Origin of the sequence: Streptomyces sp. SID13666, from assembly GCF_010548325.1 — a bacterium.
Lineage (GTDB): Bacteria > Actinomycetota > Actinomycetes > Streptomycetales > Streptomycetaceae > Actinacidiphila > Actinacidiphila fildesensis.
Genome location: NZ_JAAGLX010000049.1, coordinates 1 through 53,787 on the forward strand (window position 1 = coordinate 1; position 53,787 = coordinate 53,787).

49 protein-coding genes and 3 pseudogenes are annotated in these 53,787 nt (G+C 70.1%); 30 read left to right on the top strand and 22 right to left on the bottom strand.

What is annotated here, in order from left to right; translation table 11 throughout:
- From G3I60_RS37095 to G3I60_RS37110, 4 genes are all read left to right on the top strand, one after another.
- On the top strand, positions 1 to 600 hold a 600-nt coding region (locus G3I60_RS37095; protein WP_164608317.1), incomplete at its 5' end, for an ANTAR domain-containing protein.
- A 1,392-nt stretch (positions 601 to 1,992) separates the two neighbouring features.
- Positions 1,993 to 2,337: a MerR family transcriptional regulator gene (locus G3I60_RS37100; protein ID WP_164297701.1), complete on the top strand. Its 345-nt coding sequence runs from the start codon at positions 1,993 to 1,995 to the stop codon at positions 2,335 to 2,337.
- A gap of 619 nt (positions 2,338 to 2,956) precedes the next feature.
- A complete protein-coding gene (locus G3I60_RS37105; RefSeq protein WP_164297699.1) occupies positions 2,957 to 3,160 on the top strand; it encodes a cold-shock protein in 204 nt (67 codons plus the stop codon).
- Between the two features lie 1,082 nt (positions 3,161 to 4,242).
- Positions 4,243 to 7,296, top strand: a complete 3,054-nt coding sequence (locus G3I60_RS37110; protein ID WP_164297696.1) for a Tn3 family transposase — start codon at positions 4,243 to 4,245, stop codon at positions 7,294 to 7,296.
- A gap of 155 nt (positions 7,297 to 7,451) precedes the next feature.
- On the opposite strand, the gene G3I60_RS37115 is transcribed toward G3I60_RS37110, so the two are convergent.
- Complete coding sequence (locus tag G3I60_RS37115) at positions 7,452 to 8,180, bottom strand: TetR/AcrR family transcriptional regulator (protein ID WP_164297694.1); 729 nt, start codon at positions 8,178 to 8,180, stop codon at positions 7,452 to 7,454.
- 231 nt (positions 8,181 to 8,411) lie between these two features.
- On the opposite strand from G3I60_RS37115, the gene G3I60_RS37120 reads away from it, so the two are divergent.
- Positions 8,412 to 8,999, top strand: a complete 588-nt coding sequence (locus tag G3I60_RS37120; protein ID WP_138359531.1) for a flavodoxin family protein — start codon at positions 8,412 to 8,414, stop codon at positions 8,997 to 8,999.
- 51 nt (positions 9,000 to 9,050) lie between these two features.
- On the top strand, positions 9,051 to 10,040 hold the full coding sequence (locus G3I60_RS37125) for an aldo/keto reductase (RefSeq protein WP_164297692.1): 990 nt from the start codon (positions 9,051 to 9,053) through the stop codon (positions 10,038 to 10,040).
- A 1,167-nt stretch (positions 10,041 to 11,207) separates the two neighbouring features.
- On the opposite strand, the gene G3I60_RS37130 is transcribed toward G3I60_RS37125, so the two are convergent.
- Positions 11,208 to 12,080, bottom strand: coding sequence for a trans-aconitate 2-methyltransferase (locus G3I60_RS37130; RefSeq protein ID WP_164297691.1), 873 nt, complete (start codon positions 12,078 to 12,080; stop codon positions 11,208 to 11,210).
- A gap of 127 nt (positions 12,081 to 12,207) precedes the next feature.
- Positions 12,208 to 12,801: an XRE family transcriptional regulator gene (locus G3I60_RS37135; RefSeq protein WP_164297689.1), complete on the bottom strand. Its 594-nt coding sequence runs from the start codon at positions 12,799 to 12,801 to the stop codon at positions 12,208 to 12,210.
- A 95-nt stretch (positions 12,802 to 12,896) separates the two neighbouring features.
- On the opposite strand from G3I60_RS37135, the gene G3I60_RS37140 reads away from it, so the two are divergent.
- Positions 12,897 to 13,907: an NAD(P)/FAD-dependent oxidoreductase gene (locus tag G3I60_RS37140; RefSeq protein WP_164297687.1), complete on the top strand. Its 1,011-nt coding sequence runs from the start codon at positions 12,897 to 12,899 to the stop codon at positions 13,905 to 13,907.
- 129 nt (positions 13,908 to 14,036) lie between these two features.
- Positions 14,037 to 15,650, top strand: a complete 1,614-nt coding sequence (locus tag G3I60_RS37145; RefSeq protein WP_164297685.1) for an MFS transporter — start codon at positions 14,037 to 14,039, stop codon at positions 15,648 to 15,650.
- A 135-nt stretch (positions 15,651 to 15,785) separates the two neighbouring features.
- Here G3I60_RS37145 and G3I60_RS37150 read toward each other — a convergent pair whose 3' ends face one another.
- The 3 genes from G3I60_RS37150 to G3I60_RS37160 all read right to left on the bottom strand — a co-directional run bounded on the left by G3I60_RS37150 (position 15,786) and on the right by G3I60_RS37160 (position 18,349).
- The gene (locus G3I60_RS37150) at positions 15,786 to 16,760 is read right to left on the bottom strand and encodes a site-specific integrase (RefSeq protein WP_164297683.1); all 975 of its coding nucleotides are present in this window, start codon (positions 16,758 to 16,760) and stop codon (positions 15,786 to 15,788) included.
- A gap of 168 nt (positions 16,761 to 16,928) precedes the next feature.
- Entirely contained in the window at positions 16,929 to 17,408 is a 480-nt protein-coding gene (locus G3I60_RS37155) for an OsmC family protein (protein ID WP_203674821.1), read from the bottom strand.
- Between the two features lie 431 nt (positions 17,409 to 17,839).
- Entirely contained in the window at positions 17,840 to 18,349 is a 510-nt protein-coding gene (locus G3I60_RS37160) for a MarR family winged helix-turn-helix transcriptional regulator (RefSeq protein ID WP_164297681.1), read from the bottom strand.
- Positions 18,350 to 18,468: 119 nt separating this feature from the next.
- Between G3I60_RS37160 and lgt the strand changes: the two genes are divergently transcribed.
- Positions 18,469 to 19,323: a prolipoprotein diacylglyceryl transferase gene (gene lgt / locus G3I60_RS37165; RefSeq protein ID WP_164297680.1), complete on the top strand. Its 855-nt coding sequence runs from the start codon at positions 18,469 to 18,471 to the stop codon at positions 19,321 to 19,323.
- Positions 19,320 to 20,135 carry a phosphatase PAP2 family protein gene (locus G3I60_RS37170; RefSeq protein ID WP_164297678.1) on the top strand — a complete coding sequence of 272 codons (816 nt, stop codon included), beginning with the start codon at positions 19,320 to 19,322 and terminating at the stop codon, positions 20,133 to 20,135. Before lgt ends, G3I60_RS37170 begins: the two co-directional genes overlap by 4 nt.
- A 27-nt stretch (positions 20,136 to 20,162) precedes the next feature.
- On the opposite strand, the gene G3I60_RS37175 is transcribed toward G3I60_RS37170, so the two are convergent.
- From G3I60_RS37175 to G3I60_RS37185, 3 genes are all read right to left on the bottom strand, one after another.
- Positions 20,163 to 20,381, bottom strand: coding sequence for a hypothetical protein (locus tag G3I60_RS37175; protein ID WP_164297638.1), 219 nt, complete (start codon positions 20,379 to 20,381; stop codon positions 20,163 to 20,165).
- A complete protein-coding gene (locus G3I60_RS37180) occupies positions 20,378 to 21,871 on the bottom strand; it encodes an MFS transporter (protein ID WP_164297676.1) in 1,494 nt (497 codons plus the stop codon). The genes G3I60_RS37175 and G3I60_RS37180 overlap by 4 nt, the downstream gene beginning before the upstream one ends.
- A 590-nt stretch (positions 21,872 to 22,461) precedes the next feature.
- Complete coding sequence (locus G3I60_RS37185; RefSeq protein WP_164297674.1) at positions 22,462 to 23,121, bottom strand: hypothetical protein; 660 nt, start codon at positions 23,119 to 23,121, stop codon at positions 22,462 to 22,464.
- 11 nt (positions 23,122 to 23,132) lie between these two features.
- Here G3I60_RS37185 and G3I60_RS37190 point away from each other — a divergent pair, with 11 nt between their 5' ends.
- Positions 23,133 to 23,558 carry a hypothetical protein gene (locus G3I60_RS37190; protein WP_239070742.1) on the top strand — a complete coding sequence of 142 codons (426 nt, stop codon included), beginning with the start codon at positions 23,133 to 23,135 and terminating at the stop codon, positions 23,556 to 23,558.
- A 200-nt stretch (positions 23,559 to 23,758) separates the two neighbouring features.
- Here G3I60_RS37190 and G3I60_RS37195 read toward each other — a convergent pair whose 3' ends face one another.
- Both G3I60_RS37195 and G3I60_RS37200 read right to left on the bottom strand, forming a co-directional pair.
- A complete protein-coding gene (locus tag G3I60_RS37195) occupies positions 23,759 to 24,577 on the bottom strand; it encodes a hypothetical protein (RefSeq protein WP_239070743.1) in 819 nt (272 codons plus the stop codon).
- Between the two features lie 227 nt (positions 24,578 to 24,804).
- Entirely contained in the window at positions 24,805 to 25,218 is a 414-nt protein-coding gene (locus G3I60_RS37200) for a MerR family transcriptional regulator (protein WP_343241808.1), read from the bottom strand.
- 403 nt (positions 25,219 to 25,621) lie between these two features.
- Between G3I60_RS37200 and G3I60_RS37205 the strand changes: the two genes are divergently transcribed.
- The 3 genes from G3I60_RS37205 (at position 25,622) to G3I60_RS37215 (ending at position 29,001) form a co-directional block, all read left to right on the top strand.
- A complete protein-coding gene (locus G3I60_RS37205) occupies positions 25,622 to 27,124 on the top strand; it encodes a SulP family inorganic anion transporter (RefSeq protein WP_164297671.1) in 1,503 nt (500 codons plus the stop codon).
- Between the two features lie 189 nt (positions 27,125 to 27,313).
- The gene (locus G3I60_RS37210; protein ID WP_164297669.1) at positions 27,314 to 28,612 is read left to right on the top strand and encodes an SLC13 family permease; all 1,299 of its coding nucleotides are present in this window, start codon (positions 27,314 to 27,316) and stop codon (positions 28,610 to 28,612) included.
- A gap of 32 nt (positions 28,613 to 28,644) precedes the next feature.
- The gene (locus tag G3I60_RS37215) at positions 28,645 to 29,001 is read left to right on the top strand and encodes a hypothetical protein (protein ID WP_164297668.1); all 357 of its coding nucleotides are present in this window, start codon (positions 28,645 to 28,647) and stop codon (positions 28,999 to 29,001) included.
- A gap of 591 nt (positions 29,002 to 29,592) precedes the next feature.
- Here G3I60_RS37215 and G3I60_RS37220 read toward each other — a convergent pair.
- The 6 genes from G3I60_RS37220 to G3I60_RS37245 all read right to left on the bottom strand — a co-directional run bounded on the left by G3I60_RS37220 (position 29,593) and on the right by G3I60_RS37245 (position 33,657).
- Complete coding sequence (locus tag G3I60_RS37220) at positions 29,593 to 29,802, bottom strand: DUF2180 family protein (RefSeq protein ID WP_164297666.1); 210 nt, start codon at positions 29,800 to 29,802, stop codon at positions 29,593 to 29,595.
- A gap of 338 nt (positions 29,803 to 30,140) precedes the next feature.
- Positions 30,141 to 30,407 (bottom strand): metal-sensitive transcriptional regulator, encoded by a 267-nt coding sequence (locus G3I60_RS37225; RefSeq protein WP_164297664.1) that lies wholly within the window; start codon positions 30,405 to 30,407, stop codon positions 30,141 to 30,143.
- A gap of 65 nt (positions 30,408 to 30,472) precedes the next feature.
- Positions 30,473 to 31,045: a rhodanese-like domain-containing protein gene (locus tag G3I60_RS37230; RefSeq protein ID WP_164297662.1), complete on the bottom strand. Its 573-nt coding sequence runs from the start codon at positions 31,043 to 31,045 to the stop codon at positions 30,473 to 30,475.
- Between the two features lie 108 nt (positions 31,046 to 31,153).
- Complete coding sequence (locus G3I60_RS37235) at positions 31,154 to 31,900, bottom strand: sulfite exporter TauE/SafE family protein (protein ID WP_164297660.1); 747 nt, start codon at positions 31,898 to 31,900, stop codon at positions 31,154 to 31,156.
- The gene (locus G3I60_RS37240; protein WP_164297658.1) at positions 31,897 to 32,256 is read right to left on the bottom strand and encodes a rhodanese-like domain-containing protein; all 360 of its coding nucleotides are present in this window, start codon (positions 32,254 to 32,256) and stop codon (positions 31,897 to 31,899) included. The genes G3I60_RS37235 and G3I60_RS37240 overlap by 4 nt, the downstream gene beginning before the upstream one ends.
- 30 nt (positions 32,257 to 32,286) lie before the next feature.
- Entirely contained in the window at positions 32,287 to 33,657 is a 1,371-nt protein-coding gene (locus G3I60_RS37245; RefSeq protein ID WP_164297656.1) for an MBL fold metallo-hydrolase, read from the bottom strand.
- Between the two features lie 149 nt (positions 33,658 to 33,806).
- Between G3I60_RS37245 and G3I60_RS37250 the strand changes: the two genes are divergently transcribed.
- Positions 33,807 to 34,202: a DUF302 domain-containing protein gene (locus G3I60_RS37250; protein WP_164297655.1), complete on the top strand. Its 396-nt coding sequence runs from the start codon at positions 33,807 to 33,809 to the stop codon at positions 34,200 to 34,202.
- An 837-nt stretch (positions 34,203 to 35,039) separates the two neighbouring features.
- Here the strand turns inward: G3I60_RS37250 and G3I60_RS37255 are convergent.
- The gene (locus G3I60_RS37255) at positions 35,040 to 35,396 is read right to left on the bottom strand and encodes a helix-turn-helix transcriptional regulator (RefSeq protein ID WP_164297653.1); all 357 of its coding nucleotides are present in this window, start codon (positions 35,394 to 35,396) and stop codon (positions 35,040 to 35,042) included.
- Positions 35,397 to 35,658: 262 nt separating this feature from the next.
- Here G3I60_RS37255 and G3I60_RS37260 point away from each other — a divergent pair.
- Positions 35,659 to 36,639, top strand: a pseudogene (locus tag G3I60_RS37260) (cation diffusion facilitator family transporter); the annotation flags it as partial.
- Between the two features lie 103 nt (positions 36,640 to 36,742).
- Here G3I60_RS37260 and G3I60_RS37265 read toward each other — a convergent pair.
- Positions 36,743 to 37,405 carry a class I SAM-dependent methyltransferase gene (locus tag G3I60_RS37265; protein ID WP_164297651.1) on the bottom strand — a complete coding sequence of 221 codons (663 nt, stop codon included), beginning with the start codon at positions 37,403 to 37,405 and terminating at the stop codon, positions 36,743 to 36,745.
- Positions 37,406 to 37,626: 221 nt separating this feature from the next.
- Between G3I60_RS37265 and pcaC the strand changes: the two are divergent.
- The 10 genes and pseudogenes from pcaC (at position 37,627) to G3I60_RS37315 (ending at position 45,272) form a co-directional block, all read left to right on the top strand.
- Positions 37,627 to 38,888: pseudogene (pcaC, locus tag G3I60_RS37270) on the top strand (4-carboxymuconolactone decarboxylase).
- A gap of 77 nt (positions 38,889 to 38,965) precedes the next feature.
- Positions 38,966 to 39,613, top strand: a complete 648-nt coding sequence (locus G3I60_RS37275) for an MBL fold metallo-hydrolase (RefSeq protein WP_138355576.1) — start codon at positions 38,966 to 38,968, stop codon at positions 39,611 to 39,613.
- A 147-nt stretch (positions 39,614 to 39,760) separates the two neighbouring features.
- Positions 39,761 to 40,540, top strand: coding sequence for an exodeoxyribonuclease III (locus G3I60_RS37280; RefSeq protein WP_164608318.1), 780 nt, complete (start codon positions 39,761 to 39,763; stop codon positions 40,538 to 40,540).
- A 96-nt stretch (positions 40,541 to 40,636) separates the two neighbouring features.
- Positions 40,637 to 40,999: a cupin domain-containing protein gene (locus tag G3I60_RS37285; protein ID WP_138355574.1), complete on the top strand. Its 363-nt coding sequence runs from the start codon at positions 40,637 to 40,639 to the stop codon at positions 40,997 to 40,999.
- A gap of 75 nt (positions 41,000 to 41,074) precedes the next feature.
- A complete protein-coding gene (locus G3I60_RS37290; RefSeq protein WP_138355573.1) occupies positions 41,075 to 41,512 on the top strand; it encodes a DUF6278 family protein in 438 nt (145 codons plus the stop codon).
- 151 nt (positions 41,513 to 41,663) lie between these two features.
- Complete coding sequence (locus G3I60_RS37295; RefSeq protein WP_138355572.1) at positions 41,664 to 41,915, top strand: TfoX/Sxy family DNA transformation protein; 252 nt, start codon at positions 41,664 to 41,666, stop codon at positions 41,913 to 41,915.
- Between the two features lie 206 nt (positions 41,916 to 42,121).
- Entirely contained in the window at positions 42,122 to 42,865 is a 744-nt protein-coding gene (locus G3I60_RS37300) for an amino acid ABC transporter ATP-binding protein (protein ID WP_138355571.1), read from the top strand.
- A gap of 15 nt (positions 42,866 to 42,880) precedes the next feature.
- Complete coding sequence (locus tag G3I60_RS37305; protein WP_164297647.1) at positions 42,881 to 43,780, top strand: glutamate ABC transporter substrate-binding protein; 900 nt, start codon at positions 42,881 to 42,883, stop codon at positions 43,778 to 43,780.
- 14 nt (positions 43,781 to 43,794) lie between these two features.
- Positions 43,795 to 44,439, top strand: coding sequence for an amino acid ABC transporter permease (locus G3I60_RS37310; RefSeq protein ID WP_138355569.1), 645 nt, complete (start codon positions 43,795 to 43,797; stop codon positions 44,437 to 44,439).
- Positions 44,436 to 45,272: an amino acid ABC transporter permease gene (locus G3I60_RS37315; protein ID WP_138355568.1), complete on the top strand. Its 837-nt coding sequence runs from the start codon at positions 44,436 to 44,438 to the stop codon at positions 45,270 to 45,272. Before G3I60_RS37310 ends, G3I60_RS37315 begins: the two co-directional genes overlap by 4 nt.
- Before the next feature lie 16 nt (positions 45,273 to 45,288).
- On the opposite strand, the gene G3I60_RS37320 is transcribed toward G3I60_RS37315, so the two are convergent.
- Positions 45,289 to 46,929 carry a CocE/NonD family hydrolase gene (locus G3I60_RS37320; RefSeq protein WP_164297646.1) on the bottom strand — a complete coding sequence of 547 codons (1,641 nt, stop codon included), beginning with the start codon at positions 46,927 to 46,929 and terminating at the stop codon, positions 45,289 to 45,291.
- A 280-nt stretch (positions 46,930 to 47,209) separates the two neighbouring features.
- Here G3I60_RS37320 and G3I60_RS37325 point away from each other — a divergent pair, with 280 nt between their 5' ends.
- Together G3I60_RS37325 and G3I60_RS37330 are read left to right on the top strand one after the other, a co-directional pair.
- On the top strand, positions 47,210 to 48,109 hold the full coding sequence (locus G3I60_RS37325; protein WP_187145059.1) for an SGNH/GDSL hydrolase family protein: 900 nt from the start codon (positions 47,210 to 47,212) through the stop codon (positions 48,107 to 48,109).
- Positions 48,110 to 48,223: 114 nt separating this feature from the next.
- Entirely contained in the window at positions 48,224 to 48,988 is a 765-nt protein-coding gene (locus G3I60_RS37330) for a ZIP family metal transporter (protein ID WP_138355566.1), read from the top strand.
- On the opposite strand, the gene G3I60_RS37335 is transcribed toward G3I60_RS37330, so the two are convergent.
- The gene (locus tag G3I60_RS37335; RefSeq protein WP_164297644.1) at positions 48,957 to 49,712 is read right to left on the bottom strand and encodes a hypothetical protein; all 756 of its coding nucleotides are present in this window, start codon (positions 49,710 to 49,712) and stop codon (positions 48,957 to 48,959) included. The two genes, G3I60_RS37330 and G3I60_RS37335, sit on opposite strands and share 32 nt — an antisense overlap.
- A 98-nt stretch (positions 49,713 to 49,810) precedes the next feature.
- On the opposite strand from G3I60_RS37335, the gene ggt reads away from it, so the two are divergent.
- The gene (ggt, locus tag G3I60_RS37340; protein ID WP_164297642.1) at positions 49,811 to 51,634 is read left to right on the top strand and encodes a gamma-glutamyltransferase; all 1,824 of its coding nucleotides are present in this window, start codon (positions 49,811 to 49,813) and stop codon (positions 51,632 to 51,634) included.
- Between the two features lie 37 nt (positions 51,635 to 51,671).
- On the opposite strand, the gene G3I60_RS37345 is transcribed toward ggt, so the two are convergent.
- Entirely contained in the window at positions 51,672 to 52,595 is a 924-nt protein-coding gene (locus G3I60_RS37345) for a hypothetical protein (protein ID WP_164297640.1), read from the bottom strand.
- Between the two features lie 215 nt (positions 52,596 to 52,810).
- On the opposite strand from G3I60_RS37345, the pseudogene G3I60_RS37350 reads away from it, so the two are divergent.
- Positions 52,811 to 53,787 (top strand): annotated as a pseudogene (locus G3I60_RS37350) (hypothetical protein); the annotation flags it as partial.

A 53,787-nucleotide genomic window follows, 5' to 3' on the forward strand; every position in this document is an offset into this window, starting at 1 on the left:
GGGGGGGGGCCGTGCCACAGCGCCAGTCTCACCGGACACTCCACGATCATCGGAGACCTCCGCCACCAGGTCACCCCATGGCCCTTCTTCGGAACGATCGCACGCGAGGTACTGCCACGCATCGGCGCGATCCACGCGTTCCCGCTGCGCTGGGCTGATGAGCGCTTCGGGTCGGCCGCCGTGCTCTACGCCCGGCCCCGCGCCACCGCCTGGGCGCAGACCCAACAGGCGGCTGCGGCCGTGGACGCCGCAGCCGCGGCGCTCGTGGACAGTTACCGGACGGTGTTTCTCCGGGGGGCGGACCTGCCGTGGGAGCCGGCCGGCCTCCTGGACACCCACTGGGGCGCCACCCACCGGGCCGCGGGAGCCCTGGCACTGCGCCTGGGGATCCCCTTCGACGAAGCCCTCGCCCGCATGCGGGCCCTGGCCTTTCGCACCGGACACTCCCTGCGCGACATCACCACCCACCTGCCCTGGCCACCCGCACCCCACCGGTCGAGACCGTCACCCGGCATCGGGGGAGTGCAGGTGGTGCTCGCAGGACCGCGGGCGGTGCCGAGCCCGATGCTGCTCCCACTCCATAGCGCGTCGGATCTGTAGATCATCCAGCCCCGTGGCCGCGCACAGGGCTTCGGCAGCCAGTCCGTCGGGCTGCTGAGCCAGGGCACGCAGGATCTGCCCGGCCCACAACTCCTCATGGACGAAGGGCCGCTCGCGATACTCCCGCTGCAGCGCCACGAGGTGCTCGGGAGAGCAGGCGGCGATCAGGCGCCGCCCGTCACGTGCCCGGTGGCGGGGGTGGATCGCGGAGGAGTCCCGCACGACGCCCAGGTGGCACCCCTCGGTCAGCGGCCGGGCGCACGCATCACAGATGTCCGTCTGCGGGACGGACGGTGACTGGTCGTCTCTCATGCGGTTCTCCTACCCCTCCCATACCGCCCGCCGCCCGCGGTGCCTGCCGAGCGGGAGACAGGATGCCTGTCGGCTCGTGCCACAAAAATCTATCCCAGGTGAAGTAGACATTCGCTTCCGGGTGTGGGTAGTGTTCCTCTCGTAGCCAAGAAGGAAGCAGGGCGCGGCAGACACGAACTGCCGTGCAAAGTAGGTGGCACGGTGATGGAATTCGGCGGCCAGTGCAGTGCTGGTGGGTCGCAGGGTTGATTGCCGGGCCGGGTCGCCCCGGGAGGGGCAGCCGCGCAGGACCGCATTACTGCAAGTGCAGGTCTGACACGCAGTACCCGCAGTACCCGCAGTTCAGCAGGACCGCATCATGCAGTTTCAGCAGTATCGGATGCGGTTGCAGTACCAGCAGTGCAGTACCCAGTGGTTCCTCGGTGAAGGCGTCGGCTGCGGGCGCGCGCGCCGGGAGGTTCGGCAGTGGGGTTCTAAGCCAGAGCAGACGCAGGACAGGCGACGGGGCTGGCTGCCGAAAGTGTGGCGCTAGTGCAGGCCACCGAGCAGTACGTATCACCAGCGGTATGCAGCAGTGGAGTGTGAGCAGTTCCTCGGTGAAGGCGTCGGCTGCGGGCGCGCGCACCGGGAGGTTCGGCAGTGGGGTTCTAAGCCAGAGCAGACGCAGGACAGGCGACGGGGCTGGCTGCCGGAGGGTGGTGCGGTGAAGGCCACCAGCAGTTGTGATCGCAGGACCGCGGTATCTGAAGTGCCAGCAGGTCAGTAGTTTTTCGTCGTTCAGGTACGAGCAGGAAGGGTTCGGAGCGACACCATCAGGATCGCCCGCGCGGCAGGTGTGTGCGGGCACTCGCAAGGCCCCGGATTGGAAGGTGGTCCCCGGTCAAGCATTCAAGATCCCCGCATTCCGTGTTCCCCCGACGCGGCACTGCGAATACGGCAGGACCGGCACGCACACGCCGGTAGTAGAAGTAGATGGTGTTTGATCCGCCCCATGGGGCCCCGGAAGCCAGGTACGGCTCCCGGGGCCCCTCCACGCGTTTCCCCAGGAGGCCGCATGACCATCAGACACGAAGAGGCGTAATGACCGACCACCCCACCGCGAGCCCCGCGAGCCCGTCCGACCGGTTCGACGACGAGGACTACCCCGCCTACACCATGGGCCGCGCCGCCGAAATGATCGGCACCAACGCAGCCTTCCTCCGCGCGATCGGCGAAGCCCGCCTGATCACCCCCCTGCGCTCCGAGGGCGGCCACCGCCGCTACTCCCGCTACCAACTGCGCATCGCGGCGCGCGCCCGCGAACTCGTCGACCAGGGCACCGCCATCGAGACCGCGTGCCGCATCGTGGCGCTGGAAGACCAGCTCGAAGAAGCCCTGGCCCTCAACGAACAGCTGCGCAACCGCCCCAGCAACCCCACCGCCTGAGCACAGAACCCGAGATCGCGAACCGGCCGTGTGTGCAGGTGACGGCGGAGCGGGTGCCGGTGCAAGCGCGTGCGGGCCACCTTGCGCGTTTCTGACGCCCCGTAACGGCCGCTGGCAGCACTGATCGTTTTCGGTGCCCCTTCCGGTAGGCACTCAACCAAGTCGGGGCGCCCGTGGGGCCGGGTACGGGGTTGCCGAGGGCGCGCACCATCAAACGGTCTCCTGCGAACGGGGCACGCGAGGGGGGCCGGCGGGGGAGGGGGGCCAGCAGATAGCTCTGGCCGGCTGGGAGAGTCGAACGTATGGCTGTTCCTGAAACATTCTGCTCCGGATGGATCAATATCTATGTCCGTGAGGGAAGGATTTAACGCGCCATATGGGGAGACTTTTTACCGCAATGAACACAACGTAATTGTTTAACGTATGCGGGCTGCGGCGGCATGTTACTCTCGATCTCAGCTGCGGTTGTGATTCCCAAAATTCCAAGCGCCTTCGTCGGTAGGTCAAGCCGCTGGAAGCGCTTTTGCATTTCCGCTCATTTTTCGGGCAGGGCATTATCGCGGCGACCTGGTGTCCGCGCATTGCGGATTCCGGCGTACTGCCCGAAGGAGATATGGCAATGGCGTCCGGCACCGTGAAATGGTTCAACGCAGCAAAGGGGTTCGGCTTCATCGAGCAGGACAGTGGCGGCGCTGACGTCTACGCCCACTTCTCGAACATCGCCGCCCAAGGCTTCCGTGAGCTGCTCGAGGGTCAGAGGGTCACCTTCGACATCGCGCCGGGCCAGAAGAGCCCGACGGCCGAGAACATCGTTCCCGCCTGACTCCCAAGCGCACGTCATAGCTGGGGCCCGCACCCCTCGGGGTTGCGAGCCTCGGCTACAGGCATTTCCCGCGTTGGGTCAGCTGCGGCACGAGCATCGTCCGCGGAGCTGCGGGTCCGGTCGGAGCTGTACCCGTCGAAGTGCTGGATTCCACGCCCGATTGACGTTGCCCGTCCCATCGCCGGGAAAAGCATCAGATCGACTGAAGGTCAGATTTATTTTCGCATTCCATTCGGCCCGTTCTTGTGAGTCCCGGCGCTACTATTCTGCTGCGGGAATTGCTTGATGCGTGCTTTAGGGCTCGTGACGCGATCTTGCTGAGACGTATTGGTCGGGCGTAACCGACAGACGATTCCGCTGTTCGTGAGGTATGAGGAATCGGCCGTGGATCGGGGATGGCGAACTGTGGGCGCTGATCGAGCCGTTGCTGCCGCCCTGGCCGCAGAATGCTCCCGGCCCGAAGCCGGTGGATGACCGGCTGTGCTGCGGGTCATCTTGTTCGTGCTCTACAACGACGTCAGCTGGCAACTGCCGCTGGAGGTCAGGACGTGGCCGAGGGCTTCGCGGCGTACGGTTCCGATCACCCGCTCGCAGAGGGCGTTCATCTTGGGCACGCGCGGCGCACTGAGCAGGACTTCTGCGTCCTCGACGGTGAAGACGGAAGGTCCAGGGCGCGGCCGGGCGCCAGACTTTCGGTCTCCTGAACCACCCACCGGTTGGGGTCGACCCCCCATACCGGTTTCACGCTGTCGTATCGGGCATCCCATGCCTGACTGTCCATGCTGCTGGTCCTGTTCATCGATGACGTCCCGCGAGACGGCGGCCGACGTTCTACCGAACGGCTCACGCTGCACGTGTTCTCCACGAGACATGTACATGGAGCCGACGCGGGCTACCGCGCCTCCGCTGCGCCACGGAGCGAGATGTCGACAGCCGGTGGCTTCTTGAGGGTGTTGGGGGTTGAGGAACATCCATGTCAGATCGTGCGCTAAGCCCTCGCTGCCGCGATCGAGGCGTTGACCTGGGGTGATCGTTCGTCAGAGTCTTCGTGGGTCGTTGTTGTCGATCTTCGGAGTGCTGTTGTGGCGGTCGAGTTCCCGTCGGATGAGCAGGCAGGGTATGGGACGTTTCGTGGGGCGCCGTCCCGATCGGAGTTGGAGCGGTACTTCTTCCTGGACGACAAGGACCGGGAGGAAGTGCAGGCTAAGCGGCGTTCGCACAACCGGCTCGGGTTCGCGGTCCAGCTGACGAGCGTGCGGTACCTGGGCCGGTTCATGCCGGATCCGCGGCAGGTGCCGGCGGAGGTGGCTGAGTATCTGGCCGAGCAGTTGGAGATCGCGGACCCGTGGTGCCTGGAGCAGTACGGCGAGCGGGACGGTACGGCCCGTTCCCATGCGGGGGAGATCCAGCAGGCGGGGGGCTGGCGGGACTTCGCCGAGGTCTCGGGTGAGTTGAGCGCGTGGCTGGACGCGCGGGCCTGGACGACCGGGGATGGGCCGAAGGCGTTGTTCGACGCGGCGGCCGGCTGGCTGCGTGAGCGCCGGGTGCTGCTGCCTGGGGCGAGTCGTCTCGCGCGGATGGTGGGCAGTGTGCGGGAGGAGGCGAACAACCGGTTGTGGGACACCCTGTACCGGTTGCTCAGCACCGGGCAGCGGGCGGTGCTGGACTCGCTGCTGACGGTGCCGCCGGGGGCGCGGGTCTCGGAGCTGGACCGGTTGCGGCGCGGGCCGGTGCGGGTGTCGGGCGCGCAGATGAAGTGGTCGCTGGAGCGGGCGCAGGAGATCGCCGGCCTGGGCCTGGGCGAGCTGGATGTGTCGGGGATACCGCCGCGCCGGCTGTCGGAGCTGTCGCGGTACGGGGTGGACGGCAAGGCGTCGCTGCTCAAGCGGCACGGGGATTCGCGCCGGTTGGCGACGCTGCTGGCGACGTCGGTGTACCTGACGACGCGGGCGGTCGACGACGCCCTGGACCTGCTGGAAGTGCTGATCGCCACGAAGCTGCTGGCCAAGGCCGGGCGGGACACGGTCAAGGAGAAGATCAAGACGCTGCCGCGGGTGGAGCGGGCCGGGTCGAAGCTGGCGACCGCGTTCCAGGTCGTGTTCGACACCACTTCCGAGCAGGTGGACACCGACACCGGTGAGATCAGCCCGCCGAAGGTCGAGACGCTGGCGGCGATGTGGGAGCAGATCGAGGCGGTAGTGCCGCGTGTGGAGCTGGCAGCCGCGATCGCGGCGCTGTTCGAGCTGACGCCGCCGCTGGACTCCGACGCGGACGAGGCGTGGCGGGCGATGTTGGTCACCCGGTTCGCCACGGTGCGCCCGTTCCTGATGCTTCTGGTCACGGTCGTCGACTTCGGCGCGACCCCGGAGGGCGCCCCGGTGCTGGCCGCGCTGAAGTCGCTGCCGGACCTGATGGGGCGCAAGAAGGTGGGCCCGGCCGAGATCGACACCGAGCTGCTGGCCGGGTCGTGGCGGCGCTTGGCGCTCACGGCCCCGCACCTGGAGCCGGGCACGGTGGACTGGAAGGCGTACACCTTCTGCGTGCTGGAGTCCTTCCACCGGATGCTGCGGCGCCGGGAGGTGTTCGCGAAGAACTCCTCCAAGTGGGGCGACCCGCGGGCGAAGCTGCTGGACGGGGAGGCGTGGGAGCGGGTCAAGCCGACGGTGCTGGCCTCGCTCGGGCTCCCGGACGGGGCGGGTGAGCACCTGGCGGCGCGGGCCGCGCTGCTGGACGGCACCTACCGGGAGGTGGCCGGGCGCCTACCGGCCAACGCGCAGATCACCTTCGACGACGACGGCAGGTTGCACTTCGCCGCGCTGGAGCCGGAGCTCGAACCGGCCTCCCTGGTCGATCTACGGGCAGCGGTGAACGCGATGCTGCCCCGCGTCGACCTGCCCGAGGTGCTGCTGGAGGTGTTCTCCTGGACCGGCGCGGACCAGGCGTTCACCTCCGTCACCGGCAGCGAGGCCCGGCTGAGGGACCTGCCTGTGACGATCGCGGGGCTTCTTGTCGCCCACGGCTGCAACGTTGGCTACACGCCGGTCATCGGCGGCGCGGATGCGCTGAAGTACGGGCGGCTGTCCCATGTCGACCAGACGTATCTGCGGCTGGCGACCCATCGGGCCGCCAACGCCACCTTGATCCAGGCCCAGGCCGCGATCCCGCTCGCCAGTGCGTGGGGCGGCGGCCTGGTCGCCTCGGTCGACGGGATGCGGTTCGTGGTGCCGGTCCCGTCGGTGTACGCACGGCCCAATCCCCGCTATTTCGGGCGGCGGGGAGGGGCAACATGGCTGAACATGATCAACGATCAGGCGGCCGGACTGGGCGGGCGGATCGTGGCCGGCACTCCGCGCGACTCCCTGTACGTGCTGGACGTGCTCTACGACCGCGATGGCGGCAGGCGCCCGGACATGATCGTGACAGACACCGCGTCGTACTCCGACATCGTCTTCGGGCTCCTGACTCTGGCCGGGTACGCCTACGCGCCGCAGCTGGCGGACCTGCCGGACCAGAAGATGTGGCGCATCGACCGCGCCGCGCACTACGGGGCCTTCCAGGAAGCCGCCCGCGGGCGGGTCGACCTGGTGCGCATCGAGCGGCACTGGGAGGACGTCCTGCGGATTATCGGCTCCATCCACACCGGGGCCGTGCGCGCCTACGACGTGATCCGGATGCTGTCGCGCGACGGGCGCCCGACGCCGCTGGGCGACGCCATCGCCCACTATGGGCGGATCGCCAAGACGCTGCACATCCTGCGCCTTGCGGACGAGCCCGGCTACCGCCGGCAGATAAAGCGGCAGGCCAACCTCCAAGAAGGCCGGCACGCGCTCGCACGGAAGATCTTCCACGGCAAGGCCGGGCAGCTCTACCAGCGCTACCAGGACGGCATGGAGGACCAGATCGGCGCACTCGGCCTGGTCCTCAACGCCCTGGTGCTGTTCAACACCCGCTACATGGACGCCGCGCTCACCCAGCTGCGCGCTGACGGTTTCGACGTCCGTGACCAGGACGTGGCCCGCCTGTCGCCGTTCGTGCGACACCACGTAAACATGCTGGGCCGGTACTCCTTCCAGCTCCCCGAGCTGCCCGGAGGCATGCGGCCACTGCGCGATCCGGACGCCGACGAGCGGGGGTAGCGCGTGACTTGGATTGCTTGAGTGAGTGTTTTTGAACTCTGGCCGTGAGGTGCGTACGGCTGGATGATCTGGCTCGTGGTGCAGCCATCTGCTGGAGGGCCTTGCAGCCGGCTCCGTGACTGAACGCCCATCGCCTCCGGAGCAGGCGGCCCGGTTCAGCCTGCCAGCTGCTGAAGCCATTCGCGGAGCAGCGCCGTCTCGGCGTCTCGCAGAGATACCCCGGTGCCCGCAGCCGGGGACTTGGTGGTGAGCGCGGTTTCCAGTGCGGCGTCGAGGGCGAGTGCGCGCGAGGCCAGGTCCGACCCGGACGAGGCGGGCGGGTCCGTGGTGATCGAGGCGATGACGGTGTCCCGCAGCCGTGCCGAAGTGGTCAGGTCCCGCTCCGAGGGCTCTTCGCCGATCAGCGCCAGCGTGGCACCCGTTGTCGCCGCGTGGATGACGCGGGTCGCCTGCGCCACCGGAACCCGAAGGCGTCCGGCCTCGGCCGCCCGGCCCAGCAGTGTCACCAGCAGGGCGTGTGCCTCGTCCGCGGCTGGGGGCCGCCGCCCGGGCTGCAGTGTGCCGTACATGAGCATGTAGAACGCGGGGTGCCGCACTCCGAAGTCGACGTGCAGGTCCCAGCCGCGGTAGAGGTCGGCCACCGGGTCGTCGGGGGTCAGCGCCAGCGCCTCCCGTTTCTCGGCCAGGTACATCTCGAACCCGTAGGCGGCCAGTTCGGCCAGGAGTCCGGCCTTGTCGTCGAACATCCGGTACAGCGCTGGGGCCGTGATGCCTGCGGCCGCGGCGACAGCGCGCGTGGAGACCGCCTCGCTGCCGCCCTCTTCCAAAAGCTTGGCGGCCACCTGCAGCACCTGGCGCCGCGCGGCGCGTCGTCCCTCGTTCATGGAACAACGATATCTCATTTTGCGGATCACCGCCTTATCGGTGCTACTGTCTTAAGCGGAACGACGATCCAGGCTGGTGGTGGTCGGCGCCGGCCCGCGACACCCGGGCATGCGCCCCGGCCGGGCCGTCGGCCCCACTCGTGGAGCCGTGCGGCCGACCGCCGCAGCGGGCACCGCGTCGTCCGCCCGCGCCACCGAACACGCCGCCATCGCGGCAGGAGAGGAACACCCATGTCCGACATCTCGATCGTCATCGCATCGCATTCCGGCTACGGCCACACCGCCCAGATCGCCGCGGCCGTCGAAGACGGCGCGCGCTCCATCGCCGGGACACAGGTCCAGCGCGTGGACGTCGCCTCCCTCAGCGACGCCGACTGGGAACTGATGGACGCCGCAGACGCCATCATCTTCGGCACCCCCACTTACATGGGCACCGCATCCGGGGCGTTTCACGCCTTCGCCGAGGCCAGCAGCAAGCGGTGGATGACCCGCGCCTGGAGCGACAAGCTCGCGGCGGGATTCACCAACTCCGGCTCCATGAGCGGCGACAAGCTGCACACCCTGCAGTACCTCTCGCTCCTGGCGGCCCAGCACGGAATGCTCTGGGTGAGCCTGAACCTCCTGCCGGGCTGGAACACCACCACCTCCAGCCCCCAGGACGACAACCGACTCGGCTTCTACCTCGGCGCCGGCGCACAAAGCTTCAACGACACCCCCGCCGTCCACGACGCAGACCTGAACACCGCCCGCCACCTCGGCCGGCGAGTCGCCGAGCACACCCGCATCCACCGCGCCGGCCTGACCGCCGCAGCGCACTGACACTACGGTCAGCCAAAAAATACCTTTTAGCATCTTTCAGGGGAGTGCGTCATGCAGCACCGGACACTGGGAAGCCAGGGCCTTGAGGTCTCGGCGATCGGCTACGGCGCGATGGGCCTGACCATGGCCTACGGACCCACCGACGAGGAGGCCGGTGTCGCCGCCCTCCGCCGCGCCCACGACCTGGGCGTCACCTTCTTCGACACCGCCGAGATGTACGGTTGGGGCACCGGATCCAACGAGATCCTGGTCGGCAAGGCGGTCAGGGACTTCCGCGACGACGTGGTCCTGGCCACCAAGTTCGGGGTCGACATGTCCATGGCTCCGGAGCAGATCGGCGAAGCTCTCAACAGCCGGCCCGACAACATCCGCAAGGTCGCAGACAACAGCCTGCGCTACCTCGGCGTGGATCACATCGACGTCTTCTACCAGCACCGCGTCGACCCCCAGGTGCCCATCGAGGAGGTCGCGGGCACCGTCAAGGAGCTGATCGACGCGGGCAAGGTGAAGTACTTCGGCCTCAGCGAGGCCGGACCCGAGACGATCCGCAAGGCGCACGCCGTGCAGCCGGTCTCCGTCCTGCAGACCGAGTACTCCCTGTTCGAACGGGACGCCGAGCAGCTCTTCCCCACCCTGGACGAACTCGGCGTCGGCTTCGTCGCCTACTCCCCCCTCGGCCGCGGCTTCATCACCGGCACCGCCAAGCCCGCCGACCAGTACGAAGCCACCGACATACGCACCGTCGACCCGCGCTGGCAGCCGGGCAACTTCGAGAAGAACGTCGAAGCCGTCGACCGGCTCGCCGAGCTCGCGGCGACCAAGGGTGCCACCGTCTCCCAGCTCGCCCTGGCCTGGCTTCTGACCCGGGGCGAGCACATCGTGCCCATCCCCGGCACCCGCAGCCAAAAGCGCATCGAGGAGAATACCGGCGCCGCCGACCTCACCCTCACCGACACCGACCTCAAGGCCATCGACGAGATCCTGCCTCAGGGTGGCTTCGGCGCCCGCTACGCCGGTGGGCACGTGCCCACCTGGATCTGATATCCACCTCGGGACAGATGCCACTCAGGTCGGCTCCGGTGACATCAGCGCAGGGCGGCGGGAGCGAGGCGGATGGTTTCGTGTGGGCGCGTTCGGATGCGTATGGGCATGGGCGTGTAGGCCGTTTTGACCGGCTCGACGGGGTGGGGCGCGGCTCGGGCCCCGGGCAGAGCGCAAACACGGGGCGCCCGCAGCACACCCCACCCACCATAAAGCCCCCCGCACTCCCGCCCTTTCACCTGCAGCGTTCGGCTAGAGCGTCACCGAGACGCTTTAGCGTGACGCCTCCCGCCGGCGCCAGGCCCGCGTCCGGCACCGCGCAGAACAGAACCGCGCCGACCGCGGATGCTCCACCCCCACCGTCCAACACCGCCCACACACCGGGCACCGGGCCTGCTCACCCCGCTGCATCGCCACCACCCGCTGCCGAGCCCGCCCAAGCGCCCTCCACCGCCGTGACCTGCACCGACCCGAACAAAACACCGCCTCCGGCGCCATCGATACCGACAGCGGATCACCACACTCTCGGCAATACCGCCGGCCCCCACCCCTCCCACCATCCCGCGGCTTCACACCCCAGATCGTCCAGCCGCACCACAACCCTGACCAGCCTTCAAAAACAGGCACTGATGGCGTCGAATACTCGTCGGTAGTTGGCGTCATCGCAATGCCGGTGTGTGGCTGCGCGGCGCGCGGCGGGTTCCTGGAGTGTGGCGCCTGACGGGGGCTCATGTTGAGGGGGACATGATGGTGCGTGTTCGTAAGGTCGTGGTGGTGGTTGGTGCTGATGTGCTGGCGGTGGCCTCGCCGCTGGTCTACACGCTGGGTCGGTGGAGGTGGGGAACGTGGTGAGCGCGTCGGTCATCGCGGCCACCGCGGTCGCGGCGCTGGCGGTTCCGCTGGGGCCGGACCGCACCAGTGCGCCGTCGGAGGGTGAGGTGTCCGGGGAGGCCGTCGCGAAGGACACTGCACAGGCCAGGGCCGACGGGGGCGGGGAGGCGAACACGGGTGTGCGGCGCCGGCAGGGTGCGGGCGGCTCGGCGCGGGCCGAGCGCACCGGGGACGCGGTCGCCCGGGATCCGGGCAGCCTCGCCAACACCGCCGTCAGGTTGGCGGAGTCTCACTGTGTGTTGGCGCTGCCCGGAGGCTGGTCGGGGGTGTCGGGGATCAGGTGCGGCGGGCGGCCCAGACGGTGCGCTCGGTGCGCATCGTCAGGTCGTCGCGGCGCAGGATGCTGTTTGGGCTGTCGGTGTCGAGGAGCTGGTCGAGCGCGGTGAGATCCTCGGGGGAGAGTGTCTCGGCGACGGCGCTGCGGATGCGCTGCAGGCCGCCGAGGGCGTAGCGGCCGATCGCTTCGTTGCGGGAGCCCTCGATGTTCACGGTGATGGTGTGCTCGCCCTCGACGGTGAATCCGGCGTCGGTGAGCATCGGGCCCCAGTCGGCGCCGCGGTGGGGCATGCGCTCAGCCTGCATGCGGTCGGTCGCTGCGTATACGCGTTCTTCCAGGCCGGGCCGGTCCGTAGGGGCGCTTGGGGGCAGGAAGCGGGGGAAGCCGGCGAGTTCGACGACGGCGAACAGACCGCCGGGAGTGAGCAGGTCGTGGACGGTGCGCAGTACTCGGTTGGGGCGGGCCATGTGGTGCATCGAGGCTGACGCCCACACCAGGTCCGGTGATCCGAGGTCGGGCCACCCGGCGGCGTCAAGGTCGGCCTGTACGGTGCGCACGCGCTTCTCCACTTCGCGTGCGCACGCTTTTGTGCGCAGGCGCTGAAGGTGCTCGGCTGAAGTATCGACGGCGGTGACGTGCGCATCGGGGAAGCGGTCGAGGAGGGCGAAGGTCCCCGCCCCGGTTCCGCAGCCCAGATCCATGATCTGGCGGGGGTCCGTTCTCAGCGGAAGCCATGCGGTGATGGAGGCGGTGTGCTCGGCGAGGACCTCGGCGTCCAGGTCAAGGATCTCTGCCTGGCCGCCGGTTCCGTGCTGCTGGTGGTGCCCGTGCGGAGCATCGTGGTGGGGGGTGTGCGGGTGCGCTTGGGTCATGCCTTCACCCTAGAAGGGCTATGCGCATGCGGCAAGCACGCTCCCACTCTGCGCAAGATGATGGTCAGGTCTGCTGCCTGGCGCGCAAGATGTCGCCGCTACCGGGGCTGCCGTGCGGACCGCGCCGTCATTCGGGAGTGTCCTGTGCCTCGCGGTCGGGGTCGTCGTTCCGGTGACCGCGGCGGGCGTCCCGGTCGAAGATGCCCAGGATCTCGCAGGGCCCACCTTCGGCGCCGATGGCGTGCGGCATCATCGTGGGGAACTCGGCGGCCTGGTTGGTCTCGACGCGGAAGCGGCGGTGGCCGAGCATGAGAATCGCGGTGCCGGACAGGACGACGAGCCATTCGCGCCCCGGGTGGGCGCGCATACGCGCCGGGTTCTCGGGCGGCGGTTCGGTCATGCGCTGGCGCACCACACTCATGCCGGGGTCGCCCTTTACAAGCCAGCGCATCCGGCCGTGGGCTCCGTCGATCGTCGGGCTGGTGACGACATCGTCGGCGGCCGTCTCGACGAGCTGGTCGAGGGTGGTATCCAGGGCGCGGGCGAGGGTGACGAGCTGGTCCAGCGCGAGGCGGCGCTGACCGTTCTCGATGCGGCTGAGCGAGGACTGGCTGAGGTGCGCGCGGGTGGCCAGTTCCTCCAGGGACCAGCCCTGCGCCACCCGCAGAGCGCGGATGCGTTTGCGTACGAGGCTGTCTAGCTCTCCATCTTCTTGCGTCATAGGCAACAGCATATGCCCTTGATGCAAGGCTGGGTTAGCGTCGCGTGCAGAGGGACCGGAACATACGGGACCATGCGCGAAGGAAGGACGGGGCCATGACGGAGACGGCTTCCGTGTACGAGAGCGACACACTGCCTGGTGAGACGGTGGACGCCGTGGTGATCGGCGGCGGGGCCGCAGGGCTGAACGGTGCGCTGATACTTGCCCGCTCCCGCCGCTCCGTCGTCGTGATCGACAGCGGCACCCCGCGCAATGCGCCCGCCGCGGCGATGCACGGCTTCATCGTCCTGGACGGCACGCCGCCCTCCGAGATCCTCAGGCAGGGCCGGGAGCAGGTGCGCCAGTACGGCGGCCGCATCGTCTACGGCGAGGTGGCATCGGCCGAGCCCGCCGCCCCGTCACCCGACGGGGACCTGCGCTTCAGCGTCGTCCTGGCCGACGGCCGCATCCTGACGGCCCGCCGGGTGCTGGTGGCCACCGGCCTGCGGGACGTGCTGCCCGATGTGCCCGGTCTGGCCGAGCGCTGGGGCCACAGCGTGGTCCACTGCCCCTACTGCCACGGCTGGGAGGTCCGCGACGAGCCCATCGGCATCCTCGCCACCGGCCCCGCATCCCTCCACCACGCCCTGCTGTTCCGGCAGTTGACCGACGACCTGATCTACTTCACCCACGGCACCGACCTGGATGAGGACGCCCGGGCGCGCTTCGCCGCCCGCGACATCCGCGTCATCGACACGCCCGTGCAGGAAGTCATCAGCCAAGAGGGCGGCATCGCGGGGGTCCGGCTGACCGACGGCGCATTCGTTAAGCGCCGCGTCCTCGCCGTCGCCACCCAGATGCAGGCCCGCACCGAGGGCCTGGACGCGCTGAAGCTGCCGATGGAGGACCTGCCCGACGACATGGGGCGGCGTTTCGCCTCCGCAATGGCGGGCACCACCGCGATTCCGGGCGTGTGGGTGGCCGGCAACGCCACCGATCTGAGCGCCCAGGTCGGCGCCTCCGCCGCAGCCGGGGCGCTGGCCGGCTCCCACATCAACGCCCTGCTGGCCACCGCGGACACCGATGCGGCCCTCGCCGCAGCGCAGGGCAGCACTGTCATCGCCTGACACCTCTACTTTCTCGGCTGAACCCGGCGCGGGAGCGCAGCCCTCGCTGCGCGCGGCGGCCGACCCCACCTGCACGGCGACCGGCACTGCTCCGGCGCTGACTTCGCATGCCCTTTTTGAGAGGAAACGATGACTACGAACCAGCCCGTCCCGGGGGCAGCCGAACACGCAAGAGACGATGGCACGCCGGAGGCGCGTCAGCTGCGCAGGATCCTCATCGCCGTCTCGATCGCGCTGATGGCCGTCATCGCGTCGGTGTCCGGACTGAACGTCGCGCAGACCCACATGGCCGTCGAATTCGGTGCCTCGCAGAGCACGATCCTGTGGATCATCAACATCTACACCCTCGCCCTGGCCGCGCTCCTGCTGCCACTCGGTGCGATCGGTGACCGCTTGGGCCGCAAGCCCATGCTGGTCGCCGGGCTCGGTGTCTTCGGCGCCGCGAACGTCGCAGCCAGCCTGGCCCCGACGGCGGAGATCATGCTCGCCGCGCGCGTGGCCAGCGGCGTCGGCGCAGCCATGATCATGCCGATTACGCTGGCCGTCATCACCTCCACCTTCCCCGAGGAGCAGCGCGGAAAGGCGATCGGCGTGTGGACCGGTGTCGCCGGGGGCGGCGGCATCCTGGGCATGTTCCTCTCCGCCCTCCTGGTCGACGTCGCCGACTGGCGCTGGCTGTTCGCCCTGCCGGTGGTCCTGGTCCTGGTGGCCCTGGCCATGACCCTGAAGTCGGTTCCCAACTCCCGCGAGAAGTCGCCCCATCGCTTCGACACCGTCGGCGCGCTGGCCTCCACCGTTGCCGTGGTCGGCCTCATCTTCGTCCTCCAGGAAGGCCCCGAGCACGGCTGGACCGCCCCCGCCACCTTGATCAGCCTCGCCATCGGCCTCGTCGCCTCCGTCGGCTTCGTGTCCTGGGAACTGCGCCGGCGCGACGCTTCACTGCTGGACGTGCGGCTGTTCCGTGAGCGGGGCCTGGCCAGAGGCTCGATTACGCTGCTGGTCGTCTTCGGCGTGCAGGCGGGTATCGCCGTGGTCCTCTTCCCCTTCTTCCAGGCCGTCCTGGGCTGGTCCGGTCTGTTGTCCACGGTCGCGATGATGCCCATGGCCGTCATGATGATGATGGCCTCCGGCCTGGCGCCCATGCTCGCCGCCCGCATCGGCGCCCGCTCGACCATGGCCGCCGGCATCGCGCTGGCCACCCTCGGCCTGGCGCTCATGGCCCTGTCCGTCTCCGTCGAGGGTGGATACCTGTCCATCCTGCCCGGCCTGCTTGCCATCGGCCTCGGCATGGGCCTCTCCATGACCCCGTCCACCGAGGCCATCACTGCCTCCCTGCCGCGTGGGAAGCAGGGCGTCGCCTCCGCGCTCAACGACGTCACCCGCGAGTTCGGCACCGCACTGGGTGTCGCCCTGCTCGGCGCGCTCGTGTCCGCCGGCTACCGCAACACCATCGACGACCGGCTCCACGGCATCGCCCAGGGGGCCGCGGACACCGCACGTGAAGGCATCGCCAACGCCGCCGAGATCGCACCCAGCACCGGCTCGAACGCACAGAGCCTGCTCCATGCCGCCCAGCATTCCTTCGTCGACGGCTGGCAGCAGGCCATGTGGGCAGGCGTCGCTGTCATGGGTGTGCTCTTCGTCTATGTCGCCCTGCCCGGCCCGAAGAACACCGCCACCGCCGTCAGGGACGAGACAGAAGCCACCGAGACCGGCCCCGCCCGCCAATCACAGAACAGCTAAGCGCACAGCAAGCAGACCGCTCGCGCTTCTGCGGGGTGTCCGGCACCATGCTCGCGGTACCGGACACCCCACGTGTCGATCAGGCCAAAAGGGCCATGGCCTGATCTTGAGCAGCTGAAGCTCTGGTCAGGCCGGTCAGCGCCTGCTGTCGCCGGGCGCGAGCAGGCTGGTCAGCTCGGCAATCGCGTCGGGAGACGGCTTGAAGTACCGGCGGACGTTCTCGGGCTTCTTGTGCCGGGACTTGGCCATGAGCATCAGCAGCGACGCGCCCTGCTCGCCGAGGTGAGTCAGGGAGGAATGGCGGTACTCGTGCAGGTCCCATCCAGTGCCTGGCCCCCGCAGCGCGGTGTGCTCGTCCAGCAGCGCGCGGGCCTGCCCGTAGGAGAGCCGGGCCAAGCCGGTGTCCGGGCACACGTCGCGTCGGCTCACTACCTTCCCCGGCCCGGGGCGGCGATGGGTGACGAACACCGGCCCGCGGGTGCGGCCCTTCAGTAGCCGCGGCAGCAGGCGGGCGGTGCCCGCGTCCCAGTAGACGGTCTCCAGCACGTAGTCCTCGCGGACCTGCCCCCGGCGGCGCGCCTTGGTCCGGGCGCCCTTGGCCTTGACCTGGCAGCGGCGCCCGGCAAGGTCCAGGTCCTCGATGTTGACGCCGAGGATCTCCTCTGCCCGCCCGGCGGTCTCGTACAGCATCCGCCACAGCGTTTTCTCCCGCAGGTGCACCTCCCGGCGGTCGACGAGGCGGTCGACCGCCATCTTCGAGCGGGCCGAGGTCTCGGAGTCCGGCACCGCCACCCGCTTCGCCCAGGCCGGGACCGCCGGACCCTCGTAGCCGCGCTCACGGCACCAGCCGAGCCAGGACATCACCGCCGCGCGGCGCGAGTTCCAGGTGTTGACCGCTGCGGTGCCCCACAGCAGTTCCAAGACCTCGCCGATCTCTTCGTCCGCCACCGTCGCCAGCGGCCGGCCCTCGCCGAGCCGTTCGGCGCTCTTCCCCACCCCGATCCCGTAGTTGCGGACCGTGTTCGGGTTGCCGAGCGAGTCGAGGAACACGTCAGCCGCCGCCCGGACGGTCAACGCCTTGCCGGTCGGCAGCTGTACGACGACGGGCACCGCTTCCCCCTTGGCACAGATAACAGCGTCGCTTCATGCAGCGGCCGGGACACGTCACCGCAGGTGACAGATCAAGCTACCGCAGATATTGGGGTGTTATCTGTGGGAAGACTTCACAACCTCGCCGACACGACGCACCGTCGGCCGCCCACCAGGGCCGACGCGGGCTTAGCGCACGATCTGACATGGATGTTCCTCAAGCCCCGTGTTGTGGATGGTGCAGTGCGAGGCCACCGCGAGCAGGGCCTCGTACTTGGCGGGCTCCAGCCCCTCGGGTACGACAATGCTGAGTCGCAGGGCCCCGACCCGCGCGGGTCGATCGGCCGCCATGTCGAACTGCGCATCCACCCGCAGGTCCTGAGGGTCGACGCGGTGCCGCACCAGATAGCGTCCCGCGTAGTACGCGACGCAGGAGGCGAGCGACGCGGCGAAGAGCTCGGTGGGCGTCGGCCCCACATCGCCCCCACCGTCGGCGAGGGGCTGGTCCACGACCAGATGATGTCCGCGCACGGCGATGCGGTAGGAGTCGCCCCCTGCATGCGTGACCGTGATCCGCCCTGCGGGCAGGACATCCCCGCGCTCGCCTTCGGCGCCGGGAAGGTGACTCGTGGCCTGCCCGTCAGGTGCACCCGTGTCGATCGACTTCATGATCCACCCCTTCTCGCGCCAGGAACCATCCGCCTGCCAGGATTGCCCCGGCGAACAACCGGACCCGATGATCACGGCCAGCTCCTCCGGCTCCTGGACGGCAGCCAACCCCTCACCGCGTCCGCCGTCGGAAGGCACCCGGGCGTACCCAGTGCGGGCACCCCTCCAGCCTCCCCCGCATGCCCGTCCCCGTACAGGGCCGTTCGGCCCAGGGGAGCACCACGCGGAGGGACGGTGGGGCCCGGTTGCCACTGCGGGGGACAACCGGGGCGACGCCCGATCCTCAGCGAGTTCCGCACACCTCCGGCCTTCAACGCCGGGCTCTTCACCATGGTCGGCGCCATCATCGAATCTGGCGTCATCAGGGGATCTCCACCGCGCCGGCCGACTCCCCCCGGCGGAGCCGCGGACTTCCAGGCCGTGCGGGCGGCTCAGGTGTCGGTGTCGTCGAGGTGTTCGGCGAGGCGGTACAGGGCGGGCAGGGCCGCTCGTACGGCGGCGCGGTCGGTGTCGTCCAGGGCGGCGAGCGCGGTGTCCAGGCGCCGTTCGTGGGCGTCGGCCCATGCGGTGAGCTGGGCGTGGCCGGCGTCGGTGAGGGTGACGACGGAGGCGCGGCGGTCGGCGGGATCGACGTCCCGGGCGACGAGCCCTGTGGTGATCATCTGCCCGATGAGGCCGGAGACGGTGCTGGTGGCCAGCCGCTGCCGGGCGGCCAGGTCGCTGACACGGGCCGGGGAGTGCTCGGCGAGGACCTGGAGGAGTTCGACCTGGGCCATGGGGAGGGTTTCCCAGGGGTAGTCGGTGCGGATCGAGGCGCGCAGTGCCCGGCGCAGCCGGGTGACGGCCTCGGTGAGCAGGCGGGCGTCCGGCACACCGCCGCCGGGGGCGGGAGCGGGAGCGGGAGCGGTTGCGGGGGATGGGGTGCGGGGCTGCGGCGGCATGGGGTCAGGGTAGCGGGGCGGGGGAATCGGTCCTGTGTCAGAAAGGTTCGGTGTCCGATGTAGTGTCGTGCGGGTCCTTCCGGAAGCAGTCCGGACCTTACGGCGAAAGCGATCCCCTGATGACGCTGGCGTATCTGCCGAGCCCCTCTCAGGGAGTGTGGCACCTGGGGCCGGTTCCGATCCGCGCGTACGCGCTGTGCATCATCGCCGGGATCTTCGTCGCGGTGTGGCTGACCGGGCGGCGCTGGGCGGCGCGCGGCGGCAACCGGGAGGACATCGCCGATATCGCGGTATGGGCGGTGCCCTTCGGCCTGCTCGGCGGCCGGCTGTACCACGTGATCACCGATCCGGAGCTGTACTTCGCCGCCGGGAAACAGCCCATCCATGCGCTGTACATCTGGGACGGCGGGCTCGGCATTCCCGGCGCGGTGGCCCTCGGCGCGGTCGGGGCGTGGCTGGGTTGTCGCCGGCGCGGCATCAAGTTGGCGGACTTCGCGGACGCCGCCGCCCCCGGCCTGGTGCTGGCGCAGGCGATGGGGCGGTGGGGCAACTACTTCAACCAGGAGCTCTTCGGCGGCCCGACCAGCCCGCCCTGGAAGCTGCTGATCGACCCGGCCCACCGGCCCGTGGACAGCCCAACCGCCGCCTTCTACCACCCCACGTTCTTGTACGAGTCGCTGTGGGACCTGGGCGTGATGGCGCTGCTGCTGTGGCTCGACCAGCGGTACGCGCTGCGCCGCGGCCGGCTGTTCGCCTGCTACGTCCTCGCCTACACCGCCGGCCGGGCCTGGATCGAGGCGCTGCGCGTCGATCCCGCCAATCACTTCCTGGGCCTGCGGCTGAACGACTGGGTCTCCGCCGCCCTGTTCGCCGGCGCGCTGATCTACCTGTACGCGACCCGCCCCAAGCCGTCCGGTGATGATCTGCCGGCGACGGCGGCCACCGCCGACCGGCCGGAGAAGGGGCAACGATGACCGTCACCGCGACCACCACCACCGGCGCGCGCCCCGCCCGGCGGATCGGTCCGCTGCTCCCGGCGCGGCTGCGCCCGCTGGACCGGCCCCGGCTGTGGGTGGAACTGGCCTTCACCGGCATCGCTTACTGGGCGTACTCCCTGACCCGCAACGCGGTACCCGCGCACCGCGAGGCGGCCCTGCACCGCGCGCAGGCGATCTGGGACACCGAACGCTTCCTGCACCTGAACATCGAGCTGGCCGTCAACCACGCTGCCGACAAGGTGACCTGGCTGATCGTGGCGATGAACTACTACTACGCCACACTGCACTTCATCGTCACCATCGGTGTGCTGGTCTGGCTCTATGCCAGCCACCGCGCCCACTACCGCTCCGCGCGCACCGCCCTGTACGCCGCGACACTGCTCGCGCTGGCCGGGTTCACCTTCTGCGCCTTGGCCCCGCCGCGCTTCCTGGCCGGGCAGGGCTTCATCGACACCGTGGTCACCCACCACACCTGGGGCTCGTGGGCGTCGGGGGACGTGGCGTCGCTGTCCAACCAGTACGCCGCGATGCCCTCGGTCCACATCGTCTGGTCCGCCTGGGCCGGACTGGCCCTGGCCTTCCTGGCCCGCCGCACCTGGGTCAAGCTCCTCGGCATCCTCTACCCGCTGGCGACCTTCACCGTCATTCTCGCGACCGCCAATCACTTCGTCACCGACGCCGTCGCCGGAGCCGCCACCCTCGCGCTCGGCTTCCTCGTCCAGCGCCTGCTCACCGGGCGCCCCGCCTACCCCGGCCCCGGCGCACGAATGACCGTCCGACCCGGATGACGCGCAGGGCGCTCGGAGCGCGATCCGTTACCGCGATCGACGGGCCCGCACAGCCAGCCAACCCTGCCGCAGGGTCAGTACCGCCCACAGGCCCGCCAGCGCCGCCAGGCCCCGGGCGTGGAGAGCGAGCGCGCCCGTCAGCGCGCAGACAGTCATCAACAGGTCGGCGGCCGCCACCCACCCATCGCGCACCCAGCGTCCTGCGGCCGGTTCGGCCCCGATGGGGTGCTTCGTATCGCGGCTCACCGGCGTCCCGCCCGAGTCCCGTGGGAATGTGCGAGGGAGCGGCCACCGTGCCCCCGTGCGTCGTCGTGGTCTCTGCGGGGGCCGAGCAGGGCGGCGAGCAACGTGAGAGCTGCGGCGGCCAGCAGGACGAGCACCGCCCAGCGCGGGCCGCCCATCCACCCGCCGGGCGGGGCGAGGTGCAGGGCGAGGGCCACAAGTGCCACGCCCAGCGCGGTCCCCAGACCCCGTGCCATGTTCACCAGGCCGCCGCCGGTGCCCGACGAGCCGGCTGGCATGGCGCCCATGATCAGCGTGTTGTTGGCCGGAGTGAACGTGCCAAGACCCAGCCCGAGCACAACCAGGACCAGCACCAGCCGGCCCTCGGTGAGCGGGAGCAGAAGCATCACGGCCAGCGCGCCTGCGCACACCGATGCCCCCACCACGCACCGGGCCCGATCGCTCAGGGTGCGCGGCAGCAGCCGGTCGGCGCCGGTCGCCGCGAGAGCGAACCCGGCGGGCAGGGCGGTGAGGACCAGGCCCGCCGTCAACGCGGAGGTGCCGGCGCCGGTCAGCACCGTGGGCACCAGGACCAGCGGCCCGAACAACACCAGATAGCCGCACAGCGCCCCCACTAGGCCCGATGAGACGGCCCGCCCTCGCAGCAGGGTCAGGTCGAGCAGCGGTGCGGCCGCGCGCCGCTGCCGCACGACAAACGCGAAGCCTGCCACGGCAGCCACGGTGAACAGCGCGGCGACGGCCCAGCCGGGCACCGGCAGCCCGGAAGCCGCGGACACACCCAGCAGCAGGCTGGTGGTCGCGGTGGCCAGCCAGGCCAGGCCCGGCCAATCGAACCGGGCGGGCCCGCTACAGCCGCGGGTGCGCGGCAGCAGGTAGTGCCCCGCGATCAGCGCGACCACCCCGATCGGCACGTTGATGCCGAACACCCAGCGCCAGCCGAGCGTGGCCACCAGCGCCCCGCCGACGGTCGGCCCCAACGCCAGCCCGAGCGCCTGGGCAGCGGCCTGCACCCCCAGCGCGCTACGCATCTTCTCGCGCGGCGCACTGGTGGCCACCAGTGCGACACTGTTGGCCTGCATCATCGCGGCACCGGCGGCCTGCACCACCCGGAAGCCGACCAGCGCGCCCAGCGACGGGGCAAGCCCGCACGCGGCTGAGGCAGCGGTGAACACCACGAATCCGTAGAGGTAGACCAGTTTGCGACCGTGCGCGTCCGAAAGCCGTCCCACCGGTATCAGCAGCGCCACCAGTGTCAGCAGATAAGCCAGCGAGACCCACTCCACCGCCGCCAGAGACGCGCCGAACTCCTGACGCAGGCTGCCGTAGGTCAGCGTGACGATGCTGGCGTCCAGCTGCCCCATGAAGGCGCCGAAACATACCGTGGCCACCGCCAGCCACCAGCCGCCCGGCCGGTTGCGGACCCGCTCCGGCCGCGCCCGCTCCCGGACCAGGACCGCCGACCAGGACCGCAAACGTACCGAGGCTGAGCTCATACGGCCGATCACGTCTACTTCCTGTTCGCGGGGATGCTCGTACGGCCCCAGATTACATCGGTCACAGAACTATTCTGTATCCGGCCAGTGGACTGGGCGGGAACGTCGGATGGCCGACCCGGACCGCCCCAGCGGAGAAGGCGACGATGGAGCGCGCCCGGCGGCCTCCGCCCTCGCCACGGGCATCGGACTCATCCCCAGTTCCACTTTTGAGTGAGGACAAGTCGTGACAGTGAATCGGCAGTCCGGGGCCGTTCACGCGAGCCGTTCTCGATCTTGCTTTGGGGAAGGTTCTTTGGGGGAATTGGTGGACTCGGCCGACGAGCGGTCCGGTGTCCGGGCGCGGTCGAAGATCAGCTGCGCGCTCGACGGCGATGCCGAGGGCGGTGAAGTTCAGCGGGGCGAGGGTTCGCGTGGGGCGAGCCGTGCGCCGGCTCCGACGAGCAGTTCATCGGCCCCTCCAGCGCCCGCGCCGGAAGACGGCCGACACCAGGTTCCGGATCCTCGTGTCCACGGCGCCGCCTGGACCGCAGCGACTCCGTTCTCGTAGTTCTGGCCTGGGCTGGGACGCGCCGCTGCCCGACGATTTCTTACGTGCGGCGGCACCGGGATACCTCACAGACCAGCAGCGCGTCGCCGCTGATCCCGATCGCTGGTTCGTCAGCGCCATAAACGAGGCGCGCACGGCCGTCCACCGTGTTGCGTCGGACCTGGAACCCATCGCAGGACCCGGCGGCATGGGGGCCCAGCCCGGCATTTCTCGCCTGACCGACTGTCTCAACGCCCACGGCCGAGCTACCCGGCGACGATTCTGCCCACCCCTCGCTTTCTGGACAGCCGCAGCCGCACACGCCATCGATGCCGACCATCTCACCCGGCTCAGCGACGCAGCGGGCCGAAGGCTCCGCTACAAGGCGGCCGAACGCCTCGCCCACCGAGCCGCCGACGCCGGAGACCACAGGGCCTACCGCGACTTGGCCCGGATACGTGCGAAGGCTGGCGACCATGCCGAGGCTGAACGTCTCGCCCGTCTGTCCGCCGATGCAGGAGACCCCACTGCCTACTGCGGACTGGCCCGGATGCGCGAGCAGGCTTGCGACCACGTCGAGGCCAAACGCCTGCGCTCCATCGCATTCGACTGAAGCGTCTGACTCCAGCCCCTGTCGGCGCAGGTATTGATCGGTTCTCCCCTTGGCGGACGAGCTGCCAACTTCCAGGCGCATAGTCGTGCCGATCGAGCGGTACGCCACGCCAAGCGAGTTTGTCCTACCCCAGGTTCCACACCGGCTTCCGAAACTGGCCCGCCGACCTCGACCTCGGCGGTCACTACGTCGCTCACCAGGCCCGGCACACGCTGGCCACCCGGGTGCTGTGGCAGGGCGCGTCCCTGATTCACATCCGCCGCTACCTCGGCCAGATCTCCGACCGCATGGCCGAACATTACGTCGACCTGACCAGTACCGACCTGGAGACAGTCCTCCAGCAGGGGTGGGTCGCCGGACCCGGCACCACCCACCCTGGCGAACGCATCACCAGTGACACCACGCCACTCACCCGCGCACAGGCAAAGGCCGCGGCTGTCGACCTGTCCCGCCGCAGCAACCGCCGAGGGCGGGTCCTGCACCTTCCAGCCCGTCGTCTACGGCGGCACCTGCCCTTTCCACCAGTACAGCGAGTACAGCGCTAGGTGCACAGCCGACGTCGACCCCGAACGAGACATCGCAGGAAGACCGCCACCGAAAGACCGAGGCCGCCCTCAAGCGGATCCACGAGGCCATCGCGCGCCTCCGCAGCGAGAAGGCCCAGGTCACCGGGCTCGGCGTTGCCACCAGGCCCAACCACCGAACCTGGCAGAGCGCCGCGCACGGACGATCCGTCGGCTGCTGCTTACTGAAGTTCGTCGGGTTGGTCCTTGGCCCACCACAGAAACGCGGCGGAGTGCTGCTGGTTGGCGAATCCCTCGCCGACGAGTGTGTGCAGGAGGTCGTTGCTCCAGAGGATGAGTCGCCCGCGGGTCCAGTTCACCGACTCGGGTGCTGGCAGTTCCAGGCCGTAGATCATCCGCGCGATCTCGCGCTTGCCCCCCGCCTCCGTCGTGTACTTGAGGATCGACAGGAACCGCTCGGGCTCTACCACGCAGAGAACTCTCGTGAGGAGGGCTTCCTTGAAGCCGGTCATGGCGAACGGCTTGGTGCCGTTCAGGAGCTGTTGCAGCCGGTCCTCGCGCCGTACATCGTCGGGCCCGCGCAGGAGGTATTCGATCGTTTGGCGGGTCGACTTTGCGGCCGCTGTGTCGCCCATGGCGTTCCATGCGGCGTTGAACATGGCCTGGTTGCCGGGGTGGGCTCCGACGTCGGAGTTGGCGAAGTCCTTGAGGGCTCTCGGGTCGCACGTCCACAACCCATCGCGAGAGAAGATCCCCTGGTACTTCTTCCAGTAGGCCGCTACCTCGGGGTCGAAGCCCGGCCTGGTGACGAGGTACTGCGCCTTGAGCCGGGCCGCGCGTTCCAGCCTCTTAGGCTCGACGTCCTCGGCTTTCGGAAAACGGGCCTTGAGGGCGTTGAAGGAGGAGGGCGGCCGCTTCTTCGGATCGGCCGGCTCCCCGTGCTCCCATTCGCAGCCACACCTGTGCTTGACGAGCCAACGCCCGCCCTCGAGGGTGCGGACCAACTCGATGTCCTCGTCGTCGCTGCACACAGGGCACATGGCCAGCCCCATGGCTACCCCCGTTCCAACGGCGCTCGTATCGCACCGTGAGCCAACACACGTTTCACGTTAGGGCCGCATTCTCGCACGGGTGTAGCTCCCCGGCAGGAAGTGCGGAGGTTGCTTCGTCGATCGGGCTGTGGTCGGTCACGGGAGCCCACTCGGGCTCGTCGAGCTACGGCTAGGTAGGTGGCGGGCCGGCCGGCTCGGGAATGGTTCCGCCGATTTCAGGGGCGGGCAGCCCGACCGTTCTGCTCCAGGCGGGCGCCCAGGGTGGCGGCGAAGTCCTCGGCGCGGGCCAGTTGGATGCGGAGCTTGTCGACCTGCTCGGTGGCGGCCTGCTCGTACTCGCGCACGCGGCTCAGCAGGTCTTCGCGTTCGTCGGGCTTGAGGGGGTCGTCGCTGTCGAGGCGGTCGGTGGCGTCGAGCAGCTCGCGCATCTGGTCGAGGGCGAAGCCGAGGGGCTTCATGCGGCGGACGACCATCAGCCGCTGCACGTCGGCCTCGGTGTAGAGGCGGAATCCGCCTTGGGAGCGGGCGGACGGGGTGACGAGGCCCGTCTCCTCGTAGTGCCGGATGGTGCGCAGGGACAGTTCGGTCCGCGCGGCGACCTCGCCGATCTGCATGTGCCCGCTGTCCACGTCCGTGGTCCTCGCCCTTCTCTTCCCAGAGCGGCCTCGCGCCCGGTCGTGCGGCCTCACTCCTTCCCTACTCTAACGTTAGGGTAGAGTTGCCGAGGATATGGGGCGGCCCGGTGCTGTTCTGATGCCGCTGCCATGCCGGGGCCGATGCTGCCCCCGGCGAAGATGCCGAGCCTTGCAGGAGATGAGCGTGCGCGTGTCCATGGTGCCCGCCGCCTGCCCGCCGTGATGCTTCGTCGCTGATGGGAGCCGCGGTCGCGCTTCCGTGCCCCGATGCTCCGTCCCAGACGTCCGGCCCGCCGAGCGGGTCGATCGTGGGGTGCCGGCCCCGGCATTCCGCGCCTTCCCGCACCCCGCCGGCCTGCCGGCGCGGTGTGCCCGAGCACGACAGGTTCCTGTTCTCTTGTCTTCTCCCGCAGTGACTCCTGCCGCGCGGCTGCGCGGCCTGCTCCCGGACTGGCTGAACAATCCGAAGGTCTGGCGCACCGAGGTGTTGGCCGGCCTGGTCGTCGCGCTCGCGCTGATCCCCGAAGCGATCTCGTTCTCGATCATCGCCGGAGTGGACCCGGCGATCGGTCTGTTCGCCTCGTTCACCATGGCCGTGACCATTTCCGTCGTCGGCGGACGCCGCGCGATGATCTCCGCCGCCACGGGTGCCGTCGCGCTCGTGATCGCGCCCCTCAACCGGGAACACGGCTTCGGCTACCTGGTCGCGGCCGTCATCCTGGCCGGCGTCATCCAGATCGTGCTCGGGGCGCTGGGCGTGGCGAAGCTGATGCGGTTCGTGCCGCGCTCGGTCATGGTCGGCTTCGTCAACGCCCTCGCGATCCTGATCTTCATGGCCCAGGTTCCCGAGATGCACGATGTGCCGTGGCCGGTTTACCCGCTGATCGCGGCCGGGCTGGCCCTGATGGTGTTCTTCCCGAAGGTCACCACCGTGATCCCGGCGCCGCTGGTCTCCATCGTCATCCTGACCGTGATCACCATCGCGGCCGGGATCGCGGTGCCGACGGTCGGTGACAAGGGCGCCCTGCCCTCCTCACTGCCGGTGCCGGGGCTGCCGGATGTGCCGTTCACGATGGACACCTTGACGACCATCGCCCCCTACGCGCTGGCGATGGCGCTGGTCGGCCTGATGGAGTCCTTGATGACGGCCAAGCTGGTCGACGAGATCACCGACACCCACTCCTCCAAGACGCGGGAGTCTATCGGCCAGGGCATCGCCAACATCGTCACCGGCTTCTTCGGCGGGATGGGCGGCTGCGCGATGATCGGCCAGACGATGATCAACGTGAAGGTCTCCGGCGCGCGCACCCGCCTGTCCACGTTCCTCGCGGGCGCGTTCTTGATGGTGCTGTGCATGGTCTTCGGCCCGGTCGTCTCCGACATCCCGATGGCCGCCCTGGTCGCCGTGATGGTGATGGTGTCCTTCGCGACGTTCGACTGGCACTCCATCGCCCCCAAGACGCTTCGGCGCATGCCTGCCGGTGAGATCACCGTCACGGTCATCACCGTGATCTGCGTGGTCGCCACGTCCAACCTCGCCATCGGCGTCGTCGTCGGCTCCATCACCGCCATGGTCATCTTCGCCAAACGCGTCGCCCACCTCGCGAACGTCACCTCTGTCACCGACCTCGCCAGCAGCACGGTGGTGTACTCCGTGACCGGTGAGCTGTTCTTCGCCTCCTCCAACGACCTCGTCGGCCAGTTCCACTACGCCACCGACCCCGACAAGGTCGTCATCGACCTGTCCGCCGCGCACATCTGGGACGCCTCCTCGGTGGCCGCCCTGGACGCCATCGAGACCAAGTACACCCAGCGCGGCAAGGCGGTGGAGATCATCGGCCTGAACGACTCCAGCGCAGACCTCCACGGCAAGCTCACCGGCGAACTCAGCAGCCACTGACCCGCTCCGACACGTCCCTTTGAAACCCCAGGTCATGACGGGCGGCGTTAAGAACCCGTAAAGTACGCGCTGGTGTGCCGGGAAGTCTGGTCGGCGATCGCTTTGGCGATCCCACCGCCAGGCGCTCGAGAGGCACCCCGTGACCCGAATCCATCCCGCCCCCGCCGGCTGCTTGCGGCAGGCGGCGCGATGAGCAACTGGCACGCCTGGGCGGCTCTGACGGTCTTCGCCGGCGCATACGTGCTGATCATCACCGAGTGGGTGCACCGGGTAGCAGCCGCGCTGGGCGGGGCGGCGGTGATGATGGCCCTGCGGGCCACGGACGCCGACGCGGCGTTCTTCTCCACCACCTCAGGTATCGACTGGAACGTCATCTTCCTGCTCCTGGGCATGATGATGATCGTCGCGGTACTGCGCCGCACCGGACTGTTCGAGTTCCTGGCGATCTGGGCGGTCAAACGCGCCCGTGCACGCCCCTTTCGGGTCTTGGTCATGCTGATAGTGATCACCGCCGGGGCGTCCGCACTGCTGGACAACGTCACGACCGTGCTGCTGGTCGCACCGGTCACCTTGGTGGTGTGCGAGCGTCTGGCACTGCCGGTGGCCCCGTTCCTGATCGCCGAGGTGCTGGCTTCCAACATCGGCGGGATAGCGACACTCGTCGGCGACCCGCCGAACATCATCATCGGCACCCGCGCGGACCTCACCTTCAACGACTTCGCCACCCACCTCGGACCACTGGCCGTGATCCTGACCGGGGTGCTGGTCCTCATGTCCCGGATCATGTTCCGCTCAGCGTTCGTCCACGACGAGGAACGCGCCACCGCAGTGCTGGCGATGAACGAGCGCGATGCGATCCGCGACCGGCGGCTGCTGCTCCAGGGCCTGGTCGTGCTCGCGGCCGTGGTCGCCGGATTCATCCTCCATCCGGTTCTGCACTACGAACCCAGCGTCGTGGCCCTGCTGGGGGCAGGGCTGCTGATCGCTCTCACCCCGGTCAGCACCGAAGAGGTGCTGCGGGAGGTGGAGTGGCCCACCCTGGCGTTCTTCGCCGGCCTGTTCGTCATGGTCGGCGCGCTCATCCAGACCGGCGTCATCACCACTGTGTCCACCGCGCTGGCCGACGCCACCGGCGGCAATGCCCTCGGTGCGGCGATGTTGTTGCTCGGGGGATCGGCGGTGCTGTCCGGCGTCGTCGACAACATCCCTTACGTCGCCACCATGGCCCCGATCACCGCGAGCCTGGCCACCACCATCGGCCCCGGTCACGGGCAGGTGCTGTGGTGGGCGCTGGCCGCTGGCGCGGACCTCGGTGGCAACGCCACGGCCATCGGTGCCTCCGCGAACGTCGTGGTCCTGGGCATCGCGGAACGCAACAAGACCCCCATCAGCTTCTGGACGTTCACCCGCTACGGCGCCCCGGTCGCCGCCGTCACTATCACGGTCAGCGCTGCCTACATATGGGTGCGCTACTTCGCCCTGACCTGACCTTCACATCACCGGGAACGGAACAGATCCGCGTGCCGCTCAACGTCTTTCGAGCTTGGCGGGACCGTACCCCGCGCCGCCTCGTCCACATCCACCGCAACGACCCCGCTCAGCTCGTGGTCAGCCTTCACGGCCGGATCAACCGCCAACAGACCGATCGGATCGGGTACCTGCTGGCCGGGCATGCTGCAGGGGGCCCCATCGAAATCCATCTCGACCTCGGCGACGTCGGCCTTCTGGCTGAACCCGCGCTGCTGTTCGTACCCCTCATCAACGCCCTGGCTCCCGGCACCTCCCTCACCATCCACCGCGCCCACCCAGAACACCGTAGAGCTTTGCACCGCCTCGGCTTCGACCGCATCCTGACCTACAACGACACCTCCGTCTGAGATTTGTCTTTGCGCCATTGGGCTGGCTGTGTCGGCTTCCGCGGGAGTCGTTCCACGCTGGGCCTGCTGGGCACACACGCGGCTTCAATGGAATGCTCTGCCTGACTGTGGACCATGTCGACGCCCGCTGTCCTTCCGACAGCAGGTAAAGATCACCAAGGGCCCGTCCCCGACCGCAACGGATTCTGCGAGTTCCACCTCCGCGACCCCGATGCCCACGTCATCAGCACTGACGGAGTCACCGGCTGACCTGCCGTCGCCGGACATCCCCGATGATCGAGGTCCACCGCCGCCGACCACTCCTCGCCCGTGATCAAGGCCAGCGTGCGGTGGATCCCGATGCGTGCTCGATCGCCGACATTCCTCCGAACAGCCCTCCCGGTACTAAAGGTTCAGGCCGCGCCGACTTCGCCCAGCAGCATGTCGGCAATCTGCTGCGCGATCGCCTCGGTGAGGCAGTTGCCAGTGCGCATCGCAACCCTGTCCGCGAAAGAAGGTCTGTATCGCCGAACATCGGCGCTGGGTGCGGTATTGGCCTGAGCGTCCAGGCGTTGGTGCGTCTGGGAATCTCGAAGGAGCTGGCCTCCCGTGCTAGGCGCTGCGTTCGGCCGAGATGCATGTCGTGCAGAGGATGCGTCGAGTAGCGCGCGGCAGGGTGGCGAGTCCCATGCCCATGGGTCGGTGCAGTTGGTTGGGTACCGTGTTCGCGTGTTCGCCGCACACGCCCGCACCGCAGGTGGGGCAGACCGCTACCGCGGGGGTGACGCGGTCGGTGAGCTTGTTGCAGTCGTAGCAGTTCATGGCTGACGTCCGTTCTCGTAGGGCGCGTGAGCGCATGCGAAAGCGACGCCCGCGCGACGTGGATCTGCGGCTGGTGGGCTGCTGCAGGATGAGGCCGACCTTGCTCGCGGCCTGGGCCTGGAAACCTGATTCGACTCCACGGCCGACGGCGACGCCTTCCTGCGCGACGTTGCCTGGCGCGTGATGCTGGCCGGTCTGGCCGAGCCGGAAGAGAGCTGGTGCCTGTGGCGATGTTCGAGGTCGGTCATGTCGCCGCGGCGCTGCTGATTCTGCGCGCCACGCAGCTGCTGCATCATGTCGCCCGGGACCTGACGGTCGGGCCGCGCGGAGTGGTGCGGTTAGGCGAGGGCGAGGAAGAGCTTTTCGAGTTCTTCCTCGGTCATGGGGGGCTGGTTCCCGTCGGTGTTGGTCATGCACTGGCGCATGCCGCTGGCGACGATTTTGAAGCCTGCGCGGTCAAGGGCCTTGGAGACGGCGGCGAGTTGGGTGACGACGTCTTTGCAGTCGCGGCCGGCTTCGATCATGGCGATGACGCCGGCGAGTTGCCCCTGGGCGCGGCGCAGGCGGTTGAGGACTGCGTTGACCGCGTCGTCGTCGACTTTCACCGGTGCCTCCTGGTCTTGTGCGCTCTCGCTTCATGGTACCCCAGGGGGTATCGGACCCGGATGGGTCAGCGGTCGCGGAGGGAGGCGAGGGTGGCGTCGAGGTCGCCCTGGTGGGGACGGTTGTGGGGGAGTTTGGCCAGAAGGGCGGCCATGCCGCAGGTGTTGGTGAGGGCGGAGAAGACGAGGCCGCTGGCGATGCCCGCGGAGGCGAGGCGGAAGGCGGGGCGCAGGCGGCCGAGGGCGAGGCCGGTGAGGACGACGGCGCCGGCGGTGAAGCGGACCTGGCGTTCCATGCTCCATGCGGTGCGTCGGGGGTCGTCGGGGTGGTGGAGGATGTGGCCGTCCGCAGCCCAGGCGCCGGTGCCGCCGGTGAGGGTGGCGGTGCTGATGCCGTGAGAGGCCAGGGTGTGGCAGGCGTTTTCGGAGCGGGCGCCGGAGGCGCAGACGACGAGGATGTCGCCGCGACGGGCGGCCTGGCGGATGTCGGGCAGAGCCCGGTCCAAGTGGTCGAGGGGGATGTTGAGGGCGTCGGGCAGGTGGCCGGTGGCGTATTCGCCGGGGGTGCGGACGTCCAGGACGATCAGTTCGTGCAGGCGGGTGCGGGCCTGGTCGGTGTCGAGGGCGCGGGGGTTGGTCATGATGCTGCGCTCCGTCCTTGTTGTCGGAAGTACCCGATTATGGATGCTATGTTACCCCTAGGGGGTATCTATCGGATCGTGCTCGAGGTGCGTCGCGCTGCGATTTGTTCAGTGGATGGCGTCGGTGAGCATGAGGGCGGCGACGGCCAGGAGCACGATCGCGAAGATGCGCTGCAGGGTGGGGCCGGAGATTTTGGCGGCGAGGCGTTTGCCGTCCCAGGCTCCGAGGATCGCGGCGCCGGCGAAGGGGGCGATGACCGCCCAGCGCAGGGGCGTGTCGGTACCGGCGCGGGCGGCGAGCGCGGCGAGGGAGTTGACGGTGATGACCAGGAGGCTGGTGCCCACCGCGGCGCGCATGCGCAGTCCGAGGACGGAGACGAGGGCGGGGACGGCGAGGAAGCCGCCGCCCACGCCGAGGAAGCCGGTGACCGCGCCCAGTCCGGCGCCCGCGCCGGCGGCCCGCGCCGGTCGGACGGTCCTGGGCCTCGGGTCGGGGTCGGGGGGCTTGAGCATCCTGAGGGCCGCGAGGGCCGCTATCCCGGCGAACGCGGCGGTCAGGGCCGCCTCGGGCAGGCGTGCGGCGAGGGTCGCCGCGGCGATCGCCGGCGGGATCCCTGCGGCTGCGAACAGCGCGCCGGTCTTCCAGCGGACGTTGCTCGAGGTCGCATGGGTGTACAGCGCGGTGGCGGAGGTGGCGGTGACGATGATCAGCGATGCGGTGGTGGCGGCGGCCGGGGTGAAGTCCAGGAGGTAGATCAGGGCGGGGACGGCCAGGACGCTGCCGCCGCCGCCGAGCGCACCGAGGGCCAGCCCGACGACGGCCCCGGCGATGAGAGCGAGGAGGAGGGCACTCACGCTATCCGGCCGCTGCTTCCGCGTTCGTCGACGACCGGCAGTCCGGCCGAAGCCCAGGCGTTCATACCGCCCTCGACGTCAACGGCCTCGGCGCCACGTCCGGTCAGGAGTTTGGCGGCCTGTTGGGAGCGGTGTCCGGAACGGCAGATCACCACCAGCGGCCGGCCCTCGGCGGTGGCGGGCAGGCCGGCGCCGGTGACGAGCCGGGAGAGCGGTACGTGCACGGCGCCGGGAGCGTGACCGGCGTTCCACTCGACGCGCTCGCGCACGTCGAGAAGGACCGCGTCACCGTCGGTGGTGCGCAGTCGGGCCTGGTCGGGGGTGACGCGGGCGGTGCCGCGGCGGAAGAGGAACATCCGTCTTCCTTCCAATCTCAGAGGGTCGGCTCAGTGGACGGATGCGCTGGTGGTGAGGGGCAAGCCGGCGTCGGTCGCGGCGCCGAAGGAGTCGTCGATGGCGACGACGTCGCGTCCGGCGGCGTCCAGCAGGGAAGCGGCGATGCCCGCGCGCATCCCGCCGGCGCAGTGCACCCACACCGTCCCGGCCGGTACGTCGGTCAGGCGCTGATGCAGGTGGTGGATGGGGATGTGCACGGAGCCTGCGATCCAGCCCTCGGCGCGTTCGGAGTCCCGGCGCACATCCAGGACCACGTCCGGGCCGGGGTCCTGGGCGGCGAGATCGGCGAAGGTGGCGCGGGGGAAGCTGCGCGGGGGGTGGCCGTCGGGTGTCCAGTCGCGGGGGGTGCCGGTGGCGGCAGCGGCCGGGCGGTCGATGCCGACGCGCACCAGTTCGCGCTGGGCGGCCGCCAGCTGGGCGGGCGACTCGGCGAGAAGGGTCACGGACTTGCCCCAGGGGATCATCCAGGCGAGGTAGGTGGCGATCTTCCCCTCCGCCTCGAAGTTGAACGATCCCGCGACGTGGCCCTCGGCGAACGCGATCCGGTTGCGCAGGTCCACCACCCATTCCCCGGCGGCCAGACGCGCGGAGATGCCGGCGGCGTCGGCCGGCGGGGGTGCGGTCAGATCCACCGGCTGGGGACCGGCGGCGTTGGCCGGGCCCATGTGCGCGTAATAGGCGGGCACGTCCTCCAGGTCGGCCAGCAAGTCGGCAACGAAGCTGTCGACGTCCTTGACCAGGGCGTCGTTGCCGGTCTTCTCCTTGCCGATGGTGGTGGCGTCACCCTCGGACCGGGAGGAGGAGCAGAAGCTCCCGAACCCGTGGGTGGGCAGCACCGGCGTCTCGTCCGGGAGTTCGGCGGCCAGCCGGTGCGCGGACGCGTGCTGGGCGCGAGCCAGCTGTTCGGTCAGCCGTGGCTCGACCAGGTCGGGGCGGCCCACTGAGCCGATCAGCAGCGACCCGCCGGTGAACACCGCCGCCACCGCCCCCCGCTCTTCGAGGACGTAGGAGGTGTGGTGCGGGGTATGGCCGGGAGTGGCCAGTGCCCGGAGGACGATGTCCCCGCCGACGCTCACCGTGTCGCCGTCGGCGACCGACGTGCGGGTGAAGGCGACGCGGGCGGCGGCGGGCACCAGGTAGGTGGCGCCGGTGACGCGGGCCAGATCCAGCCCGCCTGTGACGTAGTCGTTGTGCAGGTGGGTCTCCACCACGTGAGAGATCCGTACCCCTCGCGCGGCGGCCGCAGCCAGGACCCGGTCGATGTCGCGGGGCGGGTCGACCACCACGGCGGTGTCCGCGCCCCCCGCCAGGTAGCTGCGGTTTCCGAGGCCCTCGGTCTCGATGGTGTCGATGAAGAACACCTGGTTGCTCCTTTCGGCCGACATTTACCCCCGGGGGTATATTTCGAGGCTAGCACGGGTACCCCCGGGGGTATTTTTGGTACCGTCGGGAACTGTTCACCCAGGGCGACCGCCGCCCGCCCACGAAACCACCGACAAGGGATGACGCCATGCGCTACGACCGGACCGTTCACCTCGACACGGACTTCGCCACCACTGTCGCCGCCGTCCGCGAGGCCCTCGCCGGACAGGGCTTCGGCATCCTCACCGAGATCGACGTCACCGCCACCCTGAAGGCCAAGCTCGGCCACGACATGGAGGACTACCTGATCCTGGGCGCCTGCAACCCGCCGCTCGCCCGCCAGGCCCTGGACGCCGACCGCACCATCGGCCTGCTCCTGCCCTGCAACGTCGTGGTCCGCACCGACGGTGGGCGCACCGCCGTCCAGGCCCTGGACCCCGGCGTCATGGTCACCCTCACCGGCCTGCCCGCCCTCCAGCCCGTCGCCGAGGAGGCCACCCGCCGCCTCGACGCCGCCCTCAGCGCCCTCGAAACCACCGAGTGACCCCCGGCCACCACCCGGCCCTCGCTCCTAGCCCCGCATCCGCGTGTGAACCCTCGAAAGCCCCGGTCCGCCCTGAATCGCCACGATCGCTGCCGGAGTGCTCGCCGGAACTGCCCGGTGGATGCTCGTCGCGGCTGGCCTGGCCGCCGCTTGCGCAGGGGACTTCGGCCTCTGTTTCAGGCCCGCCGATGAACACGCCCGCCCGTGGGCGGGTCTGCGCACACGCCTGACCCACTGAACGGACACCAACTGCGGGACACGCGGCCCCCCGGGTAGGGGTGGCTCGCCCCTGCCGTCACCCTGCCGAAAAATACCCACTACTGCAGGTCCTCGCTGAGCATTCCCCGGCCCGCATCAGCGACCTCGCCGCCAGCACCGTCTCCGGCCTGGTCGGACAGATGATCACTGCCGGGCTGGTGGCCCGCGATTTTTCGACCCCGCCGACCGACGGGCCTCCGTCGTCACCCTCACCGACGCCGGATACTCCCAGCTCACCGCCTGGACCCAAGCACACGAACGCCGCCTGGGCGGCGCCCTTGCGGCCCTGTACGAGACGGACCGCGCGGTGGTCCGTGCCGCACTGCCCGCGCTCCTGCGGATCGCTGAACACCTCGACGACACCAGCGACTGACCCGCTCTGCTCCACCGGGCCTCCTTCTGCCGTCACAGGGCTTGGTGGGGCCTGCGGATGAACTACCGGGGAATTTCTGGATCGCGGGGGAGTCGCCGCAGTGGTGGTGGCCCCCCAGGCCCTGGTCGAGGTGCTCGGAGTGGTCATGTACGTCCGCCTGGTCCCTGCGGGCAAATCATCGTTCACGCCGATTGACCGTTTCCCGGTCAGTCGTGGGGCGGGAGGTTGCCGAGCTGGTGGTCGGCGGACCTGAGCGCTTCGTCGACGAGGCGCTTGAGGTGTCCGTGGCGCAGCGCGTAGATGACCCGGCGGCCGTCCTTGCGGGTGGTGACTAGGCCGGCCAGACGCAACCGGGCCAGGTGCTGGCTCACCGATGGCCGGGCGACTCCGCATGCCTCGGTGAGGGTGGTGACATCCGCCTCGCCCTCGGCGAGGCGTTCCAGCAGGGCCAGGCGGGTGCGGTCGGCCAGCAGCCCCAACACTTCTGCAGCCACGGCGTACCGCTCGCCTTCGTTGCGCTCCTGCGGGTCATGCGCACCTGATAGGTGCATGCGTGCACTCATACGCACATAATGGTTGGATGGGTGGTTGGTGTCCAGTCTGCCCGTTGGGCCGACCTCCGATCGGAAGGCGTGAGCTGTCGTGAGCGAGACGAGCGCACCCCACGAGCCCCACCGCGATGGGCATGGTCCGGGGGACAATAGAAGGAAACACGCGAAGCAGGGCGACCACCGGCACGGGGGAGGCGCGGCCGACGAACACAGCCACGACGACGATCACGGAACGGTTCATGCCCACGCGGGTCACGGGTCGGGCCGGTGGTCGCGACTCAGGCACCGTCTCGCGCATGTGCTGACACCGCACTCCCATGAGGCGGCGGACAAGGTCGACACGGCGATGGAGTCCTCCGCCGAAGGCATGCGGACGTTGTGGACCTCGCTGATCGTGCTCGGCGTCACCACCGTGCTCCAGGCCCTGGTGTTCGCGCTGTCCGGATCGGTGGCGCTGCTCGGCGACACGATCCACAACGGCGCCGACGCCCTGACCGCCGTGCCGCTGGGCATCGCGTTCATTCTCGGCCGACGGGCGGCGACCCGCCGCTTCACCTACGGCTTCGGCCGCGCCGAGGATCTGGCCGGTATCGCCATCCTGCTGACCATCGCCGCCTCCTCCGCCCTGGCCGCCTGCACCGCCATCGACCGGCTCCTGAACCCACAGCAGATCACCCACCTGCCCTGGGTCGCGGCCGCCGCGGTCGTCGGCTTCATCGGCAACGAATGGGTCGCCCGCTACCGCATCCGAACCGGCCGCAAGATCGGCTCTGCCGCGCTGGTCGCTGACGGCCTGCACGCCCGCACCGACGGCTTCACCTCCCTTGCCGTTCTGCTCGGCGCAGCAGGTGCGGCGTTCGGCTGGCGGCTCGCTGACCCGATCGTCGGGCTGCTCATCACCGCCGCGATCCTGATGGTTCTCAAGGACGCGGCCAAGGAGGTCTTCCGCCGCCTCATGGACGCCGTCGACCCCGCCCTGGTCGAGACGGCCGAGGCCGCTCTGCGGCAGGTGCCAGGTGTCCGAGAAGCCGGCGAGCTACGGATGCGATGGATCGGACACCAACTGCGCGCTGAGGCCACCATCGTCATCGACGGCTCTCTCAACCTGTGGTCGGCCCACCAGGTCGCAGTCGACGCCGAACATGCCCTGTTGCACGCCGTTCCCCGCCTGACGGCCGCTCTGATCCACCCCGACCCCACTCACACCGGGGAGGAAGACCCGCACGCCGCACTCATCCACCACCGGGCCGCATGACCCCACTGCACACCGGTCGGACATACACGCCCACAATCGGTCAGTGACTCAGCTATGCAGCAGGCTGGTGTCCGCGCCCGTGCGGTCCGGCGCGGCGGCTCGGTCACTGCGGCAGAGTCTGGGTGACGCGCCACAGGCAGCGCGGCAGGTCGCCTTCCTCGAAGCTGTGGACCTCGTCCAGAATCCAACCGTCGGCGAGGGCGTCGACCAGGGCGCGGGGGAAGAAGTGCACGGCGAATCCGCCGTGTTCGAAGATGTCGTCCCCGAGGTCGGTGCCGGTTCCGTAGTGGGAATCGCCGGTGTGGCGGACGGTGTAGACGAACGTCCCGCCGGGCCGCAGTACCCGCCCGATCTCGTCAACCAGGGCGCGGATGTCCTCCGTGGACAGCGCCATGCACAACAGCATGTGTGCGAAGACCGCGTCCACCGAGGCGTTGGGGAGGGTTAGCGGTTCGCGTACGTCGTGTACCGCTGTCGTCACCAGCCCGCCAAGCCCCTGGCTTATCGCCGCAGTACTCAGTTGCTCCAGGCCGACGGGGCTGAAGTCGGTGGCCTGCACGGTGAAGCCCTCGCGGGCGAACCTCAAGGCGTCGCGGCCGTGCCCGGCACCCAATTCCAGTACCTGCTTCGCACCGGCGGCGGCGAAGACTTGTACGGCGTGCAGGGCAGGGGCGGAGGGCTGTTCTCCATACATGCCCGGGTGGGCGGCGTAGGTGCTCTGCCAGTGCGCCCGCTGGGCCTCGGCCAGGTTCTGCTCGTCCGTCATTACGTCGTCCTCTTCCTGAAATGGGCGCAGGGCAGCTTAGAAGGACGTGCCGGTCCCGTGTGGGAGGCCCTGCGGGGGCGCCGGCGCCGGGGTGTGCCAGTGGTCGTGTGAGCCGGGCCAGTGGGCGGGGCCGTGGGCGTCGTCGGAATGGGGACTAACGGGCGTCCCGTCCCCGCCCTTGAAAAAGGTGTGAGAGGTGGGAGCGTGAGCGGGTGAGGGAGATGACGGCCAAGACCCTGCAATGCCGCTTTGACCAGCAAGAACACGACTGGTCCTGATCTTGGAGCTCGCTCTCGGTACTACACGGTACATGTGGGACCGCCAACTGCCCGAGCTGACCCGCCAGTGGCGGGTCCTGCGCTACGACCTGCCCGGCCACGGGGGTGCGCCCGCCGATCCCGCGACCTCGGTCACCGAGCTGGCGGACCGGCTGCTCGCCACCCTCGACCTGCTCGGCATCGACCGGTTCGGCTACGCGGGCTGCTCCCTCGGCGCGGCCGTCGGCGTCCGGATCGCGCTGGCGCGCCCCGACCGGGTCGCGGCGCTGGCCCTCGTCTCCTCCGCCGCCCGCCACGGCACCGCCGACGCGTGGCGGCAGCGCGGGGTCATCGTCCGGGCCAACGGCCTCGGGCAGTTCTCCTACACCGTCCCCGAGCGGTGGTTCACCGACGGCTACCGGGCCGCCCAGGGCGCCATCGTCGAATGGGCCGTGCAGATGGTGCGCACCACCGACGCGGAGTGCTACATCGCCGCGTGCGAGGCGCTGGCGGCGCACGACGTGCGCGACGAGCTGGGCCGGATCACCGTCCCGACCCTCGTGGTGGCCGGCGCGGACGACCCCGCGACGCCGCCCGCCGACGCCCGCGTCCTGGTCGCGGGGATCCCCGACGCCCGACTCGCCGTGGTGCCCGCCGCCTCCCACCTCACCCCGGTGGAGCAGCCCGCGGCCGTCGGCGAGCTGCTGGTACGGCACTTCGGCGCCGCCTGGACCGAGTCCGCCATCGCCTCCACCACCGCCGTGCTCCAGTCCCCGCCCGCCCCGCCGGCCGCCGAACAGCCCGCCGCGGTGCCGGCGGGCCGCGTCGACCCGTACGACGAGGGCCTGCGGATCCGCAGGGAAGTCCTGGGCGACGCGCATGTCGACCGGGCCGCCGCGGGGGCCGACGACTTCACCGGGGACTTCGAGGAGTTCATCACCCGCTACGCCTGGGGAGAGGTGTGGGCGCGGCCCGGCCTGGACCGGCGCACCCGCAGCATCATCACGCTGACGGCACTCACCGCCCGCGGGCACCTCGACGAGCTCGCCTCCCACACCCGCGCGGCGCTGCGCAACGGCCTCACCCCCGCCGAGATCAAGGAGACGCTGCTGCACACGGGCGTCTACTGCGGAGTGCCGGCCGCGGACGCCGCCTTCGCGGTCGCGCAGCGCGTGATCCAGGAGGAAACGTCCGTCGGCCGCCCCGCCGGTGATCCTCCGCAATGATGGTTCCCTGACGACCTGGTGACGACCTGGTGCACGTCGATATCGCTGATCACGTTCCGAGGAGCAGAGGAGCAACGGTGAAGCTGACCAAGAAGGGCCACGCCTGCGTCAGGCTGGAGAAGGACGGGCAGGTGCTCGTCATCGATCCCGGTGCCTTCACGGAGGAGGACGCCGCGGTCGGCGCCGAGGCGATCCTCATCACCCACGAGCACATCGACCACTTCAACGAGGACCGGCTGCGCCTCGCCCTGGACGCCAATCCGGCCGCCCAGGTCTGGACCCTCAAGAGCGTCGCCGACCAGGTGTCGGCCGCCTTCCCCGGCCGGGTGCACACCGTCGGCGAGGGTGACACCTTCAGCGCGGCGGGCTTCGACATCGAGGTGCACGGCCAGCTGCATGCCGTGATCCACCCGGACATCCCGCGGATCGCCAACCAGGGCTACGTGGTCGACGGCTCGGTCTTCCACCCCGGTGACGCCCTGACGGTCCCCGACCGCCCCGTCGACACCCTGCTGCTCCCGCTGCAGGCCCCCTGGAGCAAGTTCTCGGAGATCGTCGACTACCTCCGCGAGGTCAAGCCGCAGCGCGCCTTCGACGTCCACGACGGGCTGCTCACCGACATCGCGTTCATGATCTACGGCCGGATGCTCGGTCCTGACGGCCCCGGCATCGGCGGCGGCGAACACCGCCGGCTGGCCCCGGGCGAATCCGTCGAACTGGCCTGACGGCACGACCTGCGCGCACCGCCCCGGGGCCGCCCGGGGCGGGTCGGCTCGCGTCGGGGCGGGTCGGGACAGCCCGGGGCGGGTCGGCAGGAAGGTCCGGGGGCGGGTCCGGGGCGGTTGTCGGTGCCGGGCGGTAGATTCGGGTCCATGCGCATCGCCACCTGGAACGTCAACTCGATCACCGCCCGTCTGCCGCGCCTGCTCGCCTGGCTGGAGAGCACCGGCACGGATGTGCTGTGCCTCCAGGAGACCAAGTGCTCGCTGGAGCAGTTCCCCTTCGACGAGCTGCGCGAGCTCGGCTACGAGGCGGCCGTCAACGCCACCGGCCGGTGGAACGGCGTGGCGCTGCTGTCGAAGGTGGGCCTGGAGGACGTCGTGACCGGGCTGCCCGGCGGCCCCGAGTACGAGGGTGTGCTGGAGCCCCGCGCGGTCTCCGCCACCTGCGGCGGGGCCCGCGTCTGGTCGGTGTACGTGCCCAACGGCCGCGAGGTCGGGCACGAGCACTTCGCCTACAAGCTGGAGTGGTTCGGGGCGCTGCGCGCCGCGGTCGCCGAGGCCGCCGCGGGCCTGCGGCCCTTCGCCGTGCTGGGCGACTACAACGTCGCGCCCACCGACGAGGACGTGTGGGACCTGTCCCAGTTCGAGGGCGCCACCCACGTCACCCCCGAGGAGCGCGCCGCCCTGGCAGCCCTGCGCGACGCGGGTCTGACGGACGTGGTGCCGCGGCCGCTCAAGTACGACCGCCCGTACACCTACTGGGACTACCGCCAGCTGGGCTTCCCGAAGAACCGGGGCATGCGGATCGACCTGGTCTACGGCAACGAGCCCTTCGCCAAGGCGGTCACCGACTCGTACGTCGACCGTGAGGAGCGCAAGGGCAAGGGCGCCTCCGATCACGCCCCGGTCGTCGTGGATCTCGACGTCTGACCGCACCGGACCACTTACGAGGCGTACGGCCGGGCCCGGGACCGCATACAACCTGTCGATCCCGCGCCCGCCCGCCGCCCCGTACGCTCGGCGCTCATGAGCACCGTTGACCTGCCCTCCGCCAGCTTCGCCGTCCACGTACCCGACGCCGAACTGGAACCCGAGCCGCTCGATCCGGCCCAGATCGTGTCGGGCACGCCCGAGGTCACCGGCAAGGTGCTCTGGGAGTCGGCCGACGGGACCCGGCTGCGGGGGATTTGGCAGATCACCCCGGGCGTGGTGACCGACACCGAGGCCGACGAGATGTTCGTCGTGGTCAGCGGCCGGGCCACCGTCGAGGTGGCGGGCGGCGACACGCTCGAACTCGGCCCCGGCGTTGTCTGCGTCCTGCGCGAGGGGGACCGGACGACCTGGACGGTGCACGAGACGCTGCGCAAGGCCTACGCGATCGGCTGCTGACCCACCGCCCCCGAACACCAGCGGGGCAGGCGCGCCTGTAGAAGTCCGACCGCCCCGGGTGCGACGCTGAGCCGTATGGACATCCCCTTCCTGGACAAGTGGCGCAAGCGGAACGCGACGGCGCAAGGGGTCGCGGTCCGGGTCGGCGACCCGGACGCCGCGGGCGTGGCCGAGTTGCTGGCGGAGTGCGATCTGCTGCGCGCCCAGGCGGAGGACGCGGGGGTCGAACTCGACGACTCGCCCGGCTCGTTGACGGCTCTCGACCAGTTGGTCCCGCAGTGGCGCGACGATCCAGAGGTGCTGCCGTGGCTCGGCAACGACGCCGGTCTGTACCTCGGCACCGTCATCGTCCGCACCGTGCCCGGCGCGGTCTGGCAGGTGTGGCCGAACGGCCTGCCGGTGGTCAGGCTGGAGTCGGGCCGCGAGATCGACGTGGTCGCGATCGGCCACGCCTGGGCCGAGAGCGGCACGCCCGAGCTGTCCCAGACACTCGCCGAGGAGTCCGAGAACTGACGGCCCGCCGTCACCCGAACTGATGGACCGCGCCACCGGAATGCGACGGCAGGCAGGCGTGTCCGGCGCGCAATGACGCCTCCGCGCCCGGCCGTACGGTGCATGATGTCGGAAACGCACCAGTTGATCAGCTCGGTACCGGAGGCGCGACGTGGACTCCCTGCAGCAGATGCCGAATATCGGAGCGGTCCTTGCCGACCGCTTGCGCCGCGGCGGCGTCGAGGACGCCGGCGAACTGCGCCGGCTCGGCGCCGGCCGTGCCTTCGAGAAGATCCGCGAGGACCTTCCCGAGGACGCCTGCACGCACACCCTGCTCGCACTCGAAGGCGCGATCCGCGGCACCCGCTGGACCGCCATCCCGCAGACCGAACGCGACACCCTCGTCAACCGGGTCCTGGGCTGACCCGGGGCCGCACCCGACCGGCCCGATCCCGCGCCGACCGTACCCCTGCCGACCGGACCCGCGCCGTTCAGCGGCGCGGGCCGTCGGCGATCCCGCGCACCGCACATCAGGTTATTGGCGGCAGTCTGCGTGTCGGCGCGATATGCGGATTTGAAGGGATAGGTTGCCCATTCGTTGACTGTCCGACGGGGTGAGAGTGAGCTGGGCTGCGCATGGATCCACTGATCGTCCTGAGTGGTGTCAACAAGCACTTCGGACAGTTGCATGTGCTGCGGGACATCGACCTGACCGTCGGCCGCGGCGAGGTCGTGGTCGTCATCGGTCCTTCGGGGTCGGGCAAGTCCACGCTGTGCCGGGCGATCAACCGACTGGAGCCGGTCGAGTCGGGCACCATCACCATCGACGGCCGGCCGCTGCCCTCCGAGGGCAAGGAACTGGCCAAGCTGCGCGCCGACGTCGGCATGGTGTTCCAGTCCTTCAACCTCTTCGCGCACAAGACGGTGCTGCAGAACGTCGCGCTGGCGCCGGTCAAGGTACGCGGCCGCAGCCGCGCCGACGCGGACAAACGGGCCAGGGAACTGCTCGACCGGGTGGGCCTGCTGGCGCATGCCGACAAGTACCCCGCGCAGATGTCCGGCGGGCAGCAGCAGCGGGTGGCGATCGCCCGCGCGCTGGCCATGGACCCCAAGGCACTGCTCTTCGACGAGCCGACCTCCGCGCTCGACCCGGAGATGATCAACGAGGTGCTGGAGGTCATGCAGCAGCTCGCCCGGGACGGGATGACGATGGTCGTCGTCACCCATGAGATGGGCTTCGCCCGCTCCGCCGCCAACCGGGTCGTGTTCATGGCCGACGGCCTGATCGTCGAGGACCGGGTCCCGGAGGAGTTCTTCACCGCGCCGCGCAGTGAGCGCGCCAAGGACTTCCTGTCCAAGATCCTCCACCACTGACGACCCGGGACCGCCATGCGACGCAAGAACAGGCACATCGCGCTGCTCGCCGTGGCCGCGGCCCTGCTGGTGGGCTGCGGCAAGGAGGGAAGTCCGCCCACGAAGGGCCCGAGCTCCGACGATCTGCCCACCTACAAGGTGGACCGGAACTTCTCCCTCCCCGACTCGAAGACGTGGAGCTCCGCCCACCGGCGCGGCAAGATCGTCGTCGGGGTCAAGGACGACCAGCCGTACCTCGGCCAGCGCGACCCGGCCAACGGCACGTACGCGGGCTTCGACGTCGAGATCGCCCGGATGCTCGCCGCGTCGCTCGGCTTCGGCCTCGACCAGATCCAGTACAAGTCGGTGGCCTCCGCCAACCGCGAGACCGCGCTCAGCAACGGCCAGATCGACTACTACGTCGGCACGTACACGATCAACGACAAGCGCAAGCAGCAGGTCGGCTTCGCCGGTCCGTACTACGTCGCGGGCCAGGGCCTGCTGGTGCGCAAGGACGAGAACGACATCAAGGGCCCGGAGGACCTGAAGGGCAAGAAGGTCTGCTCGGCCGCCGGTTCCACCCCGATCCAGCGCATCGAGTCGGACTACCCCGACGCCATCCCCGTCACCTACGACACCTACTCCGTCTGCGTGGACAACCTGCTGACCTTCCAGGTCGACGCCGTCACCACCGACGACTCGATCCTGCTGGGCTACGCGGCCAAGGCACCCGACGAGATGAAGCTCGTCGGCAAGGCGTTCTCCAAGGAGCCCTACGGGGTCGGCGTGGCCAGGAGCGACAACGCTCTGCGGCTCGCGCTCGACGACGCGATCGTGGCCCACGAGAAGAACGGCGACTGGAAGAAGGCGTACGACGCGACCCTCGGCCTGTCCGGGGTCCCGGCGCCCACCCCGCCCGCCGTCGACCGGTACTGAGAGGGCCGCCGCACATGAACGTACTGCTCGACAACTTCTCCCTCTACGGCAAGGGTTTCCTCGGCACCCTCGAACTGACCCTGTACGCGGGTGTGCTGGCACTGGTCGGCGGCGTGATCATCGCCGGCTTCCGGGTCTCGCCGGTCAAGGCGCTGCGCGTCTTCGGCACCACCTGGGTCACCGTGCTGCGCAACACCCCGCTGACCCTGCTGTTCTTCGCGGTGCTGCTGGGACTGCCGCGGTTCGGGCTGCGGCTGCCGTTCACCACCTTCGCGGTCCTCGCGCTGGCCTGCTACACCTCGGCGTTCATCTGCGAGGCGGTCAGGTCGGGCATCAATACCGTGCCGCTGGGCCAGGGCGAGGCCGCCCGCAGCCTCGGCATGACGTTCATCCAGACCCTGAACCTGGTGGTGCTCCCGCAGGCGGGCCGCGCGGTCATCTCGCCGATCGGCTCGACGCTCATCGCGCTCGCCAAGAACTCCGCGATCGCCGGCTCCTTCTCGGTCACCGAACTGCTCGGCACCTACAAGCCCCTCAACGAGCTGGGCTACAGCATCATCTGGTCCTTCATCTGGATCGCGGTCGGCTACCTGATCATCACGCTGTCGATCAGCCTGCTCTTCAACGTGCTGGAGAAGAAGATGGGGGTCGTGCGATGAGCAGTGCGCTGTACGACATTCCGGGCCCGAAGGCGCTGGCGCGCCACCGGCTCTACGCGTGGATCACCACCGCCCTGCTGGCGGCGCTGGTCGGCTGGATCATCTACATGCTGATCCACACCGGCCAGTTCGAGTCGACCAAGTGGGTGCCGTTCGAGTACCAGGGCATCCAGCGGCTGCTGCTGACCGGGCTCGCCAACACCCTCAAGGCGTTCATCTGGGCGGCGGTGCTCTCGCTCGCCTTCGGCGCGCTGTTCGCCGCCGGCCGGCTCTCCGAGCACCGGGTGATCCGCTGGGTGAGCACCCTGGTGGTGGAGTTCTTCCGGGCGATGCCGCTGCTGGTGATGATCTTCTTCATCTTCATCGCGCTCAAGGTCGAGCCGATGATGGCGCTGATCACCGGTCTGACGCTCTACAACGGCTCGGTGCTCGCGGAGGTCTTCCGTACCGGTGTGAACTCCGTGTCGCGCGGCCAGGGCGAGGCCGCCTACGCGCTCGGGATGCGCAAGACACAGGTGATGACGTACATCCTGGTGCCGCAGGCGGCCCGCGCGATGCTGCCCGCGATCATCAGCCAGCTGGTGGTGGCGCTGAAGGACACCTCGCTCGGCTACCTCATCACCTATGAGGAGTTCCTCTACAACGGCAAGCTCATCGCCACCAATCTCGACTACGACCTGCCGTTCATCCCGGTCGTGATGGTGATCGCGCCGATCTACATCGGGATGTGCATGCTGCTGTCATGGTTCGCGAACTGGCTGGCGCGCCGCGAACGGCACAACCCCAAGACGAAGGGCACGCCGGTCGCGACGACGCCACCGCAGCAGATCTGACGGATCTGCCGGCGCGTTACTGGTCGTGCAGCGGGACCGACAGCCAGGACGGGTCGGACGCCGGCGACGAGACGGTGACCGTGGAGAAGAGCGGGTTCTGCTCGATGTAGAGCGGGTCGACGGTGTCGACGACCAGCGCCAGCCGGTGGCCGGCCGGCACGTCGTAGGCGGTGGAGAGCAGGTCGATGTCGGTGGTGAAGGCCTTGCCGGGGGTGCGTCCGACCCAGGTGTAGGGCGCGTGCGTGACCAGCTTGCCGATGCCCAGGGAGTCGACGTCGTAGAGGTACGCGATGACGGTTCCGCCGGCGGCCGACGGGGTCAGCGTGGTGTGCAGCGTCGAGGTGCCGCGGACGTGCTGGGCGGTGCCGTACGCGGCGGACTGCCAGACGGTGGCGAAGGCGCGCGGCAGCAGCGGGATCGACGCGACGGGCGGGGCCTGGGCGAACTGGTCGAGCAGGCTGGACAGGAAGATGATCCCGCCGTCGGCGCCCGAGTCGACATTGGTGCCGATGGTGGTGCGCCAGCCGGAACCGGCGTCGCCGCCGAGCTCTCCGGTGCGCAGCCCCTTGGCGCCGAGCTTGAGGGTGGTGGTCCGTGACGGGACCGCGGACCAGCTGTCGTAGCTCTCGTAGGCGCCGGTGGAACGGGACTTGAGCTGGACCGGCTGCTCGTGGTCGATGCCGTTGTCCACGCCCTTGAGGTAGTGGTCGAGCCACCGCCTGGAGCTGGCCCAGGTGTCGTTGGGCAGGCCGAGCAGGCCGGTCGCCTCGGCGGTGGCGTGGTCGCCGGGCCGGAACTCGAGGCGCTTGGGGCCGGTCAGCTTCTCGTAGAACTTCGCGTACTGGTTGGGCGGGAAGAGGCTGTCGCCCCAGGCGTTGGCGAGCATGACCGCCGTGCCGTTGGCGTTCAGCTGGTCCAGGTAGGTCACGGGGGAGCGGAGCTTCCCCCAGGCGATCATCTCGTCCTCGGCGGCGAGGTTCGCGGTGAGGAAGTTGCCCAGGATCTTCTGGAGTTCGGGGCTCGGACGGCCGGTGAGGTAGCCCGCGCCGCCGAGCAGGGCGGCGGCCTGCAGATGCGGGGTGCGGCCCTGGTAGATCGAGTCGATGAGGTCGGCCCAGCCGCTGAGCGCGACGACGGCTTTGATGCGCGGGTCGTGCGCGGCGCCGAGCAGGCCGATGCCGGCGCCGTACGAGACGCCCGCCATCCCGATGTGGTCGGGGTCGGCCGGGGTGTTGGCGAGCGTCCAGTCGATGACCTTGGACACGTCGGCGACATCGGGCGGTCCCGCGGTCTCGATCTGTCCGCCGGAGAGCCAGAAGCCGCGCGAGGTGTAGCTGACGACGACGTACCCGGAGTCCGCGAGCTGCTTGGCCTGGGCGATGTACTCGAGGTCGTTGATGGCCCAGCTGCTCGGGAGCACGACGACGGGGTAGCGCTGCGAGCCGTCGTGTCCGCCGGGGGTGAAGACGTTGCCCTTGAGCGTGATGCCGCCGGAGCCCGGAATGTCGACGAACCGGAAGGTCGACGCGGCCGCGGCCTGCGCGCTGGCGGCGGTGACCACGGTGGGTGCCGGAGCGGCTTGTGCCAGCGGGGCCAGACCGAATGCCGTGGAGGCGAGCAGCGCCGCGCCGACGACACCTGCTGTGGTTGCTCTCATGACTGCTCCTGTCTGGCCGGATGCAAAGTGACTGGAGAGTAACCTCGCGGCCTTACCGGCGGTAATAGGCGTGCATGTTACGCACGGGTAACGATCTGAGGGCGGTGGGGCGCCCTTGAGACGCCGGAGGCGCACCCGGGGCAGGTGGCGGCAGGTGACGGCCCGTCGGGGCGGGTCGATCGAACACGGGTGCGTCGGACGATCTTTCGTCAAGGTCATTGACACCCGGCGCGGTACGCGCGGAATCTGATGCTCGTCACCGTCGACACTGGGGGTACCGATGGCCCGCACCACCGTCCTGGCAGCAGCCGCACTCGGCGGGGCCCTGGCTCTCACCGCGGGCATCGCGGCCCCGGCCTCGGCCCATTCGGGCCGGCCGGGTCACTCCGGTCACGGACACGGCGTCAGCTACGCGGCGCTCGGCGACTCGTACACCTCAGGGCCCGGCATCCCCGACCAGGTGGACGCCAACTGCGCGCGGTCCAGCCACAACTACCCGTCGCTGGTCGCCGAGGACCAGCGGTTCGCGGCCGTCAAGGACGTCAGCTGCGGCGGCGCCACCACCGCCGAGATGTGGAAGCCGCAAGGTACCAACGGACCGCAGCTCGACGCGCTGAACCGCGGCACCGACCTCGTCACGCTGCAGATCGGCGGCAACGACGTCGGCTTCGGCTCGATCATCGGCACCTGCGCCGTGCTCAGCGCCACCGACCCGACCGGCAACCCCTGTCAGAAGCACTACACCGCGACCGGCACCGACCAGCTCGCCCTCAACATCCAGCAGACGGCGCCGAAGGTCGCGGCCGTGCTGCGCGCCATCCACGCCCGCTCCCCGCACGCCCGGGTGGTCGTCGTCGGCTACCCGGACCTGCTGCCGGACAACGGCGTCGGGTGCCGTCCCGCCGTCCCCTTCGCGGACAAGGACTTCGGGTACCTCAAGGACACCGAGAAGCGGCTCAACACGATGCTGCGCCGGCAGGCCGGGGCCGCGCACGCCGAGTACGTCGACACCTACCGGCCGACCGTCGGCCACGACATGTGCACGGCGCCCGCCAACCGCTGGATCGAGCCGCTGGTACCGGCCTCCCCGGCCGCGCCAGCGCACCCCAACGCCAAGGGCGAGAAGGCCATGGCCGTCGCCGTACTCGACCGGATCGACCCGCGCTGCCGCCACCACTGACCGGGCACCGACCGGCACTGACCTGCTCTGACCTGCCCTGACTCGCGCCGCCGGTCCGCTTCGCCGATCATGGGCGGAAGCGGGCGGGCCGGCGGCGGAGGCGGGTGAACGCGGATGGCGGTGCTGATAGCCCTCGGCGCGTTCGTGATGACCCTGATCGGCGGACTGGTCGCCCAGCACATCGGTGACCGCCGCCATCTGGTGCTGGGACTCGCCGCCGGGCTGATGCTCGGGGTGGTGGGCTTCGACCTGCTGCCCGAAGCGCTGGACCTGCAGGCCGACGACGTCTTCGGCGTCCCCGCCGCGCTGCTGATGTTCGTCGGGGGCTTCCTCACCCTGCACATCGTCGAGCGGTCGGTGGCGATCCACCGCGCACACGAGGGCGAGTACGCCGCGCACACCCACGCCCACGGCCCGGTGCCCACCGACCCCGGTGAACCCGTCAAAGGCATCGGGCTCACCGCCGCCTCGGCGCTCGTCGGCCACAGCGTCATGGACGGCTTCGCGATCGGCGCCGCGTTCCAGGCCGGCAGCACGGTCGGCCTGGTGGTCGCCATCGCCGTGGTCGCGCACGACTTCGCCGACGGCTTCAACACGTACACGATCACCCGGATGTACGGGAACGGCCAGGGCCGCGCCCTCGTGCTGCTCGGCTGCGACGCCATCGCCCCGGTGATCGGCGCCGCGATCACCCTCGCCTTCACCATCCCGCCGGGCGCGCTCGGCCTCTACCTCGGGTTCTTCGCCGGGTTCCTGCTCTACCTGGCGACCTCCGACATCCTCCCCGAGGCACACAGCCCGCACCCGTCCCGCTCGACGCTGCTGTGCACGGTCGCGGGATGTGCCGTCATGTGGCTGGTGATCGGTCTGGCCGACTGACCGGGACGGTCTGCGCCGCCCGCGTCACATCGGCGACGAGCTCGACGACGTCGGGACCGTAGGCCTGCGAGTTGACGACCTTGAGCAGCAGGCAGAACGTGCCGTCGATGCCGTGCTTGCGCGACAGCCGCACATGGTGCCGGGCCAGATACCGCACGGCCGCCTGGTTGGCGACACCGCGCTGACCGGAGGAGAGGAAGACCGGGCGGTCGTTGCCGGCGTCCCGCACGGCGGCCAGCCGGGCCAGCAGGACGTACTCGACGGCGCCCTTGTCCATCCGGTAGGTCTCGCCGTCGATGGTGAACGCCCCCTGGTCGGGCCCGGGGGAGGCATCGGTATTGATCTCTATGCCCGGCAGCATCGACCGCAGGTGCGCCCCCAGCCGGTGATTGGCGACGGGGCCGCCCACGCAGAACTCGGTACGTGCCCCGAAGCCCTGCCAGGCCGTGTCGTGCGGCAGGATCTCGGCGTGCGCCCCGCAGTCCTTGATCAGCGCGGCCAGTTCCAGCAGCGCGAACGCGTCATGGCGGGCGACGCTCCACACCCGGGCCCCGGGGTCGCGCGGCACCACCAGAAGGCATTCGGAGCCGCTGGGCAGCCCGAAGAAACGCTGCTTGCGGTGCAGTTTCCGGCGCCACACATAAGTGCGGACAAACCAGCCCAGCGCTGCACTGATGGCGCTGGCCGCCAGGCCCAGCACGAGGTTGCGGACGTCATCGCTCATGGCCGGGCATCGTAGCGGTGTTCGAGCGAACGCGCTCCTGACGGGATCGCCGTACCCAAGTTAGGCTGCGCGGACCCGTGTTGACTGGAGGAAACCGTATGCGTCTCCCCGCCGTCCGGAGTTTGTCGCTGGTGGCCGTCACGGCCGCTGTTGTCACGCTGGGAGCCGCGGCCCCACCGGCGCAGTCGGCCCCGCAGGATGCGCGGGCCCGGCCGGCCAAGGTGCCGGTCGCGGTCGGCTACGGGGGCGCGGTCGCCAGTGTGGACGTGGACGCCTCCGCGGCCGGTATCGAGGTGCTCCGCCAGGGCGGCAACGCCGTGGACGCGGCGGTGGCCACCGCGGCCGCGCTCGGCGTCACCGAGCCGTACTCGGCGGGCGTCGGCGGCGGCGGGTACTTCGTCTACTACAACGCGCGGCTGCACAAGGTGTTCACCATCGACGGCCGGGAGACCGCGCCGCGCAGTGCCACCGAGACGCTCTTCCAGGAGAACGGCAAACCGCTCCCGTTCGCCGACGCGGTCACCAGCGGCCTGAGCGTCGGCACCCCCGGCACCCCCGCCACCTGGGCCACCGCCCTCGACAGCTGGGGCAGCCGCCCGCTGGGGCAGGTGCTCAAGCCCGCCGAGCGGATCGCACGCGACGGCTTCACCGTCGACGAGACCTTCCGCTCGCAGACCGCGGCGAACCAGGACCGCTTCAAGGACTTCCCGGCCACCGCGAAGATCTTCCTGCCGGGCGGCGCCCCGCCCGTGGTCGGCTCCACGCTCACCAACCCGGACCTCGCCCGCACCTACCAGGAGCTGGGCAGGAAGGGCGTCGGAGCGATCTACCAGGGGGACATCGGCGCCGACATCGTCAGCACGGTCCGCAAGCCCCCGGTCGACCCCAACGCCACCCGCGTGGTGCGTCCCGGCGATCTGACCACCGCGGACCTGCGCGGCTACGCGGCCAAGCGGCAGGCCCCGACCCAGGTCTCCTACCGGGGCTACGACGTCTACTCGATCGCACCGTCCTCGTCGGGCGGCACGACGGTCGGTGAGGCGCTCAACATCATGGAGCGGGCGAACCTCTCGTCGAAGAAGGCCACCGACGCCCAGTACCTGCACCGCTACATCGAGGCGAGCCGGATCGCCTTCGCCGACCGCGGGCGCTGGCTCGGCGACCCGGCCTTCGAGGACGTCCCGACCGGCGGACTGCTCTCGCAGCGCTACGCGGACTCGCGCGGCTGCCTCATCAAGGACACCGCGGTGCTCACCAGCCCGCTCGCACCGGGCGACCCGCGCCACCCCGCCGCCTGCGGCGGTACCGGCACGGCCGCGCCGACGACGTACGAGGGCGAGAACACCACGCACCTGACCGTCGCCGACAAGTGGGGCAACGTCGTCTCGTACACCCTCACCATCGAGCAGACCGGCGGCAGCGGCATCGTCGTTCCCGGCCGCGGCTTCCTGCTCAACAACGAGCTGACGGACTTCTCGTTCGCGCCCGCCAACCCGGCGGTCCACGACCCGAACCTGCCCGGCCCGGGCAAGCGCCCGCGGTCCTCGATCTCCCCGACGATCGTGCTGAAGGACGGCCGTCCCGCGTTCGCGCTCGGCTCGCCCGGCGGCTCCACCATCATCACCACCGTGCTGCAGGTCCTCACCGAGCACGTCGACCGCGGTCTGCCGCTCGTCGACGCGATCGCCGCACCGCGCGCCAGCCAGCGCAACGCGGCGGCCACCGAACTCGAACCGGCCCTGTTCACCAGCGCGACCAGGACACAGCTCGAAGCGCTGGGCCATGTCTTCACGCTCAACCCGGAGATCGGCGCGGCCACCGGCATCCAGCGACTGCCCGACGGCCGCTGGCTCGCCGCGGCCGAGACGACCCGGCGCGGCGGCGGCTCGGCGATGGTGGTCAGCCCGAGCCACACGGGCTGACACCCGGCTCTCGGGTCCCTCCTGGGAGCTTCGGCTCCTAGGAGGGGATGTGGGTGACGTCGGAGACGGTCAGCTCCACGGGCAGGGCGCCGGAGCTGATCTGGGCGGCCAGATCCTGGGCGGAGGTCCGGGTGAAGTTGCCGCTGATCTGCACCGCTCCGCCGGTGATCGACTGGGAGACGGACGGTGCGGAGATCACCTGGCGGTCGAGCATGATGCCGATCTGATTGGCGGGCGCGCTCTGCTGGGACAGCCGGCCGGTGAGCTCCGCGAACTTTCGACCGCCCGCCGAGGTGAGCACCAGGTTGATCGTCCAGCCGTTGCCGGTCTGCGCGTCGAGCGACGCCTTGGCGCTGGTCACGTCCCGGCCGCTGAGAGCGACGGGACCGAGGACGTACTTCGTGGGGCCCGTTCTGTCACAGGCGACCGTCGGGCTCGTGGGGGACAGCGCCGGTGCGCCGGCCGGCACCGGCGCCATGCAGTCGAAGGCGGTGAACTGCCGCTGCAGTTCGGGCGGCACGGAGGCGTCGCCGCCCAGCACCGGCCGGAATCCCAGCTCGGCAGTGACGGCCAGCTGCCGCAGCCGCTCACCGCTGTCGCCGGGCGCCTCGGCGGTGATCGTGCCGCCGTGCACCTCGATCCGCGCGCCCTCCAGCCCGAACGCGTCGGCCCTGGTCCGCAGCAGATCCACGGTGCGCCGCAACGTCTCGGCGCCCGGCGCCGAACGCGGGGTGTAGGTGACGGTGGTCCGGCCCGAGGCGGGGGTGCCGGACGCGGTCGTGCGGGTCGGGCCGGACAGCAGCGGGGACCGGTCCTTGCCGTCCGACGAGCTCGAGGAGCCGGAACACCCGGTCAGTGCGGCGCTCAGGACGAGCACGGCGGCGACGGCGGTCAGGGCGTTCGCGGTCGCGCTCGCGCTCGCCGAGGATGTCGCGCGGGGGATCGTTCGGAGGAGACGCATAGCGGCCAGTCTCGCGGACCGGCGGCCGGCCGCGCAGATGAATCGCCGCGGCTCCGTCGTCCCGGTGGGGCACTGGTGACCGGTGCGCCGGGTAAGGCAGTTGAGGCAGCCGCGGTGCGGACGAAAACTCCCCGTAGCCGCCCCGTAACACGAATGGTGTCGAATGCGGGAACGGGACTGCATGCCTCCGGGGCGGGGGCGGAGAGGCAGCAGCGATGACACAGCGCGGCGCCGGACCTCAACTGGCCGACTCTGCACGAGAGTTCACCGAATTCTTCCGGGAGCTGGTCGCCGGACTGGGGGACGCGCCGGGCTGGTACGGCGCCTTGTCGCGACGTGACCCGGGCGGGGTGAACGCGTACGAGGCGGGCGTGGAGCTGGCGCCCTGGGACGTGGTGCACGCAGTTCTTCACGACCTGGCCGCGCTGCGGGGCACACCGGTCGACCCGGCCGACGTCGGCCGCGCCCAGCGGCTGTACCGCGCCGCCGCGGCCGGGCGGGACGCGGCCCCCGGCAGTGGCACGGCGCTGCGCTCCCGGCTGGACGCGATGCTCCGCGAACGCCACGACGCCGTGCTCCGTGAACGCGAGGCCGCGCACGCGGCCCACGAGTACACCGCGACGGGCGGCGACCCCCACTCCGTGACGGCGGGGCGGCTGGCCAACGCCCTCGCCTGGGCCCGCGACGACCGGGAACGCGCGGGCGCGCGCTGCGCGGAACTGCAGGCCCGGCTCGATGCGGTCGAGACGCGGCTCGCCGGAGAGTTCTTCACGGACCGGTCCGCCGCCGACCGTTCCCCCGCGCCGGACGACTGGTTCCGCCCGAGGACGCCGGAACCGGGGCACCCGGCGGATCCGTCGGCCCGGCAGCAGAGCTCCGCCGCCGGACCGGAAGAGAGCGCCGAACCCGTCGCACCGGCCGGGCGTGCGAAGCGCCGCCCCAAGGCGTCCGGACGCGGTACCGGGTCACGCCCGCGCGGTGCCCGGTTCGCGACGGCGTTCGACGAGCCGTTGGACGAGGCGGACGACGCGACGTCCGAGGCGCCCCGGCAGGAGGGCCCCGCGGCGACCGGTGCCCCGGCGGCTGGACCCGCACCGCGTGGCGCGCGCTTCGCCGGTGCCGCCGCCGAGCCTGCACCGCCACCGGCCGCCGACATATCGCCCGACGCCGGACCGCGGCAGGCGGAGGCCCG

Bases quoted from the DNA above. Each gene is read 5' to 3' on its own strand.
- G3I60_RS37100 (WP_164297701.1), top strand. From the start codon at position 1,993: ATGACCGACCACCCCACCGCGAGCCCCGCGAGCCCGTCCGACCGGTTC.
- G3I60_RS37105 (WP_164297699.1), top strand. From the start codon at position 2,957: ATGGCGTCCGGCACCGTGAAATGGTTCAACGCAGCAAAGGGGTTCGGC.
- G3I60_RS37115 (WP_164297694.1), bottom strand. From the start codon at position 8,180: ATGAACGAGGGACGACGCGCCGCGCGGCGCCAGGTGCTGCAGGTGGCC.
- G3I60_RS37120 (WP_138359531.1), top strand. From the start codon at position 8,412: ATGTCCGACATCTCGATCGTCATCGCATCGCATTCCGGCTACGGCCAC.
- G3I60_RS37125 (WP_164297692.1), top strand. From the start codon at position 9,051: ATGCAGCACCGGACACTGGGAAGCCAGGGCCTTGAGGTCTCGGCGATC.
- G3I60_RS37130 (WP_164297691.1), bottom strand. From the start codon at position 12,080: ATGACCCAAGCGCACCCGCACACCCCCCACCACGATGCTCCGCACGGG.
- G3I60_RS37135 (WP_164297689.1), bottom strand. From the start codon at position 12,801: ATGACGCAAGAAGATGGAGAGCTAGACAGCCTCGTACGCAAACGCATC.
- G3I60_RS37140 (WP_164297687.1), top strand. From the start codon at position 12,897: ATGACGGAGACGGCTTCCGTGTACGAGAGCGACACACTGCCTGGTGAG.
- G3I60_RS37145 (WP_164297685.1), top strand. From the start codon at position 14,037: ATGACTACGAACCAGCCCGTCCCGGGGGCAGCCGAACACGCAAGAGAC.
- G3I60_RS37155 (WP_203674821.1), bottom strand. From the start codon at position 17,408: ATGAAGTCGATCGACACGGGTGCACCTGACGGGCAGGCCACGAGTCAC.
- G3I60_RS37160 (WP_164297681.1), bottom strand. From the start codon at position 18,349: ATGCCGCCGCAGCCCCGCACCCCATCCCCCGCAACCGCTCCCGCTCCC.
- lgt (WP_164297680.1), top strand. From the start codon at position 18,469: ATGACGCTGGCGTATCTGCCGAGCCCCTCTCAGGGAGTGTGGCACCTG.
- G3I60_RS37170 (WP_164297678.1), top strand. From the start codon at position 19,320: ATGACCGTCACCGCGACCACCACCACCGGCGCGCGCCCCGCCCGGCGG.
- G3I60_RS37180 (WP_164297676.1), bottom strand. From the start codon at position 21,871: ATGAGCTCAGCCTCGGTACGTTTGCGGTCCTGGTCGGCGGTCCTGGTC.
- G3I60_RS37195 (WP_239070743.1), bottom strand. From the start codon at position 24,577: ATGTGCCCTGTGTGCAGCGACGACGAGGACATCGAGTTGGTCCGCACC.
- G3I60_RS37210 (WP_164297669.1), top strand. From the start codon at position 27,314: ATGAGCAACTGGCACGCCTGGGCGGCTCTGACGGTCTTCGCCGGCGCA.
- G3I60_RS37220 (WP_164297666.1), bottom strand. From the start codon at position 29,802: ATGAACTGCTACGACTGCAACAAGCTCACCGACCGCGTCACCCCCGCG.
- G3I60_RS37230 (WP_164297662.1), bottom strand. From the start codon at position 31,045: ATGACCAACCCCCGCGCCCTCGACACCGACCAGGCCCGCACCCGCCTG.
- G3I60_RS37240 (WP_164297658.1), bottom strand. From the start codon at position 32,256: ATGTTCCTCTTCCGCCGCGGCACCGCCCGCGTCACCCCCGACCAGGCC.
- G3I60_RS37250 (WP_164297655.1), top strand. From the start codon at position 33,807: ATGCGCTACGACCGGACCGTTCACCTCGACACGGACTTCGCCACCACT.
- G3I60_RS37255 (WP_164297653.1), bottom strand. From the start codon at position 35,396: ATGAGTGCACGCATGCACCTATCAGGTGCGCATGACCCGCAGGAGCGC.
- G3I60_RS37265 (WP_164297651.1), bottom strand. From the start codon at position 37,405: ATGACGGACGAGCAGAACCTGGCCGAGGCCCAGCGGGCGCACTGGCAG.
- G3I60_RS37280 (WP_164608318.1), top strand. From the start codon at position 39,761: ATGCGCATCGCCACCTGGAACGTCAACTCGATCACCGCCCGTCTGCCG.
- G3I60_RS37285 (WP_138355574.1), top strand. From the start codon at position 40,637: ATGAGCACCGTTGACCTGCCCTCCGCCAGCTTCGCCGTCCACGTACCC.
- G3I60_RS37290 (WP_138355573.1), top strand. From the start codon at position 41,075: ATGGACATCCCCTTCCTGGACAAGTGGCGCAAGCGGAACGCGACGGCG.
- G3I60_RS37305 (WP_164297647.1), top strand. From the start codon at position 42,881: ATGCGACGCAAGAACAGGCACATCGCGCTGCTCGCCGTGGCCGCGGCC.
- G3I60_RS37310 (WP_138355569.1), top strand. From the start codon at position 43,795: ATGAACGTACTGCTCGACAACTTCTCCCTCTACGGCAAGGGTTTCCTC.
- G3I60_RS37315 (WP_138355568.1), top strand. From the start codon at position 44,436: ATGAGCAGTGCGCTGTACGACATTCCGGGCCCGAAGGCGCTGGCGCGC.
- G3I60_RS37320 (WP_164297646.1), bottom strand. From the start codon at position 46,929: ATGAGAGCAACCACAGCAGGTGTCGTCGGCGCGGCGCTGCTCGCCTCC.
- G3I60_RS37325 (WP_187145059.1), top strand. From the start codon at position 47,210: ATGGCCCGCACCACCGTCCTGGCAGCAGCCGCACTCGGCGGGGCCCTG.
- G3I60_RS37330 (WP_138355566.1), top strand. From the start codon at position 48,224: ATGGCGGTGCTGATAGCCCTCGGCGCGTTCGTGATGACCCTGATCGGC.
- G3I60_RS37335 (WP_164297644.1), bottom strand. From the start codon at position 49,712: ATGAGCGATGACGTCCGCAACCTCGTGCTGGGCCTGGCGGCCAGCGCC.
- ggt (WP_164297642.1), top strand. From the start codon at position 49,811: ATGCGTCTCCCCGCCGTCCGGAGTTTGTCGCTGGTGGCCGTCACGGCC.
- G3I60_RS37345 (WP_164297640.1), bottom strand. From the start codon at position 52,595: ATGCGTCTCCTCCGAACGATCCCCCGCGCGACATCCTCGGCGAGCGCG.